Below are 57671 nucleotides of genomic sequence, written 5' to 3' on the forward strand. Positions count from 1 at the left end.
GATTATCATTGTAGTCACCGCGCTACTGCTAAGCCTGTGGCTCAAGCGAACCTTCGCCGGTCTTGAACGAGCCCGGGATGCGCTGGATGACATCGCTAGTGGCGACGGAGATCTGACCCGCCGACTGCCGGAGCAAGGCCGCGATGAAGTGGCCCAGATGAGCGGTGCTTTCAACCGCTTCGTGAGCAAAATGGAGGCAGTATTAATCGATGTCCGCACCAGCAGTGAATCCGTTCACCATGCCGCCAATGAGATCGCCATGGGCGGACAAGATCTATCCCGCCGCACCGATAACGCGGCCGCTAGCCTGCAGCAAACCTCTGCATCGATCGAAGAAATCACCAGTACCGTTCAACACACGGCAGCATCCGCAAAAGAAGCCAATAAGCTATCTCAAACCGCCTCAGAAGTCGCCAACGAAGGTGGGAAGGTTGTCGCAAATGTGGTGAACACCATGGAAGACATTACCCACGCGTCGGATAAGATCGGTGAAATTGTCACCTTAATGAACAGCATCTCGTTCCAGACCAACCTGCTGGCGCTTAACGCTTCGGTGGAAGCGGCCCGGGCTGGCGAGCATGGCCGTGGTTTTGCCGTGGTAGCTGACGAGGTGCGCAAGCTGGCCGGGCGCAGCAGCGAGGCCGCCAACGATATTCAAAAGCTGATCGAAGATTCACAAACCAAGGTGAATAACGGCACTACTTTGGTGCGTAATGCGGGGGCTACCATGCAAGACATCGTCACGCATATTACCCGCGTAACCGATGTTTTGGAGGAGATCAACGCAGCGACTAATGAGCAGAGCGAAGGTATCAAACAAGTCAACATCGCTGTCGCCGAACTGGATCGCATGACCCAGGAGAACGCGGCCATGGTAGAAGAGTCCACGACCGCTGCCGAGCAGTTGAAAGAGCAGGCCGACCACTTAGCGGTCACCATAGGCAGCTTCAAACTGTCTCAACACCCACCTGCGCCGCTAACGTTAAACTCGCCCAAAGCGCTGGCGTCGTTTTGAGGGACTAAGGAATGGGCGGCAGTGCAATGACGCTGCGTTTGCCTCCGGAACGTGATTAAGCTGTCTACCTACCTCTTTATCCGTAGGGGCCTCATTTAGAGGCCCTTACGTCATTATCCCCCCTGCATTAACACGGTCTCCTCTGGCGCGTGTTCTATCCCTTACGAGCCTATAACGGCACGAGCTGATGCATACATCTAAAGTCGTATTCATCGGTGCCGATAGCATGACAGCAGATGTTACTTACCAAGCGGTCAGCTTCTGACCTCATTTTTCCTTAATAGCGAGACTTTATTAATGCTGTCGTCCCTACGCTTGCGCATTCTGATGATCACTTTGGTGGTTATCACGCTGGCACTGACCATCAACGCCTCCGTCAGTTATCTGACCTTGCAAGCTCACAACGAGCAGCAGGTAACTCGGCAACAGGCATCCATCGCACAGGGTAACGCCCTGGCAATCGAAGAATGGGTGTCTGCCCGTGCCGCCATGCTAGAAGCAGCGCGCGATCCCGTGATCGATAATGTCCCTCTTGAGCCCCTAAAACAGCTAGCCGAGTCAGGTGGATTCATAGCGGCCTTTTACGGTCAAACCGATGGCAGCCATCTTTCTTCCGATGGCTGGAAACCACCTAATGACTACGACCCGCGCCAGCGCGGCTGGTACCAAGCGGCCATGAATCAGGATAGGACTATCGTCTCGCTGCCCTACGTGGATGCCAACAGCAATCGCTTAGTGGTTACCTTTGCCACGCCGGTCAAGCGTGAGGGTCGCCTGTATGGGGTGGTCGGCGGAGATGTGGCGATCGACAGTCTGGTCAATCAGGTCAATGCCATTCAGCCGACGCCATCGAGCTTCGCCTTTCTGAGCAGTGGCGGCGAGACGCTGATCGCGCACCCCAACACGGCGCTGACCCTCAAGCCACTAAGCCAGATCAGTGATACCTTGCCCCCCGCCGTTATCGGTCGGCTGAGCGCTACCCAAGATAGCTGGGAAGCTATTCAAGTCGACGGCCAGGATAAGCGGCTATCAGCGACGCCCATCGCGGGTACCGACTGGGAGCTCGGGATCGCGCTAGACGAACGCGAGGCCACTGCCGGCCTTCGCGCTATCCTTCACTCGTCTTTGATCACGCTACTGATCATTATCGCCGTTACTGCGCTACTGCTCAGCCTGTGGCTCAAGCGAACCTTCGCCGGTCTTGAACGGGCCCGGGATGCGCTGGATGACATCGCTAGTGGCGACGGAGATCTGACCCGCCGACTGCCGGAGCAAGGCCGCGATGAAGTGGCCCAGATGAGCGGTGCTTTCAACCGCTTCGTGAGCAAAATGGAGGCGGTATTAATCGATGTCCGCACCAGCAGTGAATCCGTTCACCATGCCGCCAACGAGATCGCCATGGGCGGCCAGGATCTATCCCGTCGCACCGATAACGCGGCCGCTAGTCTGCAGCAAACCTCTGCATCGATTGAGGAAATCACCAGTACCGTTCAACACACGGCAGCATCCGCAAAAGAAGCCAATAAGCTATCTCAAACCGCCTCAGAAGTCGCCAACGAAGGTGGGAAGGTTGTCGCAAATGTGGTGAACACCATGGAAGACATTACCCACGCGTCGGATAAGATCGGTGAAATTGTCACGCTAATGAACAGCATTTCGTTCCAGACCAACCTGCTGGCGCTTAACGCCTCTGTGGAAGCGGCCCGGGCTGGTGAGCATGGCCGTGGTTTTGCCGTGGTAGCTGACGAGGTGCGCAAGCTGGCCGGGCGCAGCAGCGAGGCCGCCAACGATATTCAAAAGCTGATCGAAGATTCACAAACCAAGGTGAATAACGGCACTACTTTGGTGTGTAATGCGGGGGCTACCATGCAGGACATCGTCACGCATATTACCCGCGTAACCGATGTTTTGGAGGAGATCAATGCAGCGACCAGCGAGCAGAGCGAAGGTATCAAACAAGTCAACATCGCTGTCGCAGAGCTGGATCGCATGACCCAGGAGAACGCGGCCATGGTAGAAGAGTCTACGACCGCTGCCGAGCAGTTGAAAGAGCAGGCCGATCACTTAGCGGTCACCATAGGCAGCTTCAAGCTTTCTCAACACCCACCTGCGCCGCTAACGTTAAACTCGCCCAAAGCGCTGGCGTCGTTTTGAGGGACTAAGGAATGGGCGGCAGTGCAATATCGTCGCTGCGTTTAGCGCCAGCGGTCATTTCACGGCACAGGCGCAGAAATTCGCGCACGCCGGTGGTGAGGTATTTATGTCGGTGCCAAATAAACGTGAATTGACGCTTTAGATCCAACTCCGGCGTGGGCAGCGGTACCAAGCTGCCGCGCCGGAAGGCATCGCGTAGCGCCAAGCGCGAGACACAGCCAATCCCCAGCCCCGACTCCACGGCACGTTTAATACCTTCCGTATGCTCTAGCTCCAGCAGCGTATTAAACCGGCTGCGACGGTGGCGGGCGGCGTGTTCCAGGGTCATTCGGGTGCCAGAGCCCTCTTCGCGCATAATCCAGTCCTCACGCAGCAATTGCTCAAGCTCAAGATGCTCGCGGCCTGCCAGCGGATGACGCGGCGAGCAAAACACGCACAGCTCATCTTCTACCCAGGGCTGGCTGATGATCATGTCATCGTCGCACTGCCCCTCGATCAAGCCTAAATCCAGCGAGTGCTGGCGCACGCCTTCGATAATATGGCGCGTATTGCGCACCGCCAGGCGCACCCGACTGCCGGGGTGGCGCTGCATAAAGTCGCTGATGAGCAACGTGGCCAGGTAGTTACCAATGGTCAGCGTGGCGCCGACATCCAGCGATCCAACCCCTTTCTGCCCACGCAGCAACTCTTCGATCTCTTCACCACGATCAAGCAGCGCCACCGCTTTAGGCAATAGCTGAAAACCCAGCGCGTTAAGTTTCAAGCGTTTGCCGATCCGATCCAGCAGTTGACAGTCGAACTGCCGCTCAAGCTCCGCCAGCGCCGTGCTGGTCGCCGATTGCGACATGGCCAGCGCCCGCGCCGCATGGGATACGCTCTCATGCTGGGCAACCGCCACAAAGACTTCCAACTGCCGCAAGGTGTAGTGCATAGCGTCTGACCTATATTTGATCTATATCTATTTTTCAGATAAGCGTTATCAATATAATTCGCTTAACAGATATAGCACCCTTTGCTTAGACTTGCAGGCAACTTATTTAATAATTTTTATTCTTTTTCAGAATATGACCGATATGGTTTAGCGCCAGCGTCGGCTACAGGAGAAAACGGCATGAGTAAGTTTGCTCTGGAAGAAGTGCTTAGCGTTCATCACTGGAACGATACTCTATTCAGCTTCCGCACCACCCGAGAGCGTAGCCTGCGCTTCAAAACCGGTCAGTTTGTAATGATTGGTTTGGAAGTGAATGGCAAACCGCTGATGCGCGCTTACTCCATTGCCAGTCCCAACTACGAAGACCACCTGGAGTTCTTCAGCATTAAAGTGCCCGATGGCCCGCTCACGTCACGACTTCAGCACCTGAAAGTGGGTGACCAGATTATGGTCAGCCGCAAGCCGACAGGCACGCTGGTCACCGACGACTTGCTGCCCGGCCGCAACCTGTATATGCTCTCCACCGGTACCGGTTTGGCGCCCTTTATGAGCTTGATTCAGGATCCCGAAGTTTATGAACGCTACGAGAAAATCGTACTGGTTCACGGGGTGCGCGAAGTCTCTGAATTGGCCTACGCCGACTTCATCACCAAAGAGCTGCCAGCCCATGAGTACCTAGGTGAAGATATTGCTGAAAAGCTGGTCTACTACCCGACCGTTACCCGGGAAGAGTTCCACACCATGGGCCGCCTGACCGACCATATTCGTACGGGTAAGCTGTTTGAAGATACCGGCCTGCCGCCCATCGACCCACGCCAAGACCGCGCGATGATCTGTGGCAGCCCCGCCATGCTGGACGATACCAGCGCCCTGCTCGACGAGTTGGGTCTAAATATTTCGCCACGTATGGGCGAGCCGGGCGACTACGTCATTGAGCGTGCGTTTGTCGAGAAGTGAGGCGTAAATAGTGAATCGTAATGAGTGAGTAGTGAATAGAAAAAACTTTAGCCGCTAGAATGTTCGTATCACTCATACAAAGCCCCTGCTGGAGATACTCCACAGGGGCTTTGTGCTACTTACTACCTACAATTAAACAAATTACTGCTTTTTTCTTACCATTCACCATTCACAAACCTAAACCGCGTCTTTGCCCGTTTCACCGGTACGGATACGGATAACCTGCTCTAGCGGCATCACAAAGATTTTGCCGTCGCCGATTTTACCCGTGTTCGCCACCTGGGTGATGGCATCGATCACCTGCTCGGCCATATCATCATCCACCGCGACTTCCAGCTTCACTTTAGGCAGGAAGTCCACCACATACTCAGCGCCACGATACAGCTCGGTATGCCCTTTCTGGCGCCCAAAGCCCTTCACTTCCGTCACCGTAATACCCTGTACGCCGATATCAGAGAGCGATTCGCGCACATCGTCGAGCTTAAACGGCTTGATAATAGCTGTGATCAATTTCATTACCATATCCTCTAACTGGGTGGCCGTGATGGGGTCGGGTTGCACGGCTGCGATTGCGCAACCGATGACCGCTAACTACCAGCATACACCGCTATTGGCAGAGAATAAAAAAGCCTCCCACTCAGGGGAGGCCAGAAGGAGCACGCCAGCTCACTTGGTCAGCATTAAATTATTTCTTAATGCCGCTGTTTATTTCTTAATACCAAATTCGGGATAGGCTTCAAGACCGCACTCTGCGATATCAACGCCTTCATACTCTTCTTCTTCGCTCACCCGGATGCCCATGATGGCTTTCAGGATCAGCCATACCACTAGGCTTGCCAGGAAGACCCAACCGAAGATACCTGCGATACCGATGATTTGAGCACCGAATGACGCGTCGCCGTTGTTCAGCGGCACTGCCAGCACGCCCCAGATACCCACCACACCGTGTACCGAGATCGCACCGACCGGATCATCCAACTTCACTTTATCGAGTGTCACGATGGCAGCGACTACGATGATGCCACCGATGGCGCCAATAATGGTCGCGCCCAGCGCAGATGGAGAAAGCGGATCAGCAGTAATCGCCACCAGGCCAGCCAGTGCACCGTTCAGCGCCATGGTCAGATCCGCTTTGCGGAACCACAGTTTGGCCAGAATCAGGGCGGCAATCACACCGCCTGCCGCCGCAGCGTTGGTATTAACAAACACTTGCGCCACGTTGTTGGCAGAGTCGACCGCCGCCAGTTTGAGTTCAGAGCCGCCGTTAAAGCCGAACCAGCCCATCCACAGGATGAAGGTACCCAGCGTTGCCAGTGGCATGTTGGCACCCGGAATAGCGTGAATAGAACCATCTTTACCGTATTTGCCTTTACGTGGGCCTAGCACGATCACACCCGCTAGCGCTGCAGCTGCACCGGCAAGGTGCACAATGCCTGAACCCGCGTAGTCAGAGTAGCCCACTTCAGACAACCAGCCGCCGCCCCAAGTCCAGTAGCCGGATACCGGGTAGATAAACGCGGTCATGACCACAGCAAAGGCCAGGAATGCCCATAGTTTCATGCGCTCGGCGACAGCACCCGACACAATCGACATAGCGGTCGCAACGAAGACTACCTGGAAAAAGAAATCGGAACGCATGGAGTAGTAAGGTGCATCATCACCACCGGCGGTCACTGCATCCACGCTGTTCTCAGCGCCAATCAGAAAACCCAGGTTGGGTAAGAAGCCACCAGCGCTGCTGGAGTACATGATGTAGTAGCCCACCAATAAATACATGGTGCAGGCAATCGCAAACAGCGCGATGTTCTTGGTGAGGATTTCAGCGGTGTTCTTGGAGCGCACTAAGCCCGCTTCTAACATGGAGAAGCCAGCGGCCATCCACATGACGAGCACGCCACATATTAGAAAGTAGAACGTATCGAGCGCGTAGCTCAGATCAGTCAACTCATTCATTGTAAGTTCCCCGTTGAACTATAGAAATGATCCGCAAAGCAGCGTTAAACGGCGTCTGCACCGCGTTCGCCTGTCCGAATCCGAATAACGTCTTCAAGCGGTGTCACGAATACCTTGCCGTCACCGATCTTGCCGCTGTTAGCCGCACTGCAAATCGCATCCAGCACGCTCTCTAAGCGGGCATCGTCTACGGCCACTTCCACTTTTACCTTGGGCAGAAAGTCGACGACGTATTCCGCGCCACGGTACAACTCGGTATGGCCTTTCTGACGGCCAAAACCTTTAACTTCGGTGACCGTAATGCCCTGAACGCCGTTGTCAGCTAATGCCTCACGAACGTCGTCGAGCTTAAATGGCTTGATGATAGCGGTGATGAGTTTCATCCCGGATCTCCCCTGCTGGATAAGTCCTGCTAGATTGGTAGCGGCACAGCCGCCAGAATAAGCACCTGAACCGATAATGCGCATACTGTGCCAGCTGACTTTTTTTTCTTATAAGTCAGCTTATTAGCCAACAACTAAAGGGCACTGCGACGCTAAATTTGAGCCAATCCACAGTTACGCTACCGCTATTGCACCAAAAAAGAGCGTAAGCAAAAGTTGCCTGCTCCATTTCGATGCACCCCATATGCCCAACAGGAAATTCACACGGCGCATGCGAATTCGCCAACTGTTGCGTATCCTTACCGGTAAGCAATTACATAGATGTTCATTTAGCGAATTATTAAGGAGAGAGCAGCGATGGCGCCTCAAGACCGCATTAGCCGACTGGCCCAGCAGATTGGCGACCGTTTACAAAACGCTTCCCAGGCACCGGAAGATATTCAAAAGGGCGTGCAGCAAGTTGTACGTGGCGCCTTTGACCGCCTGGAGCTTGTCTCGCGGGAAGATTTCGACATTTTAATGGACGTACTGCAGCGCACTCGTTCTCGGGTAGAGGCGTTAGAGCGCCAGGTCGCCAACCTTGAAGCCGCCGTTGAAGCGTCAACGGCCTCCACTGCCACGCCGGTGGAAGCAGAAGTACCGCCGGTGCCTACCCCCGAACCGGACACAGACCCAGAGACAAACCCAGAGACAGGAAAAGACAAAGAGACAGCGCAGAAGAATAAGCCCGTTTAACGCTACAGCCTCTTAAGCAGCAATAGGGCCATCACCTATTGCTGCATTGTGAAGCAGATAATAACGCTCCCAAATAAATACGAATCACTATCGTTGACTTTGTGTTTTCTGGTGATACCCTCCGCCTCCTAACTCCCCACTGTTCGCGGATTGTTCACCATGCAAACGCTGTTATTTTCAAAATCGCCTTTTCCTAAGTCGCCTTCAACTGCTGCACTTATCGGCACCGGTCTGTTGCTGGGCCTCTCCAACAGCGTTTTCGCCCAAAACACGGCCTCCGGCACAAACGCCAACGACACCATGGTGGTCGTGGGATCCCGTACGCCCACCCAAATCAGCCAAATTCCTGGTGCGGTTTGGGTAATCGATAAGGAGATGCTGCAACAACAGACCCGCAATGGTGCAGACCTCAAGACGGCATTGGGGCGCCTGGTGCCGGGGCTGGATCTGGCGCCGCAAGGACGCACCAATTATGGGCAAAATATGCGCGGCCGTGGCGTGCAGGTGCTTATCGACGGCGTATCGCTGAACAGTTCCCGCGGGCTTTCCCGTCAGTTCGATGCCATTGATCCGTTTAATATCGAGCGCGTGGAAGTCCTCTCCGGCGCCAGCAGCCTGTATGGTGGCGGCGCTACCGGGGGCTTGATCAACATCATTACCCGCAAGGGTGAGGAAGGCCTCAACTGGCGCACAGAAGCGGGGGTCACCACCGGCTTCAACAACAGTGACGATATGGATCGGCGCTTGTCGCAATCGATTAGCGGCGGCAACGAGCGGGTACAAGGCTACCTGGGCACCGCCATTGGGGATAACGGCCGGCACTATGACGGCAGCGGCCAAGAGATCTTCCCAGATATCGCCCAAACCGACCTGCAGGACAATCGCAGCATTGATGTACTGGGTAACCTCTCCTTCCGTTTGAGCGACGAACAGAGCCTGGAGCTGGGCGCCCAGCTATATCGTTCCGGCTACGAAGGCGATCGCGGCGTTTACTTTCCCAACCTCGACGCGGCGACGCCCAACTTGAATGGTGCCGAGATTCGCGACGGTTACCGCTCAGAGCGCGACCCGGAAACCGACCGCAAGCTGGTTAACATCAACTATCATCACGCTAACCTGTGGGGGCAGAACTTCTACCTGCAGGCGTTTCACCGCGAGGAAGAGTCCAGCTTCCAGGCCTTCCCCTACCCTGTCGCCAACGGTCTGCAGTTTCGCGCCTCGCAGCAAAACACCGACTTGAGCGGCATCAAGGCGCTCTTCGAGTCGCGCTTGGATGACGACGTTTCGCTGACCTACGGCCTCGATATGGATCGAGAAACCTTCGATGCCAGTCAGATGCTGTTCGATAAAGATATATCGGACGCCTCCGGCGGTCTGGCTCAGCAAGCCTCTGGGGTTGAGCCCCGCTACCCCGGTTATCAAGTGGATGGGGTGTCAGGCTTTATTCAGGGCGACTGGCAGGCCACTCAGGGACTCAAGCTTTCTGCCGGTGTGCGCCAGCAGCATATGGATGTCGAAGTGGATGAATTCCAGGGGATCCCAGGCGGCGAAAATGACTACGAAGCAACCCTCTTCAATGCCAGCGCCCTCTATGATCACCGCAACGGCCACCAGAACTGGCTACAGTTCAGCCAGGGCTTCGAGCTGCCGGATCCCGCCAAGTACTACGGCAAGAGCCCTGATGTGAGTGTCGCTAATAATCCCTTGTCTGCCATTGAGACGGATCAGGTCGAGCTAGGTTGGCGCTACCAAGGGGGTAACTGGACGGCCCAAACGGCGCTTTACTACGCCTGGTCGGACAAGGCAGTGGAAAACGCCGAAGATCTAAGCGTCAGCGTAGTAGACGAAAAGAAACGCGACTTTGGCCTGGAAACCGCCGTGACTCGCTACTTCGGCAGTGGCGTAGAACTCGGGGGAACGCTGCACCTGGTGCGCTCCGAGCAGGAGAACGACCAGGGCGACTGGGAGAAACGTGACGCTCGCTATGCATCGCTCTCTTCCGCCACCGCCTTTATCGGCTGGACTGACTATGTTCGCTCGGCGCGCTTGCAAGCCAACCATAACTTCGACCTGAAGGACGCTGCCGACCGCGAGATCGAAGGCAATACCACCCTCGACTTATCGCTCAGCCAGGAGACCGGCTTAGGCACCGTCAGCCTGGGCGTGCAGAACCTGCTGGATGACCAGTATTCCACCGTTTGGGGTCAGCGCGCCGCGATGTTCTATTCGCCCTACTATGGCCCAGAGTACCTCTATGACTACCAGGGCCGTGGGCGCACTTACACTCTGAGCTGGTCGATGGCTTACTGAGCGCTGGTTCGCTAAACGCTGATAACCAATCAAGGGCGAGATAATGGTCATGGAAGTGGAAATGGCGGCACTAGATTCGATAACGCCATCTGGCACGCCACTCACCACCCATGACCTGCTGGCGCTTGGTCAGCGCTTCGGGATCGACTACCGCTTTCCCGAAGCGTCCGAGCGCGCCCAGCCAGCGCCATGCGTGGCCCGCGGGCGGGTGATGGATGTCGAGATAACGCCCACGCTGCGGGTGACGCACTCGGATCTTGACGTCCTGCACGCGTACGCCTCCACCTCCCGGCGTTCCGCTGCGTGGTTTCTCAGTGTTGTCCTTGAGGGGCGTATCCAAGTGGGGCTCGGTCACCAGTCATTTCAGTTGCAGGCCGGTGACGCTTTTAGTGCACATTTCAACGAGCAGATCGGGCTTGAAGTCTTCCAGCCCGCGCCGCAACGTTTGCGCATTCTGAACATATCGCTGCTCGCTTCCAGCGAGCCGCTTGCTTCTTTACCTATCGACGTTGCCCCTCCGGCAACGCCCGTGCTGCATACCTGGCAAGTGCCACAGCTCCTTCACCACAGCCTGGAAGCGGCACTGGTCACGAACTGGCCAGCAGAAAGGCAGCGTCTGTTATGGCAGGGTCTAGCGCTCCAGCTGTTAGCGCATGGGCTGCCTGCCAATTGCCTTGAGCCCGGCGACACAGGGAAAGCCGTCAGTTTCCCAGCGGGCCTTACCCATAGCGACCATCAGCGCCTGGAACGTTTGCGCCAGCAGCTCGAACAGTATCCCCACCAGGCGTATCGGCTGGAGCAATTGGCCAGCAACGCCGCCATGAGTCCCAGTAGCCTGCGTAGCAAGTTTCAGCGCTGTTACGGCTGCTCAATCTTCGACTATTTACGCCGCTGCCGCCTGGCCCAAGCCCAGGCGTACTTGCGCAAAGGCTATAGCGTGCAGCAAACCGCACACGCCTGCGGCTATCGCCATGCCACCAATTTTGCCACTGCTTTTAAGCGCGCCTTTGGTATCGCGCCCCATGAGGTGCTCAACCGCCACTAAGATCGCTGCGTTGTTGCGTTAGCGGTAGGTTCCCCTGTAGGAGGCTTTTTGGCAGCGCGCATACGCCTTTTGTCATTGCACATACCTTTCACAAGCAAATAAGCGCAATAATTCTCATTAGCACTTTGGTTAACTGATTCTTATTGCAGGTACTCCCCATGTTCATCGCCCAACACCGTTTGCTTCGCGCTCCACACATTTTACGCTCTCCCATCAGTGCTGCCGTTATCGCGGCCCTGGCCGTTTCCCCGCTGCACGCTCAGGAAAGCACCGAGCTGAACACGGTCACGGTCACCGCTCAACAGGCTGCCACCAAGGTAGAAACACCCTTTATCGAAACGCCCCAGAGCGTTTCCACCATTACCCGGGAGCAAATGGAGAACCGCGGTGTAAGCACCGTACAGCGCGCCACCGACTACACGCCCGGTGTTTACAGCAACCAGATTGGCGCCTCCAACCGCTTCGATTACCTGGTACTGCGCGGGTTTTCTGACGGCAGCTTGAGCAATACCTTCTTAGATGGCCTCAAAGTGATGGGCGATGCCAACTCCCATAGCAGTATGCGCATCGATCCGTGGTTTTTGGACAGCATAGAAGTCGTGCGCGGGCCCGCCTCGGTGCTCTATGGGCGCGCCTCCCCAGGCGGTGTGGTGGCCCTGAACAGTAAGCGGCCTGAATTTGAGCAGAGCGGTGAACTACGCTTTCGGGTGGGCAACAATAACCAACGCAGCACCGCGTTTGACCTCACCGGGCCGATTGGCGCAGAGCAGCGGGTGGCCTTTCGCCTAACCGGGATTGCCAGCGCCGCGGATACCCAGTTCGGCCCAGCAGAAGAAGAACGCTATGCCATTGCGCCACGCCTCACCTGGGATATGACCGACGACACCAGCCTAACCGTGGAGGCGTATCTGCAGGATGAGCCGGAAGGCGGCTACCACTCCGGCGTCCCCTACGAAGGGGCGGTGGTTGCCCACAATGGCCGCAAGATCAGCAATCACTTTTATGACGGTGAAGAGGATTACGACACCTATGAGCGCACCCAGCGCATGGTCGGCTACACCCTGGAACACCGCTTTAACGACCAGGTGACCGGCCGCCAGTTGATGCGCTACCTCAATTCAGACGTGGTGCTCAATCAGGTCTACGGCTATGGCTGGACATCCCCGGAATCTGACGAACTCACCCGCTACTACTCCGGTAGCAATGAATCGCTGGAAGCCTGGACGCTCGACAACCAGCTTGAAGCCAACATCAGCAGCGGCTTTATGGATCACACCTTGCTGTTCGGAGTGGATTACCAGCAGCGGGAGAACGACGTGTCATGGCCTACAGGGTATTTTCAGCCGCTCAATGCCTTTAACCCCGTTTATGGCAGCGGCCCCATCGAGTTCTACGCCCCCATACGCGAACGACATGAGATCGACCAGACCGGTGTCTACCTGCAAGACCAAATCGCCATGGATAACTGGCGCTTCACTCTGGGTGGCCGCTACGACTGGGTCAATATCGACAATGCCGACCGCGATAGCGGTGACACCAGTTCCCTCAGCGATACCCAATTCAGTGGTCGCGCCGGGGTGGTTTACCTGTTTGATAACGGCGTGGCGCCTTACCTGAGCTACTCCACCGCCTTCACACCCACCAGCTTCGTGAATGAGAGCGGCGATCTGCTCTCCCCCATGGAAGGCAAACAGTGGGAAGCGGGCTTGAAGGTTCAGCCTCATGGCAGCGCCAGCCAGTACAGCGCGGCCCTATTCCATATCAGCCAGGAGAATGTCGCCACCAAAGAGCAGCCTAGCGATCCTTACCGCGCGGTGGGGGAGATCGAATCCCAAGGGCTGGAACTGGAAGCGCAAACCCAGCTAACGGATACCCTCTCACTTCAGGCGGGCTACAGTTTCACCGATATCACCTACGCCAAAAGCGACGATGGCAACCAGGGCAATAACGCCATTTACTCCCCTCGCCATCAAGTGCAGCTATGGGGCCACTACCAGGCCAACGACGGCTGGCTGAACGGCGTGGATATGGGGGTCGGCGTCCGCCACTACGCGGATATCGCCGCTGACCGGGGCAATACCGAAACCGTGCCCGACTACACCCTGGTCGATGCCACTATTGGCTACGACCTGAGCCATGTCGGCGTTGAAGGGGTCGAAACGCGCTTAAACGTGAGCAATCTGCTCGATAAGGAGTATGTCGCTTCCTGTAACTCGCTTGAATATTGCTACTTCGGCGCTGAGCGCGGCGTCACCGCCAGCGTTCACTACCGTTTCTAAGCTTTCGGCCTAAGCCCTTGTCTAAGTCCTTGTCTAAGCATCATTAAGCAATCGTTAGCACATTTGCCCAGGCCAGCGTGCCTGGGCATTTTTCGTTGAATACAGGTTTGCAAACAATAAATATTATCGTTTAAATACAGCTCTTATTTTCCGGATGGCCTCTCAACACCATGCGCCACACCTCCCTGTTCTGTTTGCTCGCCCGCTGCGGGTTGTTCGCCGCTTGCCTACTGAGCGTTTCCAACGCCCAGGCCCAATGGGCCACGGTGGACTGGACGATCGCCGAAACCCTGTTGGCCATAGACGCCCCGGTTAGCAGCATCGCCCAGCAGAGTGACTACCGTGCCTGGGTAGGCGAACCGCGCATTCCTGATAACGTTAGCGATATGGGGCTGCGCACCCAGCCCAACATGGAACTGCTGGCCCAAGTGCCGCCAGAGCAAACGCTGATTTCGCCCATGTTTGCCGGTTTAACCCCGCGCCTGGAGCAAATTGCGCCGGTCACTCTGTTCTCGCTCTACGCCCCCGGCACTGATACCTGGCAAGAGATGCAAAAAGTGACTCGCCAGCTAGGCGAGTTAACCGAGCACCAACCCCAGGCAGAAGCGCTGATCGCGGAAACCGACGCCTTGATGGCCAACCTACGAGAGACCCGCCTCCACTCACAGACAGAAATCGCGCCGCTGCTGATGGTGCAGTTTATGGATGCCCGCCACGTGCGGGTGTTTGGGGAGAACAGCTTGTACAACGCCGTGCTGGACCAGCTTGAGCTGCCTAATGCCTGGGATCAAGCAACCAACGCCTGGGGGTTTGCGCTAGTAGGGATTGAAGCCCTGGCGCGCTACCCAGAGGCAACACTGGTAATCATCGACCCGCTGCCCGCCGGGGTCGAAGAGCAACTGGCGAAAAGTGGCCTATGGCAGCAGCTTCCCAGCGTTAAGCATGACAAGCTGGTGCACCTGCCGCCCGCATGGAGCTTCGGCGCGCTGCCTTCCTCCCAGCGGTTTGCCCGAGAACTAACCACGGCGTTGGAAGAAGCTACCGCGGTTAATCACTTGGTAGGTAGAAAACCGTGACGCTACCAAAGCGTCCTTAACTACGATAGGTTAGGCACTTAAGATAAAGTAGAGTTCGCTTACATTGGAGTTAGGTTTTTTTACCTAAAAGCAGCGAGGGAAGAGCATGACGCTAGCCATTGTCGCCACGCGAGCGGGCGTGGGGTTAGATGCACCGGCGGTGCATGTTGAGGTGCATCTGGCTAACGGCTTGCCGGGCCTAACGCTGGTGGGCCTGCCGGAAACGGCGGTAAAAGAGAGCCGCGAACGGGTGCGCAGTGCACTGGTTAATGCGGGCTTTGACTTCCCCAATACTCGGCGTATTACCTTAAACCTCGCCCCTGCCGATTTGCCCAAAGAGGGCGGCCGCTTCGACCTTCCCATCGCTCTTGGTATTCTCGCCGCCTCAGGACAAATTCCCGTGGAAGCGTTGGAAGGCATGGAGTGTGCGGGCGAGCTAGCCCTGGATGGCAAACTGCGTGCCGTGCCGGGCATACTGCCCTTTGCCCTGGCCACACGGCGAGCCAAGAAAGCGCTGATTGTTCCCCGCGACTGCGCCGATGAAGCGGCGTTGGCAGGCGATTTGCCGGTGCTGCCCGCCGACACGCTCTGGCAAGTCGTCGCCCACCTCCTCGACCAGGAGAAGATCCCGCCGCACAGGCTCAGTGCCTCGGTGAAAACCACTGCCCCGGTGGATGATCTTGCCGATGTACGCGGCCAGCAGCAGGCTCGACGCGCGCTGGAAGTCGCTGCGGCCGGGGGGCATAACCTGCTATTTGCAGGCCCGCCCGGCACGGGTAAAACCATGCTGGCCAGTCGCCTGCCGGGCATTCTGCCACCGCTTTCCGAAGAGGATGCCCTGGAAGTCGCTGCCGTACGTTCGGTCTGCGGGCTACCGCTGGAAGCCGACTGGGGTAAGCGACCATTTAGGCAACCGCACCACAGCGCCAGTGCCGCCGCCCTGGTGGGCGGTGGCTCAAAACCCAAACCCGGCGAAATATCCCTCGCTCACCATGGTGTACTGTTCTTAGACGAGCTACCGGAGTTTTCCCGCCATGTGCTAGAGGTTTTGCGCCAACCGCTAGAGACGGGAGAGATACATTTAGCTCGCGCCAGCCATGAACGTCGGTATCCAGCTCGGTTTCAATTGGTAGCCGCAATGAACCCCTGCCCCTGCGGCCACTTAGGCGACCCACGCCAGCGCTGCCAGTGTACTGCAAGCCAAATCCAACGTTATCAAGCGCGGCTTTCCGGGCCGCTGCTAGACCGCATCGATCTGCAAGTGGAAGTGCCCGCGCTCCCCCCAGAACAGCTTACCGCGCAAACCCAAGGCGAATCATCGGAAGCTGTGCGTGAGCGGGTAATGGTCGCCCGAGAACGCCAAATGGCCCGCGGTGCGCTAAACAGCCAGCTAAGCGGCAAAGCCCTGGAAGCCGCCTGCGCACTTAACGATGAAGAGCGCGCCTGGCTGGCAGGCGTACTCGAAAAACTCAAACTCTCCGCCCGTGCCTACCACCGCGTACTGCGGGTAGCACTCACCCTGGCTGACCTACAGGGCGAGCCCAAGCCCACCCAACCGCACCTGATCGAGGCGATTGGCTACCGCCAACTGGATCGGATGCTGAAGGGCGCTTAACGGTGGTTATTGGCCATTACATCGACAAGCCGTTGGCAGAGGGCGTCAAGCTTCTCGCCGGTAGCAGCGTCATTTAGCGCGCCTGAATCGTTAAACGCGCTGCCTGCCTTGGGTAGCGATAACGGTTGCGGCAATACGATCAGCCCAAGATTGGCAAGCAACTGCTGGCCCAGCGGCAGAGCTCGGATACCGCCCAGTCCACCGGGCGATGCGGCCACCAGCGCCGCCCATTTTCCGGCGAACAGGCCAAGCCCTGGCGTCTCTTGGTAAGGCCTGGATAGCCAATCCAAGGTGTTTTTCAGCAGCGGGGTGATAAAGCCGTTGTACTCCGGCGAGGCGATCAGCAGTGCTTGGTGATCTGACAGAATCTCACGCAACTTCAGCACATTATCCGGCATGCCCTGGGCTTCGATATCCTCATCGAACAGTGGGCAGGGGTAATCCTTTAAATCGATAAAGGTTGCTTCACCGCCAAGCGCTTCAATCCGCTTGGCGGCCAGTTTGGCTAGCTGTTTGTTCAGTGACGCTTCTCGGGCACTGCCTGCAAATACCAGCACCTTTGACATTGTCTCTCCTTTTAAAAGTACGTTAATGCATATTTTTGCCAACATCGCCGACAACACTATCGACAAACACATCCAGCGCTTCAAACAGTTCTTCCCGAATGGCATCAGATTCATTGACTAAATGGTGGCGAGCTTCCGGGTGGCGATGAATGTCGGCATTGGGAAACTTCTTCGCCAGTATGGCTAAATTCCACTCCCAATCGACGGTCAAATCCTGCTCGCCCTGAAGTATCAAGGTTGGCAATGGATTGGGCTCCTGGGCCAGCAGTCGCGGCATCCAGCGGCGCATCGCGCTAACCCAAGCAACGCTTAGCCGCTCGGGCTGCAGCGGGTCACTATTACGTAGAAACTCGGTAAACTGCTCGTCGTTAGAGTTGGAGCGATATTTACGCGGCAACTCTTTTATGAACGGACTGGCTATCAAGTGCAACCAGCTTGTTTGGCTCCACCCCCAAGGCCTTACCAAGGGCGCCAGCAGCACCAAACCTGACCAGCCGGAAGCCTCACGGCGGGTGAGCGCGTCGGTGGCCAGAATCGCCCCACCGGTGCTCTGGCCCACGCCTAACCATGGCTCAGGCGCCATGCCTTGTTCCTTAAGAGTCGTCTGCAAATGGGCCAGGCAGTGTTGATAATCATCGAAATCTTCTATTGCCGCCCGCGCCCCGTTGGAAAGTCCGTGGCCGGGTAGATCCCACAACACCACTCGCCAGCCCTTCGCCAGCAGGCGTTCAAGCAAATGGCGATATAACCCCATATGGTCATAGTAACCGTGAACCACAAAGGCAGTGCCCACCGGCTGCGGAGGGCTCCACACTTGGCACCACAGTGCAAAGCGCCCCGTATCAATAAAACCTGCATGCACTTCACTGGTATCTAACAGCAGCGCTTCTAAGCCATAGTGCTGGAAATAGCCTTGCATGGCGTCTGCCAATATTTCCCCTGGCAAAAGGCGGTTAAGGGCGGTATCGCCCGAGGCGTGGCGAAACAAGCCTTCCAGATGTTGGAAATCACTCATCGATGTTTCTCCATAACGCCATTGTCCATTGGCCCAGGCGCGGCAGATGGGTAGCGCTCCCAGCACCTAATGCCTAGTCATTTGGTCGAGCATTTTAGCGCATTAGGGTCTACGCTGTTTACATGCCCGAGCAGATGTGGAATTATTTTCCATAAATACATTTTAATCTGCCCGTGGCCAACCATGTTCTAAAGAACAGATTCTAAAGAACAGAGTGCCCACGAGCATCCTCACAGGAGAAACCCCCATGAGCGAGCGTATCACGCGCCACCGTTTACAGGTGGCAGGCGATTTAGATCGTTTTATCAATGAGCAGGCGCTACCGGGAACAGGCGTTGATGAAAATGCCTTTTGGGCCGGTGTGGATGCCCTGTTTTATGATTTGACCCCAAAAAACCGTCAATTACTTGAAGAGCGCGATGCTCTGCAAGAAAAACTCGACGCATGGCACCGGGAAAACCCCGGCCCAGTGACCGATATGCCGGGCTACCGCCGCTTCTTGAAAGAGGTCGGTTACTTGGCCGAAGCGCCGGCCAACGTCAAAGCGACCACCGCCAACGTTGACCGTGAAGTCGCCGTTCAAGCGGGGCCTCAGTTGGTCGTACCGGTGAGCAACGCACGCTATGCGCTGAACGCGGCGAACGCGCGCTGGGGCAGTCTTTACGACGCCCTGTATGGCACCGATGCGATTTCAGAAGGCGACGGCGCGGAAAAAGGCACCAGCTTTAACCCGAAACGCGGCGCCAAAGTGATTGCCTACGCCCGTGGCGTGCTTGACCGTGCGGCGCCGCTGGCAACTGGCTCGCACCGTGATGCAGTGAACTACGCTATTCGTGATGAACACCTGGTGGTGACGCTGGAAGGCGGTCGTGAGACGGGCCTTAAGGATTCCGGCAAGCTAATTGGTTTTAGCGGTGAAGCGGCGAAACCCGACGCCATTTTGCTGGGTAACAATGGCCTGCACCTGGAAATTCAGATTGACCCCAGCGACGCTATCGGCAAAACCGACCCGGCAGGCGTTAAAGACGTGGTGGTGGAAGCTGCGCTGACCGCGATCATGGATTGCGAAGACTCCGTTGCCGCCGTGGACTCAGAAGACAAGGTCGGTGTTTACAGCAACTGGCTGGGTCTAATGAAGGGCGATCTAGAAGAGAAGATCGAAAAAGGCGGCAAAACCTTTACCCGCAAGCTGAACGCTGATCGCACTTGGCAAACCACCGATGGCGGTAGCGTCACGCTGCCCGGCCGTTCGCTGATGTTCGTGCGTAATGTGGGTCACTTAATGACCACACCAGCGATTTTGGATGACAAAGGCAATGAGCTACCGGAAGGTATCCTGGATGCAGTCGTCACCTCGCTGCTCGCGCTGCACGATCTGAAAAAAGACGCCGACCAGCCGCGCAACTCGCGCACCGGTTCTGTGTATATCGTTAAGCCGAAAATGCATGGCCCTAAAGAAGTCGCCTTCGCCAACGAGCTGTTTGGTCGCGTCGAAGACATTCTGGGCATGAGCCGCGATACCCTGAAAATGGGCATCATGGACGAAGAGCGCCGCACCACGGTTAACCTCAAGGCGTGTATTGCCGAGGCAGCTTCACGGGTGGCGTTTATCAACACCGGCTTCCTCGACCGTACCGGTGACGAAATGCATACCGCCATGGAAGCGGGCCCCATGGTGCGCAAGGGCGACATGAAAGGCGCCGCATGGATTCAGGCCTACGAGAAGAGCAACGTGCAGGTGGGCCTTGCCTGCGGCCTGCGCGGTCGCGCCCAGATCGGTAAAGGCATGTGGGCCATGCCCGACCTGATGCACAACATGCTGGAGCAGAAAATCGGCCACCCGAAAGCCGGTGCCAACACTGCTTGGGTGCCCTCTCCTACGGCGGCGGCGCTGCACGCACTCCACTACCATCAGGTGAATGTCACCGACGTTCAGCGCGAGCTGGAAGGCCTGGGCGAGCCCGACTATTTGGATGAGCTACTCAGCGTGCCCGTGGCGGAAAACGCCAACTGGTCGGATGAAGAGAAGCAGCAGGAGCTGGATAACAACTGCCAGGGTATTCTCGGCTACGTAGTGCGCTGGGTAGAGCACGGCGTGGGCTGTTCAAAAGTGCCGGACATTCACAACGTGGGCTTGATGGAAGACCGCGCCACGCTGCGTATCTCCAGCCAGCACATCGCCAACTGGCTGCACCATGGCATTGTCGATGCGCCGCGGGTAGAAGAGACCCTCAAGCGTATGGCCAAAGTGGTCGACGAGCAGAATGCAGGCGACCCCACCTACACCGCCATGAGCGCCGATTTTGAAGGCTCTACCGCTTTCAAAGCCGCCTCTGACCTGATCTTCAAAGGCCGCGTACAGCCTTCCGGCTACACCGAGCCGCTACTGCACGAGTGGCGTCAGGTGCATAAGGCGAAGTAAACGAGCCTCCCCCTGAAACATAGCCCTGAAACAAAGCTATGAAACATAGCCCCGAGGCTCGCACCTCGGGGCTTTTTTATTTATGCTTCTTGACGTTAACGTAAACAGAAGCATGCGCAGAAGTTGGGAGTAGGCTAAAGAGAGGGTCTTATTCCATGGATGGCATAAGTAGCGCCCAGGGTAGGGGTTACAGCGCCCTCTCGTCAGCCTACTGCCAGCGGCATGAATGGCCTGAGAGAGTGAAAACAACAATGACTGTAATGACCGCCGAACAGATTGAGCACTTCCTGGATGAAGTGTTCCCCCAGCGGATGGGCAAGATAGAGAGCGTGGGCGACATGACGGCCACCATGCGCTTGAAGATAGGCAACGAGCATTTGCGCCCCGGCCCACGGATTTCCGGGCCTACCATGATGGGCTTTGCGGATGTGGCTATGTACGTGGCGATATTGGCGCAAATTGGCCCCGAACCAATGGCCGTGACCAGCGATTTAAACTGTCACTTCCTCCGCGCAGCCTCCGGTGATCACGATATTATCGCCCACGCCAAGCTGATCAAACTCGGCCGCCGCTTAGCAGTGGGCGAAGTACAGCTGTTCTCAGCCAGCGACGAAACGCGCCCGGTGGTGCATGTCACCGCCAGCTATGCATTGCCTCAAAAACCTGATGGCGTTTCAGCGTGAGTCACCCCGCCTCAGGCTATCAAGGTGCAGTATCAGGGAGTTGGTCGATCATTCGATCAAGGGTTATGGGGTATTCACGCACCCGAACGCCGGTGGCGTTATAAACCGCGTTGGCGATAGCCGCCGCCACGCCACAGATGCCAAGCTCACCGACTCCCTTGGCTTTTAGGGGCGATGAAGCCGCATCCGTGGTATCCAGAAAAATAACCTCCTGCTCGGGGATATCGGCGTGAACCGCCACCTCGTAACTGGCAAGGTCGTGATTAACAAAGAAACCGCGCTCAAGGTCAACGGTTAGCCCCTCCGACAAAGCTGCACCCACGCCCATCGTCATACCGCCAAGCACTTGGCTACGCGCGGTGATCGGATTTAGGATGCGGCCCGCATCACACACCGCGAGCATACGCCGAACACGCGTCTCGCCGGTATAGGCATGCACGCCTACCTCAATAAAATGCGCCCCAAAGGTGCCAATCTGCATGTCGTCTTTAAAGTCGCCAAAGTGGATAGTATCTTCGGCGACAAGCTCCTCACCATCTGCCACATCGGCAAGCGCCAAGTCAGTATCCCCGGCTAGCACGCGGCTGTTTTCAAAACGTGGCTTTTCGACACCTAAGTGCTTGGCTATTTGCTCTTGAAGCGCCAAACAGGCGGCGTACACACCAGCGGTAGAACTAGTAGCGCCAAACTGCCCGCCCGACCCGGAAGAAATAGGATAGGTACTGTTGCCTAGCCGAATCTCCACATCCTCCATGGCCATCCCCATTGTCTCGGCAGCTGTCTGAGCGAGAATGGTGTAGGAGCCGGTGCCGATATCGGTCATATCGGTCTCAACGATCAGCCGCCCGCCCTGCAAACGTACGCGTGCCCCGGAATCCAGCGTGGGCGCTCCGCGATAGGCCCCTGCCATACCGTGACCGATCAACCACTCTCCTTCGCGTTTTTCCCCAGGCGTGCGATTGCGCGCCTCCCAGCCGAAGGCTGCTGCGCCTTGGCGTAAACACTCAACATAATAGCGCTCGCTAAAGGGCTTTGAGGGATCTTCTGGGTCGACTTGGGTGTCATTGAGTATTCTGAACTCGACAGGATCCATGCCCAGCTTCTGCGCCATTTCATCCATGGCAATTTCCAGCACGGCAAGCCCTGAGGCTTCGCCGGGAGCGCGCATATCCGCCGATTCGGGTAGATCCATCTCAACAGGCTGATGAGCGACGCGGCGACTCGCACCGGCATAAAAAGTGCGGGTTTGATTGACCGGGTTCTCGCCGCTGCCGCCGGGCAGGGTATGCGAAACCGCGGCATGGTCGAAGGCGGTTATCTTGCCCTGGGTATCGGCAGCGATTCGCAGTCGCTGAATGGTGCCAGAGCGGTGAGTAGCATTATTGAACACCAGCGGGCGAGGCAAAGCCAGCTTGACCGGCCGCCCTGAGGCCCGCGAGCCGAGGGCGGCGAGTACCGCATCAGCGCGTAGCCATAGCTTTCCACCAAAACCTCCACCAATGAAGGGGCTTTCGACACGAATCGTGTCGGGGTCGATATTGAAGGAGGTCGCCAACGCCTGTTTATTCATTTCGATCATCTGGTTCGACGTCCACACCGTCATCTGGCCGCCATCTGACCAATCAACAATCGACGCGTGGGGTTCCATCATGGCGTGGCTTTGGGAAGCGGTGCGATAAATTTCATCTAGCGAGAAGGCCGCAGCTTGAAACGCGCCTTCAACGTTACCCACGTCTGACAGCGGTTCGCCAGTGTTATCCAGCTTTTCCCAGGCAGCTTCAAGGTCGAAGACACCCTGCTCTTGTTGATAGCTGACGTCGATCAGCGTTGCGGCAGCTCGCGCTTGCTCCAAGGTATCTGCTACGACTACCGCAATTGCTTGGTGGTAGTGGGCGATCTTATCGCCACCGAAAAGCCGGGCAACGTTGTTTTCCGAGCGTTCAAGCGGTTCAATCTCAAGCGTTGTTACCACTGATACAACGCCCGGCGCGGCGCGGGCAGCAGACGCATCCATATGGGTGATTCGCCCCTTGGCAATGGTCGCGCATAGGGGATAACCCACCAGTTGTTTTGCCACAACGTCATGACGCTCGTAAGCATAGGGCGCACGCCCCATCACCTTAAGCGTGCCGTCGATTCGCGCATGGGGTTTGCCGATAATACGGGCGTGATCGAACAGGTTATCTTCCGCTGATTGATTAAAGTCCATGGGTCACTCCTGAGCCAGCAGCGCGGCAAGCGTTCGCTCTGCCAGAGTAAGCTTATAAGCGTTTTCTTGGGTCGGGCGGGCACCATCTAGTAATTGACTCATGACCGCTGATGCGCCCTGAGGCAACGCCGCATCGGCGGCGTCACGGCGCCAAGGCTTCGGGGCCACGCCGCCAAGCGCGACACGGCCGCTGCCATCCGGCGTTTGGATAAGCGCAACGGATACCAGCGCAAAAGCGTAAGACGCTCGATCGCGCACCTTAAAATAGCCATGACGGCCTTCAACAGGCGCGGGCAGCACAACACCGGTAATCATCTCGCCCGGCGCCAGCGTGTTTTCAACCTCTGGGGTGTCGCCAGGCAATTGGTAAAACGCATCCAGCGACTGGTATCGCGTCTCCCCACTCGGCGTAACGGTTTCCACTTCGGCATCTAATACCCTGAGCGCAACAGCCATGTCCGAGGGATGAGTGGCGATACACGCCTCTGACGTGCCGATAACGCCCAGCCCACGCGAGCTGGCGCCTTCACCGAGTGCCGCACAGCCAGCCCCAGGCGAGCGCTTGTTGCAGGGCATGCCGGTGTCGTAAAAATACGGGCAGCGCGTGCGCTGGAGCAGATTACCGCCGGTAGTGGCTTTATTGCGAAGCTGGCCCGATGCGCCAGAGACAAGGGCTCGGCTGAGCACCGCATAATCGCGACGAATTCGGTGGTCGGCGGCCAGCACGCTATTGCTGACCAACGCCCCGACACGCAAACCGCCACTGCTGGTCTCGGTAATAGCGTTGAGCCCGGTACCCGTTACATCAATCAGGTGCAGCGGGGTTTCAATCTCGTGCTTCATTAAATCAAGCAGGTTGGTGCCACCGGCAATAAATTTGGCGCCAGGCACTTCAGCAGCGCGGGCGGCCGCTAGAGCGGGATCTGATACGCGTTCATAGGAGAAGGCTCTCATGCATGCTCCTCCGCTACCTGATTGATGGCTTTTAGAATATTGGCGTAAGCACCACAGCGGCAGAGATTGCCCGACATGCGCTCGCGAATCTCGGCGTCGGTCACCTCAATCGGTACGGTTAGATCCTTCGTTACATGGCTGGGCAGATCCGCACGAATCTCCTCAAGTACTGCCTTTGCCGAACAGATCTGGCCCGGCGTGCAGTAGCCGCACTGGAAGGCATCATGATCGATGAAAGCTTGCTGCATGGGGTCAAGATCGTCGGGCTCTCCCATCCCTTCGATGGTCACAACGTCATCGCCTTCATGCATGACGGCTAGCGTCAGGCAGGCGTTAATCCGTTCGCCATTCACCGATACCGTGCAGGCGCCGCACTGCCCGTGGTCGCAACCCTTCTTGGTGCCGGTGAGCTTTAAATGTTCACGTAAGGCATCCAACAGCGTCGTTCGATTATCCAGTTCAAGCTGGTGCCTTGCTCCATTAACCACTAAAGAGACATTCGAGCGCTCCGCGCGATTCTGCGCAGTTTCGCGATGCCTTTCAGCGCTGTTAAGTGGGTTCATAACTATGTGCCTTCCTTGCTCATTGCTGTCGCTTTATGAATGTCGTCACGACTTCAGCATAGTCATGATTGGAGTAAGCAACCCGGCTTTCGGGCATAAAGGTTCTGAAAAAAAAGATCTATTACATCCTCTGTACATGCGGTTGCTACGCTAGGCTATAAGTCTTATGCCCACGCCAAAACAAGCAATGGATGCCGTTTGCTAACTATTGGAAGCGTTATAAATGCAGCATTTGGATCGGCAAGTGATTGAGCAAGCGCTTAAGTGGTCTCAGGAAGGGAAAACGATTTGGCTGTGTACCGTGCTGGCCACATTTGGCTCTTCGCCGCGCGCGCCGGGCTCTTGGATGGTCGTCAGCCAAGAGGGCAAGCACATCGGTTCGCTTTCGGGTGGCTGTGTAGAAGATGACTTTATAAAGCGTCTCGGCGTGGGAGAATACGATCGCCCAATAACTGTGACACGCTATGGTGATCCCGACGATACCCAAGGCGCGCATATTGCGCTTCCCTGTGGCGGTGTTTTAGAAGTGTTGATCGAACGCCTGCGCTCAACAGCTGACACCCAGAAGCACTTGGCCACCCTGCTAGCTACCCTTGATGGCCATCACCGTTTGATACGAAACGTGAATTTAACCACGGGAGAGCAATCCTTCAGCGAGGATGCCACGCTCGGCCCTCGCGTGGTTCGGTTGGATGAACAACCATACGATGAGCAAGAACATGATCGGCAAGATGTTGTTCAAATGCGGATTGCCCCAGCCAGACGACTCATTATTGCCGGCATTTCGCCCATTTCCACCCCTTGCGCCGCCTTTGCCGCCACTCTGGGGTTTGAAGTGATCGTCTGCGATCCAGACGAGGCGGCCTGCGCAGACTTTGCAGTGCCGGGGGTGGCCGTCAAAGCGTTACTGCCCTCGCTGTACATTGCCTCCGGCGCTTGCCATAGCGCAACGGCGGTTGTGGCGCTCACTCACGACCCGCGTATTGATGATTTAGCCATGATGGAAGCCGTTCGCACGTCCGCTTTCTATATCGGCGTGATGGGTTCAAGACGCACATCAACTGCGCGCGCTGAGCGGTTGATTCGCTCTGGAGGGTTAACAGAAGAGGAGGTCGGCCGCCTGCATATGCCGATTGGCCTAGCACTGGGAAGCAAGACCCCGGCTGAGATTGCCCTCGCTGTTATGGCGGATATCGTGCGGGTGCAGCACGGAAGAACTATCGATGAGCTGTCTTGATGAACTCTAGCAACGTTGTCGCATTGGTCATGGCCGCCGGTTACTCGCGCCGGTTTGGTGAGCGCGACAAGCGCTGCGCGTGCTTGGCTGATGGACGCACGCTGTTAGCTGCCAGCGTCGCCAACGCCGAGCAAGCCTTTCCTCTGCTGCGCGTGGCGATCCGCGAAGAGGACGACGCAGACCTTTTAGGGCTTGCCGAAGGCACACAGCTTATTCGTATTCGTCAGGCGCGCCTTGGCCTGGGTTCAAGTCTGGCCGAGGCGGTAGCTGCGCTTAGCAATGATCTTCACCTCTCTAACGTGGAAGCGGTGGCGATTTTATTGGGCGATATGCCCTACCTTCAGCGAGACACGCTATCCGCGCTACAGCAGCTAGCCACTCACGACACCATCGTGAGGCCCTGTTTCAAAGGCCAACCAGGCCATCCGGTTATATTCGGACGTTCCCTATGGCCAGCCCTTCAATCTTTAAGCGGCGATGCCGGTGCCAAAGACGTTATTCGTCGCCACGCGGCGCACTACCGAGAGTATGCCGTGCAGGACAACGGCACGCTTATCGATATCGACACGCCGGAGGAGCACAGCATCACGGCGCCAGCGTCATAAACGGCTCATCTTGCTGGTCGCTAAACGCGTAGACGTCATAGGGTTCACTTTGTGGCCCCGGCATACCCGGCGTGCCGATGGGCATCCCCGCTAGGCCAATGCCATCGACGTCAGGCTGCTCTTCAAACAGTTTGGTGACGGCTTCCATCGGCACATGGCCCTCGATCCAATACTCGCCCATCTCGATGGTATGGCAAGAGCCCAGGCCATAGGGCACGCCCGCCTGCTGTTTGATATCGCCCAGCTCTACGTCATCAATAATCGTCACTTCTACGCCAAGCTCTTCAAGATGGCGCGCATATTCGTCACAGCAGCCGCACTGGGGATTTTTGTAAAGCGTGGCTTCGTCAGGCAGTGCCGCATGCGCCGAGGTCGCCCCCAGAACCAGTGCACCAGACAGCAATAGTGAGGTAGTTAAACGGCTCATAAATAACCTCCTTGATAGAAACGACTAAAATATTGAGTAAAACGGCGAGGCACGCTGCTATATCAGCCATACAACGGCAGAGGCGTAAAGCTTACCACCTGTGTGTTGCCTCAAGGTCAAGATACGCCCCGACAGATCAAGGTTAGCGATAGCGGTGCTGCGCTAACAGTGCTACCACCCCAAGCGCCAGCCAGCCTGCCATCAGCAGCAGCCCGCCAATGGGTGTGACAATGCCAAGATTCAGCCCCACCAACGCCATCAGGTAAAGCGAGCCTGAAAAGCACACAACCCCCAGCGTCCACAACGCCAGCACCCAACGCTGACCGGCCAGCGGCTGCACTTGTCGCCATACCAACACCACCATAATGGCGAGCGTATGCCATGCCTGGTAGCGCACACCAGTTTCAACGGCACTCACCATCATTTCGGTAGTACGTGCCGCCAAGCCATGGGCCGCGTAGGCGCCGAGCATCACCATCACGGCGCCAGACAGCGCCGCTACGCACCACCACACTTTATCTATCCGTTGCACGCTGCTCTCCTGCTTCAATTATGATCGGCACCCATCACGCTGATTGCTGCTACGGCTTACCTTGCGCGGCGCGAAACCGCTACAATAGAGAATACCTGAGAGTACGAACTGCCACGACGAATGAGACACACCTATTTATGTCTATCCAGATACGTCTAAACGGTGAACCCCATACGCTGTCGCCTGGCCTAACCGCCGCTGACTTAGTTGAACAGCTGGGCCTTAGCGGTCGTCGTATCGCCGTCGAAATTAACGAAGAGATTGTCCCCCGCAGCCAGCACGCCGACACCCGTCTGGTCGATGGCGACCATGTAGAAGTTGTGCATGCCATTGGCGGCGGCTAAAGGAAACACTATGACCCAGTTAACTCATGAACCGCTAGCCGATACCCCGTTCACTATCGCCGGACGCGACTTTCACTCGCGCCTGCTGGTGGGAACAGGCAAGTACAAGGACTTTACCGAAACCGGCGCTGCCATTGCCCAAAGCGGCGCTGAAATCGTGACCTTTGCGGTGCGCCGTACTAATTTAGGCCAGGACGCCGATGCGCCCAACCTGTTAGACGTTATTTCCCCCGAGCGCTACACCCTGCTACCCAATACTGCCGGGTGCTACAACGCTAAAGATGCCGTTCGCACCTGCCGCCTGGCCCGTGAGCTGCTCGACGGTCACAAGCTGGTCAAGCTGGAAGTGCTGGGCGACGATCACACGCTTTACCCCAACGTGGTCGAGACACTAAAAGCCGCTGAAACGCTGCTCGCCGATGGCTTCGACGTCATGGTGTATACCAGCGACGATCCTATTGTGGCACGCGAATTAGAAGCCATGGGCTGCTGCGCCATCATGCCGCTAGGCTCGTTGATCGGTTCTGGCCACGGCATTCAGAACCCGCACAATGTGCGTTTAATCGTTGAACAGAGCAAGGTACCGGTACTGGTAGATGCGGGCATTGGCACGGCGTCGGACGCTGCCATGGCAATGGAGCTAGGCTGCGATGGCGTGTTGCTCAACACCGCCATTGCCCACGCCCGCGACCCGCTACGCATGGCCAACGCCATGAAGCTGGCCGTAGAAGCCGGTCGCGATGCGTTTTTAGCCGGGCGCATGCCGCGCCGCCAGTCCGCCGATCCCTCTTCACCCTTCGCTGGCCGTATTAACGGTTAATTGATTCGAGACCCCATGACTGAACCCAACGATACCGTACCAGAAAGTCACACCGCGCCCGAAAGCAACGCCACCACAGGCCCAGAAGGTACGGATGCACCACTGCACCGCCGCGGCATTAAAAGTTACGTGATCCGCGCGGGGCGTATGACCCAGGCCCAGAACCGTGGCTTAGAAGATATCTGGCCGCGCTTTGGCCTGACCATCGCCGACGGCCGCCAAGACCTGGACGCCCTGTTCGGCCGTCAGGCTCCGCGGGTCGTAGAAATCGGCTTTGGCATGGGCAACTCGCTGATAGAACAGGCCGAGACCCACCCGGATACCGACTTTATCGGCATTGAAGTGCACGCTCCCGGCGTTGGCAAGCTGTTGGATGAAGTCGACAAACGCGGCCTGACCAATCTGCGCGTTTACCGAGAGGATGCCCTGGCAGTGCTGGAGCAGGGCCTTCCCGAAGGCTCGCTGACCACGCTGCAGCTGTTCTTTCCCGACCCCTGGCCGAAGAAGAAGCACCACAAACGGCGCATCGTGCAGCCTGCCTTTGTTGAGCTGATCCGTACCCGCCTTATGCCCGGCGGCACTTTCCATATGGCCACCGACTGGGAAGCCTACGCGGAATGGATGGCCGAGGTAATGGAAGCGGCCCCCGGCTATGCCAACACCGCCAGCGCGGAAACAGCTCCCTACGTGCCGCGCCCGGCGTTTCGTCCGCTAACCAAGTTTGAAGCGCGTGGCGAAAAACTCGGCCATGGTGTGTGGGATTTGATTTACCGTCGGGAAGCCTAAACGTTCTGCCAACTAGATTGACAGAGAAGGATTATTGCAGCGTTAGACGCCACGGTCAGAATCAATCCTGAGCGGGCGTCTGTTAATTATTAAGCGATATTAAGATACCCATTTGATGCAAGCTGTCGATTTCAGCGTATATCTCTTCGCAGAAAGATTCAGCCACGTTACTTAACGGCCTGTGTTTAGATTTCAGTAAGGCAATTTCCCACTCAATGGTTGGTTCCATTGGCCTTGATACAACAGCTGTTCCCTGAAGTAGTAGTTCTGCAATCGGGTCAATCACTGCGACCCCAAGCCCGCGATCAACTAATGCGCATACCCCGCGCATATGGCGCATTTCAGCGGCAATATGCCTTTTTATATCAATGGTCTGCATGATGTAATCCACCCTTGCACGCAGTGGGCTATCCGCCATTAGCTCTACGAATGTCTGATTTTGTAAGCTCGTGATCGAGACAACGTTTTGCTTAGCAAGCGGGTGCGTACGATGCATGATGCAGCGTGCGGAACAGCGCGCAAGACTACTGACTGTTGCCCCATAAGTGTCGGCTTCCAGCGTTATCCCCAGCGCCACATCACAAGTATTGTTGTCGATCATTTTAAGCAACTCTTGCAACCCTGCGTCGATAACTCGAACGCCTACATTAGGGTGATTTTGTTTAAAGCGCTTAATGACATCGAGTAAAAAGGTGTCGCAAAAAATGGGCTGGGCAGCGACTACAACGCTGCCCAACTGGTTATTAGCAATAGCATCCGCGTCTTTTTGAGTGTCTCGAATACTCGCCATCAGTCGTAAAACGGACGCATGGTATAAAAATGCTTCTGGCGTTGGCGAAAGCTGGTTACGGGCACGTTTGAACAACGCAAAGCCTAGCTCGTCCTCCAGGCCGATTAGCAAGCGGCTTACCATTGACTGACTAATGCCTAACGTTTCTGCGGCAGCCTTCGTTGTGCCGTGTTTCATAAAGGCATCAAACGCTTCAATTTCTTTTATTTTCATTATCTTAAACTCGCTTTAGCCGTATTTAACTAATTAATCGGCAGATAAAAAACATGCTTTATAAACAGTAAGCTTGCAACTTTGGCTCACCACTAGAACTAAAACGCATACTAAATTGAATTGTTGCAATAAAATTCATACTTGTCTATGTTGAAAGCGCTGAATCTAATTACCGCTCGTTACTCAGTGCTTCAATAACAGCTATTCAATAACAGCCATGCAACAACCATTGCGGAGACAAGTATGAAACTCACCTTAAGCTTAGCGGCAGCAACGCTGTTCGCTGCCTCCACCGCCTATGCTCAGAGTTACCCCTCCGAACCCGTAACGCTGGTAGTCCCCTATGGCCCCGGCGGCGCCTCCGATCTGGCGGGCAGGGCGCTAGCGGAGTCGGCTCGCGAATATTTAGGCCAGCCTGTCACGGTCGTCAATCAAGCCGGCGCAGGGGGAATGACCGGCGCTCGCGATGTGACACAGGCTGACCCCGATGGGTACACCCTGCTTTTAGCCCGTGTTGGCATGGCGCTGTCACCGGCGGTCAACGAAAACAGCAGTGTTGATTGGGATGAGTACACCTTTATCAGTCCGCTTGAAGCCACACCGATGATCCTCGCCGTGGCCGACGACTCACCCTATGAAAGCGTTGAGGAGTTGCTGGAAGGCATCAAAAACGACCCTGGTGCGATGAGCTACGCCGCTTCCGGCGCCACCGCCATTGATGGTTTTACGGTGCAGTCACTACTGGCTGACGTGGAAATGGATCCGCTGACAGCGGCAACGCTGATTCCCTACCGTGGGGGCGGTGAACTCGCAACGGCGCTACTGGGCGGGCATGTTGATTTTCTCGCCATCGCAGCAGCATCGTTGATGCCGCATATCGAGAGCGGTGATATGCGCCCGTTAATGGTGTTCTCTCCAGAGCGCATGGAAACACTGCCGGACGTGCCGACGGCTGAAGAGCTGGGTTATGAACTAGCTGGGCAAGTGATTGGCTGGAGCGCTCTATATGGCCCGCCAGATCTACCTGAAGACGTTATGAATACCTGGGCAGAGGTGATGGAGCAGATCGCTGAAGATGAAATGTGGCTCAGCCGTGCTGATGACCGCGGCTCAATTTCCACTATTGGTAGCGTCGATATGCAGACCTACGCCAAGGAGCAGTACGAGTTTTACCGCACCTTAGCTGAACAGTTTGGCTACCTGGAATAAACCAGCGTTAAACAAACACTTCATTATCACTGCATACAACAGCTATTCACTGGAGGGGTCATGGGTATAACACGCGGTTTAGTTATTACGGTGCTGTTCGGTATCGTTTTGTTTTTACTGATACCCGCCTATGTGCCCCGCCCACGCTTTATTCCCGGGTTTGCTCCGCCGCCTGATATGTGGCCACGCACAGTTTCCATGCTAGGCATGGCGCTGGGCATACTGCTTGTTGGGCTGTCTTTTTCACGTAAAACCGAAGCCATCGCCGACCCTGAAGATGCCACCGCTATTCGCGGCGATACGCCCCTTAGCACGTTACTCACCCGCTTCGGCTGGACGGTGCTGGCCTTTGCGCTGTTTATTGGCTCAGTGATGCTGCTCGGTTTCTTGCTATCGAGCATTCTGCTGTTAATGGCGATGCTGATACTGACCGGTTATTGGCGCCATAAAGTGGTGGCAGCCATCGTGGCCGTCGCACTCCCACTGGTGCTCTACCTGTTTTTCTCCAGCGCACTCAATACGCGTTTCCCTGTCGGCAGCCTGTTCAAGGCTATCGGTATTTAACCTACCGCGTATAGGACTGACCACTATGCTCAACGACCTGCTGGTTGCCTTCCAGGCGGTTGCTACCCTTGAGAATTTTTTGATCATGGCCGCCGGTATCTGGGGTGGCGTGATTATCGGCGCTATTCCCGGCATGACCGGCACTATGGCGGTGACGCTGGCGCTGCCCTTTACGTTTTATATGCAGCCGATCCCGAGTATTTTATTACTCGTTGCGCTCTACAAAGGCTCCACCTATGGCGGCTCGGTCTCGGCGATTTTGATCAAGACGCCAGGTACTGCTTCAGCCGCCTGTACCACCCTTGACGGCTACCCGTTGGCCCAACAGGGCAAGGCGGGCAAAGCCCTTAACATGGCGCTCTACTCGTCCTGTACCGGGGATTTTATTTCCAACCTGTCGCTGATTTTTATTGCCGCACCGCTGGCGCTCCTCGCGCTGCGTATCGGCCCACCCGAATACTTTATGCTGATGATTTTCGCGCTCACCACCGTGGCTGGGGTGTCAGGGCGTTCACTGCTGCTTGGACTAGTATCGGCGTGCTTAGGGCTACTGTTAGCCACCGTGGGCGAAGATATGTACGGCTCGTTCCGCTTTGATCTCACCGTGGATATGCAGAGCGGGCTTGCCGTGGCACCCGTGCTCATCGGTCTGTTTGCGATCCCAGAGCTGCTTAAGATTATTGTTTTTCGTCACAACCAAAGCCATAAACCCATGCAGTTGGGCGATAACCGGGTAACGCGAGATGAGCTACGCCGATCCTTAAAGGCAATGCTTAAAGGCAGCATGATTGGTGTGGTGATGGGGGCCATTCCCGGTATTGGGCCCTCGGCAGCGGCGTTCTCTTCCTACGGCGAAGCACAGCGTAGCTCAAAGAACCGCGAAAACTTTGGTAAGGGCGAGCTAGAGGGGATCGCAGCATCCGAGTCCGCTAACAATGGCTGCTGTGGCTCCACCATGATCCCGCTGCTAGCGCTGGGCGTGCCGGGCGATGTGATCACGGGCGTGATGCTGGGCGCCTTTATGATTCACGGCATGACCCCAGGCCCGATGCTATTTGAGAACAACCTCAATGAGGTTTACATGCTGTTTATTGGCATGCTGTTCTCGTCTGTTTTGCTGTTTGGTGCGGGTAAAGCAACGATGCGCTTTTTCTCGCATATCTCGCGAATTCCACCGGGGTTGATGGCGCCGATCGTGCTAGCGCTTTGCGTCTTCGGTATTTTTTCGATCTCCAACAGTATGTATGACGTCATCGTACTGCTGGCGATGGGCATCATTGGCTTTTTCATGTACCTATTCGCCATACCCGCCGCGCCCTTTTTAATCGCCTTCATTCTCGGCCCGATGCTGGAAGAGAACCTGCGTCGTGCCCTTGCGCTCTCCCGTGGTGATCCAAGCATCCTGGTCTCGTCGCCTATCACCTGGCTATTCGCTTCGCTGGCGATATTTGTGTTGGTCGTGACGATTCGTCAGCAGCTCAAGAAAACCAAGGCCTGAGCCAAAGATTCCCTTATTGCCAAGGATTTAACGCTATGCAAGCTAGTGCTACGCCTAACGCTCACCCGCAGTTGGAAGCCGCGGTATCACACCTCGCTGACCTGATCGCATACGACACAACCAGTGCTTACTCCAATCTCGAACTTATTCATCACATGGAGGAGTTCTTCGCCCGTCTGGGCGCGGAGGTGAAGGTGTTGCCCCATGAGAGTGGTGAAAAAGCCAATTTGGTCGCCCGCCTGGGCCCGGCCGACGTGCCTGGCATTGTTCTCTCTGGCCATACGGACGTGGTACCCGCCAATCCTAAGAACTGGCAAAGCGACCCTTTCAAAATGGAGCAGCGCGGCAGTCGCTTGTTTGGTCGTGGTACTTGCGACATGAAAGGCTTTGCAGCGTGCGTTATGGCCGCTGCACCAGCGTTTGCCAACGGCGAACTACAGCGACCTTTCTATTTCTGTTTCTCTCACGATGAAGAGGTGGGCTGTCTGGGAGCCCCCGCCATCGCCCGCTACTTGGCAGAGCTCAAGGTGCCACCGGCTCTGGCTATTATCGGCGAACCCAGCGAAATGAAGCTGATTAACGGTCAGAAAGGCAAGATCGCTATGCGGGTAACGGTGCGCGGTGAAGGGGGCCACTCATCGTTTTCCCCCCAGCATGTCAACGCGGTGGAGTATGCCTCGCGTATTATCACCATGATCGCTGAACGATCACGACGATATGAGCAAGACGGCCCCTTCGACCACGATTTTACCGTTCCTCACGCTACAACGCTGACCACTATGATAGAAGGCGGTGTGGCAACCAACGTGACCCCCGACACCTGTCGCTTTATCTTTGAGCTACGTAGCATCGACCAGGAGGCAGCCGCCACGGATATTCAAGCGTTGATCAGCGATATTGAGGCCACTCTGCTCCCCGAAATGCAGCGCCAATCAGCCGATGCCGCCATTGAGTGGCAACAGTTATTCGCCTACCCCGCCATGGGGGACGCTACCAACAGCGATATGTTCAAAAAGCTTGAGCCCATTCTTCCCGAGCGAGGGGGCAAGGTTTCTTATGGTTCAGAAGGTGGTGTGTTCGAGATCGATGGCGGCATACCCTCGGTGATTATTGGGCCCGGCTCTATTCGCCAAGCCCACAAGCCCGATGAGTTTATTGAGATTGATCAGCTCAGTCAGTGCCTAGCGTTCTTCGATGAGTTAAACACTTGGATGAAACACTAACGCCCACACGAGTGGAGGTGAGTCATTTGGCACTTACCCGGTGCATGGTGCCGTTGCCACTTTCAAAAGCATCAATGTTCGCCAGCGTGGTCTCGGCGATATTGGTCAGTGCCTCTGCGGTGAAGAAAGCCTGATGGCCGGTGATCAACACATTGTGGAAGGTGGTTAGGCGCATAAACTGATCATCGCTAATCACGCTGTGGGAGAGATCTTCGAAGAACAGTTGCTCCTCCTCTTCATAGACATCCAGCCCTAATCGGCCAATTTTGCCGCTTTTCAGGCCGGCTATAACGGCTTGGGTATCGACCACCCTTCCACGGCCAGTATTGATTAGCATGACACCCTCCTTCATCTGCGCGATGGCATCGGCATCGATCAAGTGGTCTGTGTCTGGCGTTAGCGGGCAGTGAAGCGAGATAATATCCGCTTCGGCATACAGCGTCTCCAGCGGCACGTACGCTACAAACGTCTTCGCCTGCGGATTGGGAAACGGGTCACTGGCCACTATTCGGCAACCAAAGCCGCGCATTATATCGGCAAAAATCAGCCCAATATGTCCAGTGCCAATAATACCTACCGTCTTGCCGTGTAGGTCAAAGCCGAGCAGGCCATCCAGGGCAAAATTGCCCTCCCTCACCCGGTTGTAGGCACGATAGGTCATGCGATTAAGGCTTAGCACTAAGGCCACTGCATGCTCCGCCACAGCATGGGGCGAATAGGCAGGTACCCGAACCACCGTGATGTCTAACCGTTCGGCGGCAACCAAATCAACGTGGTTGAAGCCCGCTGAACGCAGCGCCACTAATCTTGTGCCACCGTAATGCAGTTGCTCTAACACGGCGGCATCAAGGCAGTCATTCACGAAGGCGCAAACCGCGTCAAAACCGTTGGCCAAAGGGGCGGTGTCGACCGTCAAGCGCGCCTCTAAAAAGCTCAACGAATGACGCTCTGCTGCGTTAGCACGAGTGATAAAAGTGCGATCGTAGGGTTTAGCGCTAAATACAGCGATGCGCATATCTCTATTCTCCCAAAGCAAGCTAAAGGTGGTCTACAGGGACAGCATAGGTGACGGGAGTGGCACGAGCAGCACCTTTCACGCCTTGCTCTGGCAGAGGTTGGTTTATTAATAAAGGGGTAGAAAAAGAAAGCCGCTCCAATGGAGCGGCAAAAAGACCGTGACTAGCAATGAGAGGGAGAAACCATGACAGGAAACTGGCGGTTTCTGTCCTGGTTGCCAACGTCTCATCAAACGCTGACAACCACACTGTAATAGTTCTCATTTACCACGTCAATACAAATACGAATATTTTTTATTACCGCTTGCAGATGGCAACGTTCATAGCCGCTCCCGCCCCCTCAATAGAGTACAAAAAATTGGAACCCACAAAAAAAGAAAGCCGCTCCAAAGGAGCGGCAAAAGACCGTGACTAGCAATGAGAGGGAGAAACCATGACAGGAAACTGGCGCTGATTCTTAAATCAACAGCTGTCGTGGTTGTCAGCGACTCATTAAACGCTGACAACCCCAATGTAATAGTTCTCATTTACCTCGTCAACACAAATACGAATATTTTTTATTTAGTTTTTCCAGCTCGCCTTCAGCTAACCAACTGAAGCCAAAACGGGAGGGTGAGCATAGCTAATAGGGTTTGCCCAGTAATAATGGCCGCCATCAGCTCGGCATCGCCACCCAACTGGCGCGCTAGGATATACGCAGAGGTGGCAGTGGGCAGTGCTGCAAACAGCAGCGCCACATCGCGGCTTACCGGATCCAGCTGCAGTATCCAGGCTAATGCCAATACCAGCGCGGGCATAAGCAGCAGTTTAACGCCATTGGTGGCCAGCACGCCGCGGTCAATACGCAGCAACGCTGCCGGGCGCAGCGCCACGCCGACGGCCACCAATCCTAATGGCAGCGCCGCACGCCCCAGTAGCGCCACCGTATCTTGACTCCAACCTGGCAAACCAATGCCCGAAAGGTTCAGGCCAATGCCCCCAATGCAGGCTAGTATCAGTGGGTTTTTAATCAGCGCCATGGCGCTTTTACCCACGCTTGCCCCACCCAAGGTACCCGCGCTGACAAAGCTTGCCACACACATCACGTTAACCACCGGCACCATTAACGCTACCGCCACCGCCGCAGTGGTCGCCCCTAGGCTACCGTGTAAGGCAGCAGCCCCTGCCACACCCACATAAGTGTTAAAGCGCACCGCGCCTTGAAAAACCGAGGTAAAAGCAGCAGGCGTCAGTTGAAGCCAGCCGCGCAAACGCCAGAGCAACAAGCCAAACAGCCCCATCGCGCCGAGTAACACCATGGCGAGGCGGCCTACCGGCACTTGGCTCACATCGGCAGTCGCCAAGGTGCCCACCAGCATGGCGGGAAACAGCACAAAATAGATCAGCCGCTCCATCTGCGGCCAAAAAGTGTCGCTAGGCCAACGCCAATAGCCAAGCACAGCGCCCAGTAAGATCAATAGAAATAGTGGGCCTAAAGCGCCAGTGATACTCTCCATTTATGTCCCTTTTGCCTGCGACATCCCAGCACAGCGATATCGGCGCGATTACTGGTACCATGGCTGTAACACCCCGTCCCCACGGCTTGCGTAGCGATTATTCTGCCATGAAGATGATATCAAAACCTGCACCCCCGGCGGGCTTCCCCCTCTTAAGGGTACTGATACTGGTCACTGGCTTGGCGCTAGCGGCCTGCGCGTGGTATGCCTTTTCACACTGGCTCCACCGCGACAGTGATGTGACATGGTTTCCGCCCACTTCAAGCTGCAACTTGCATGCAGAACCCTGCTCCGCCACCTTGGGTGAGTTGGGCCGCATTACGCTCCACGTTGAGTCCGACGGGCGGATTGACGCATTGGAAATATTACCTCTGGAAGTGGAAGTCGATGGTGTTACCGCGTCCCAGGTCGAGGTTGATTTTATTGGCCGGGATATGGATTTGGGATTACATCGCTTTGCCCTTAGCGCAGGTGCGCCCGGCCATTTTCAAGGTCAAGCCCAAGTGGGAATTTGTACTCAAAGCGTTATGCCCTGGCGAGCGCGTGTCATACTGGAAACCGCAGAAGGCAAAGTGGGTAGCTGGTTCGATTTTGACGTGATTCGGAGTTAACGCATATGGCAAGTAAACCATTATGGCTAGGCGCGGGTGTAGTCGCAGTGTTGCTGGTGGCCAGCGGCATTGGCCTCTACCAGTATGCTTTCGCCCCCAAAGAGGGAGAGCCCGTGGGCGGTCCGGTTGAACTACCCTCTACCCAGGGTGATTTTTCGTTGACCCAACTGGACGAGAATCAAATCGCGATTGTTTCGTTTGGCTATACCTACTGCCCCGATATTTGCCCGATGACTCAGTCGGTAAAACGCCAAGCCCTGGCCCAGCTCTCCGAGGGGCAGCGCGAGCGCGTAGTGCCGGTGATGATCACCGTTGATCCCGAACGCGATACCATTCCGCGCATGCAAGAGTACATGGGCTTTTTCGGCGAGGCGTTTATCGGCACGGTGGGCAGTCAGGAACAGCTAGAGGATGTCGCCTCACGCTATGGTGTGATATGGCGAAAAGTCGAAGCGCCGGACTCAGCAATGGCCTACACCATTGATCACAGCGCCTCGCTTTTTTTAGTCAACAGCGAGGGCGATATACTCCAGCGAGTGCTCTACTCACCCACGCCTCACGGCTTAGTGTCAGCGTTAGAACATGAACTTGGCGGTTAATCGGCGTTTCTTAATCGGCTTGTTCAGGCGCGGCTTGTAAACGATCCAACATGGCCATTAACGCGCCAATTTGGGTGCCGTTACGGGTATCGTGCTGCGGGCTTAACTGCCAGGTACTTTCAGCAAACCCCCACCAGTCCCAGCAGCCCTGCGGGTTCGCCATACTGCTTTCGGCCTGAGGATAGAGCACGATTTGCTGATGCGCTGCTGCCCAAGCATTTAGCCCGGTGTAACGTATGAACGTATCGCCAATAGCCTCTGCGTTCATTTGGCAGCCGTGCAATGCCAGTGTTACCGGGCACTCGCCCGCATCGCAGCCTTCAGGTATAAACACATAGCCCGTGTCGGATAGGCCCTTTACCGCAAATTCTGACTGATCAAATGCGACTAACTCGCCACCCGGCTCACCACCTTCTTCACCACTGCGTTCGCCAGGGACGTCTCGCTCGGGGTAGAGCCAATCCAGCATTTCTCCCGCGATATCGTCATCGCAGGATAATAGAAAGCTACCACCACCCTGACGACAATCGCCCCATTCCTGGGGCCCTGGGGCGGCTTCACTGGGTAACCGTACCGGCCAGCCATGCCCTGCATTGTCGCTGCGTGCAACGCGCAATTGGTCAGGCGTAGCTAGCCACTGCTGCCACTGTTCAGCAAGCAAATCGCCGAGCAGTGGCTCAACCACCTCATCCTCTTCGCCATGCCACACATAGACCCGGAGCTGACTAAGTGCCTCAGCGCTACCTACCTGTTCAAGCCCGAGATAGCGCTGGTGACGCGCCTCCAATTCATCCAACGAAGGCGCGCCGCGACGGGTCATCATGCATTGGTTAAGCGCCAAGCTCAGCGAGCCCTGCGCGCAACTCCAAGGCCCCGCCGCTAGCACGCCCAGGCCACTAAACCGCTCGGGCCAGGCCACCGCCAGCTGGGTCGCCATATAACCCCCCGACGATACCCCCACCACGCTAGCCTGCTCACTTGTAGCACTTAAGGCTGGCAAATCCTCGGGCTCGTCGGTGGTATCAGCTTGCGCTAGCAGCGGTGTAAACAGCCCCAAGCAAACCAGTGTCTGAGCGAAAACGTGCAGGTTAGAAGAGGGGGTTGAAGTCATCGCTTATTCAACGCCTAGCAAGTCAACGCGGAACGTTAGTACTTCGTTAGGCCCGATCGGCCCCTGGCCATTCTCGCCGTAAGCAATATCAGCCGGAATATACAGCATCCAGCTATCACCAACGCTCATCATCTGCAGCGCTTCCTGCCAACCCTCGATCACTTGGTTGGTTTGAAAGCTGACGGATTCACCGCGCTCAAAAGAGCTATCGAAGACAGTGCCGTCTAACAGCATGCCTTCATAGTTCACTTCAACGGTATCTTCAGGGCCAGGCTTGGCGCCATCGCCGGATTCAAGCACTTCATACTGAAGGCCAGAGTCAGTCACGGTCACTTCCTCGCGCTCAGCGTTCTCGGCCAGGAAGGCTTCACCCTCTTCGAGATTGTTCTGCGCCAGCTCTTCGGCTTCCGCTTGCCGCGCTTGCATGGACTGCTCTTGGAACGCCATCAACGCTTCGGTCATCTCTTCTTCATTGAGCGCCAAGTCATTGCCTTCAAACACATCGCGCATGCCGTCTGTGAACGCATCGAGATCTAGGTCTTCGATGTCTGCCTGCATGCTTTCACCCAGGGTGACACCCAGGCTATAAGCCAAGCGCTGTTCATCAGTTTCTGGCGCTGCCGCGGCAAAAGGAGCGACCAAAAGCAAACCTGTCAGAGCCGTGGTAGAGAGCAATTGTTTCATGAAAGATCCTTTTATCTTGTATATAGCGGCGCCGAACGCCAATCAGTATCACACAAAGACTAACACCCACCGCCCCGAGCTGCATCTTGGGGGTGGTGGGTGTTAGTAAGACCACAAAATGAGAGAGAGGTTTAGCGGAATTAGACGACCAGCGTAGGGCAGTGTGCGGCACCCGCCACACGCTGAGAAACGCTGCCCAACAACGGGTTCTTCTCGCCATTGGTGCCCTGGGCGCCAATCACAATCAGGTCGCACTCTCGCTTACGGGCAAAGCGCACAATAATGCGCGAGGGCCGCCCCCCTTTCACAAAAGCGCGCACGCGGGCACTGTCCGCACCCAGTTCAATCGCATGGGATTTCGCATGCACAGCGATCTCAGTGGCGTACTCTTTTAACGCATCATCTGGGATATCCAGCTGGTTAGGCCGCACCATAGAGAGCGAGGCTTCCAGCAGGCTGTGGTGTTTAAACACGCACAGCAAATAGAGCTCAGCGCCGGTTAGCATATGCAAGCCCACCGCCTTTTCCAGCGCCCTTAAGGCGCCTTTAGAACCATCCACCGGGACTAAAATGCGATTAAACATTCGCGTACTCCTTGTGGCTGTTTAGCGGAAGGCAACATCGCGTAGGAACAGCGCAATTTGCGGGAACATGATCAGCAGAGCGGCCGCTAAAATCAGCATGAAGATAAACGGCGGCGTGCCTTTGATCACATCCCAATAGGGGCGCTTGAAAATCGCAATAGCCGTGAATATATCGCACCCAAAGGGCGGGGTTGCTGAGCCTATCGCCACCTGCAGGGTAATCAAGATACCTACCAGCACAGGATCTAGGCCCGTTGCCGCAATGGCGGGCGCAAAAATGGGCGTTAGCACTAGAATGACCACGATCGGGTCAACAAACATACAGGCCACAAAGAATGAGATACAGATGGCAATCAATACCCCGGTCGGGCCCGCATCATTGACCCCCACCGCCTCCAAGATCATTTGTGGAATCTGGGCAAACGAAATGATCCACGAGAAGCCATTACCCACTGCCACCAGGATAAATACCACGGCGGTAATCAAGCCGGTAGATTTAGCGATGGCATAAATGTCGTTCATTTTGAGCGAGCGGAAGACCACAAACTCGAGTAAAACGGCATACAGTACGCAGGCGGCAGCGGCCTCTGTCGGGCTGAAAATACCACCGTAGATCCCGCCCACGATGATGACCGGAAAACCTAGTGGCCACAGCGCTTGTTGAACCGCTACTGCACGCTCTTTCCAGCTCGATTTTGGCTCGGTAGGTACGTCTTTTACGATGGCATAAATAACGCTGTAGGCCGAAAACATCAACAGGATCATTAACCCTGGCCCAATCCCGGCAATGAACAGCTCGCCAATGGAAGTACCCGAGATAACCCCGTAAATAATCATACCGATACTGGGCGGAATCAAAAACGCAATGTCGCTGGCATTGATGATGAGCGCTAGCGTGAAAGAGTCCGAATAGCCCGCTTTGAGCATTTTAGGACGCAGCGGCGAACCAACGGCGACCACGGTTGCCTGGGTAGACCCGGACACAGCACCAAACAGCGTGCACGAAGCCGCGGTGCTGACCGCTAGGCCTCCTTTAACGTGGCCAATAAACGACATGACCATATCGATCAGTCGATTTGCCGACTGTCCGCGGGTCATGATATCGGCGGCTAGGATAAACATGGGCACAGCAATGAGTGAGGCCGGGCGTATGCCCGCCATCATCTGCTGAATCAGCGTATCCATTTGGCCGAAGCCGTTAAACATCATATAAAAGCCAATTACCGCGGCGGTAATCAGCGGAATCATCATTGGAAAGCCCAGCAGCAGCAGGGCAATCATGGTGGTGACCATTATTGTCGTCATAGCTGTTCCCCTAGGGTGCAGTGTCCCGCGTTAGACTTCTGTTTCGGTGTCTTTGTAACCATCCACCACGCCCGTCGAAAGATAGACATCGTGGGACGTGAAGTTTTTAACGGCGGTCAGCAAGTATTGAATACCGGTGATTAAAAAGCCCATCGGCACCCATAGGTAAATGATCCACACTGGTAAGCCTAAGGAAGGCAACACGCGACCTTTGCTCTGCAGATCAATAATATAAACAACCGAATAGTAGAGTAAGAAAAACATCACCAGCGAAGTGAACAGCGCAATGCAGATCATCAGCACTCTACGCCCACCGACCGGCAACGCATCATAAATAGCCGACATACGAATATGGCGACCGTGACGCGCGGCATAGCCAATGCCCGCAAAGGTAATCATGATGATTAAAATTCTATTCAGCTCACCAGAAAACATGATGCTGTTGCCAAATACAAAGCGAGCAACCACGTTGGTGACCGTATTCAGCGCCATTAGCAAAACACCCATCGCGAGAATCACGGCTTCTATTTTGCTAATTGCAGTGTCGATCACACCTAACACGCCCGGCAAACCGGAGCGGTAACTCTTTTCCATCTCATCATCGGTCATGGCCGGACTCCTTTTGAACGGCTCTAACGGCATCAGTTAAGTGCCGTCGGCACAATAAACACAGCGTTATTCAAGACCTATCTACTGCACACCTGTCTAGCTCACATCTACTTCGTACCATTGGCCAGGAGTGAACTCTAGCGTAACGGCATGCAGCTGCAGGTGATTCAACGCTAGATGTACGTAACCCGACAGTAACGACGTTAAAACAGCCCCGAATGGCCTACGCCTTACCACCGCACAATAAAAAGGGGCAGCCTTTGCTGCCCCCTGATAATCACTCGTGCGCCACTATGGCTTAGAGAGTGATTACTCGTTAGTTACGGCTTCAAGGTCAGCTTTAAACTGCTCAAGTAGCTCTGCACCACCTTCACCCGTCATTTCCAGGAAGGCTTCTTCGACCTGCGGAGCACGCTCACGGAAGGCTTGGATTTGCTCTTCATCAAGACGTGTCACCGTCACTTCATCAGACGCTGCCTGAATCTTCTCTAGCGACTCTTCAGCCAAGCCTTTGATATGTTCAATCGTGTGGTCATACGCAGCTTCAGAGGCTTCGTTCACCAGCGTTTGATCTTCTTCAGATAGGCCTTCGTAGAAGTCTTGGTTGGCCATCATCGCAGTGGTAAACCAGCCATGGCCGGTAAATGTCAGGTGCGGAGACACCTCGTACAAGCCACCGGACTCGATCCAGAAAATTGGGTTCTCTTGACCGTCAATGATGCCGGTCTGCAAACCACCGTAGACTTCACCCCACGGTAACGGCGTCGGCGTAGCGCCGAAGGCGTCGTAGGTCTCTGTCAGTAGCGGGTTTGTCATGGTACGGATTTTTTTGTTATTTAGCTCATCAGGCGTAGCGAACGGCTCATTGGTGGTGATGACCATTTCGCCTTCTGGATACATTTTCAGCAGTTCTAAGCCTTGCTCGGCATAAAGCGCTGGAAACATCTCATTGATCGCCTTACTTTCGTCGAAGAACGTCAGTACGGTCTCTTCGTCGGTCGGTAGCAGGTAAGGAATAAAGAAGATTTGCGCTTCAGGGATCAGGGCGCCAGTGAAGCCAGGCGATTGGTTTACAAACTGCAGAATACCGTTCTGGGTCTGCTCCATAATGTCGTCAGACTCACCCAGTTCACCAAAGCGGTAAACTTGTACGGTGTGGTCTGAGTTATCTTCAATATACTCTTTAAAAGCGTAGGCAAAAACGTCTTGAACGTCGCCTTCATACTCTTCGTGAGCGTAGCGCCAGTTGTCTGCTTGAGCAGCGGCGCTGAGACCAAACAGCAGTGCACCCACACTGGCCGTGGTCAATAACTTGGTAGTGACAGAATTAATAGTAGAAACGGATTTGCTTGCCTTCATGCGATGTTCCCCTTGCAGTGGTAAGCGCGCTGTACGAGTGCGCAACAACCTAGTTTTTAAAACCCGTATTGAGAACCCAATTGTCTAAATTTAGATTAATTCAGGTCAGCTCTGCGTTTCTCGACACGGGCTTGTTATTCGCTAATCGATATCCGCTTACAGACGATATCTACACACAGTATTTACACAAACAATGCTGTTCATACTGCATATTCGCGGGCGAATAACGCTAGGTATTTCAAAAACAGCTTAAATTCAGGCTAGCGCGCTCCTCGGTGAGGGTCAAGCTGGCAAGTAAGCGTATGTAGCGCATCGAGACATACATTTTGCGCTTTCAAGGCGTCGCCAGAGAGCTGGTCAACTTGAGTAGAAAACAGCTGCTTTCGCAACCATTTAGCTGCATCTAGCGACATTTCGACAACGTTTACCACACGTTGCTCATCGCTTGGTGACTCCCATACCCACGTTTGCCAACGTTGAAGGTTCTCACGTTCAGCCATCAACTCTGCCTGTTTAATAGTTTCGCGCAGAGCCGCTATGGACTCGCTTTCCGCCGCAGTGGCTTTTAAATCGCGCCGTAATCCGCGCAACACCCCCGTCACACGACTCTGCCAAAGGCGCCGTTGCTCACGCTGACGAGCCACCGCTGTAGGTATGACTTCAAGTCCGCAGGAGTAGAGCCAACAGTGAAACAGCACCTCGCATACATCTAGTTCGGCCTCCTCTTGAAGCCTCAGGCAAGCTGCTTCAACGCCGGGCTTGGCATACAGCGCCAGTGCAAAATCCCATAACGGTGTCTGCTGTAGGCGCTGCAATCGGGTAGAATCAAGCGCAATAGAGTTTCGCATCAAATGACCCACTTTCTTCGGGAGAAGGCATGATCGCACTGCGCCAAGTCGCCCTGCAACGCGGCACGCAAACGCTACTCGACAACGCGGACGTTACCCTTCATAACGGGGTAAAAGCCGGGATTATCGGGGCAAACGGCGCCGGTAAATCGAGCCTGTTCAAACTTCTGCTCGGTGAGCTTGCCCCCGACCAGGGCGATGTCGAGATGAGCGGCGGCCAGCGCATTGCGCATATGGCCCAAGAAGTTGACGCCCTCGACCGCCCGATTATCGAGTATGTACTCGATGGCGACTTGGCGCTACGCAAGGCTGAAGCCGATTTATTGGCTGCCAGAGAAGCCGGTGAAGCCCACCGAGAAGCCGAGCTGCACGGATTAATTGAAACCCTGGATGGCTACCGCGCAGAATCACGCGCGGCGCAGTTACTGGTGGGGCTAGGCTTTATCCAGTCTGACCTTAGCCGCCCGCTGTCGGCGTTTTCCGGCGGCTGGCGGATGCGGGTCAACCTCGCCCGCACGCTGTTTATGCCTTCCGACCTACTGCTACTCGATGAGCCCACCAACCACCTGGATCTGGACGCCCTGCTGTGGCTGGAGCAGTGGCTGACCCGCTACCCTGGCACCCTGCTGCTGATTTCCCACGACCGCGACTTCCTGGATGCGGTGTGCGACCACATCGTGCATATGCATCACCAAACCCTGGAGCTGTACCGCGGTAATTACTCCCAGTTTGAGCGCACCCGTGCCGAAAAGCTTGCCCTGCAGCAAGCGGAAGCCGCCAAACAGCAGGCGCGCCGGGAAGAGATTGAGCGTTTTATCGCCCGCTTCCGCGCCCAGGCGACCAAGGCGAAGCAAGCGCAAAGCCGGGTCAAAATGCTCGAGCGGATGGAAGATATCGCCGTTGCCCACGTCGATTCCCCCTTCCACTTTACGCTGCCCGCCGCCGATAAAACCTCGCACCCACTGCTGGTGCTAGATCAGGCACAGTTGGGTTATCCCGGTGAAAATGGGGGTGATGACAATGTGCAGCTGGATAAAGTCAACGTTACCTTACTGCCCGGCAGCCGCATTGGTCTGCTGGGCCCCAACGGAGCGGGTAAATCGACGCTGATTAAGTCGCTCACCGGGGAACTAGCACTGCTCAATGGCAAGCGCGTACCCGGCGAGCACCTGGCGATTGGGTATTTCGCTCAGCATCAGCTTGAAGGGTTGGACGTCACCTCGACGCCCTTTGTGCACGTGCAGCGCCTTTCGCCCACCGCCAGCGACCAGGAGATTCGTAACTTTCTAGGCGGCTTTGGTTTTAAGGGCGATGACGCCTTCGGCAAAGTCGCCAACTACTCAGGTGGCGAGAAAGCCCGGCTGGCGCTGGCCCTCGTCGCTTGGCAAAAACCCAACCTGTTACTACTCGATGAGCCCACCAACCACCTGGACTTAGAGATGCGCGAGGCTCTGACCCAGGCGCTGGCCAGCTTCGAAGGCACGGTTATTCTGGTCTCCCACGACCGTCACCTACTGCGCGCCACGGTGGATGAGTTTTGGAAGGTGGCGGATAACCGCGTCGAGCCCTTCGATGGCGATTTGGAGGACTACCGGGTTTGGCTCAAAGCGCGCCTGGAAGAGAGTCGCCGGGATTCCCGCGGTGAAAAAGCCGAGCGCCAGAACCAGCAGCCCAGCGGCGACAGCCGTGAAGCGCGCAAGGCGTCGCGCAAAGCGGCCGCCGAGCTACGCGAAAAGCTGCGCCCGCTGAAAAAACAGCGCGATCAGGCGGAAAAAGCCATGGAAAAAGCCCAGCAGGAACTCGATACAGTAGAGCAAGTCCTGGCAGACCCAGAGCTTTATACCGACAGCGCTCGCAAAGCCGAACTAACCAAGACGCTTAGCCAGCAAGCAAAGATTAAAGCACGTTTAGATGAGTCAGAACGGCAGTGGCTTAGCGCCGAAGAGGCGTTGGAGTCAATGGAAGCAGAACTACTCGCCAGCGAAGGAGCGGAAAGTTAGCACGAGAGAACCCGACTAACTTTCCAGCAAAAACGTTACCGGGCCATCATTGACCAGCGCTACCTGCATATCGGCGCCAAACTCCCCGGTGGCCACGTTCGGCCAGGCAGTTTGCGCTTGGCTAACCAGCAAGTTAAACAGCTCTTCACCTTTGGCTGGGGGAGCGGCGCTGGAGAAGCTGGGCCGCAGCCCTTTGTGAGTATCTGCTGCCAGAGTGAACTGAGAAACCAGCAGCAAGCCACCGTTCACCTGCTGTAGGTTGTGATTCATCTTACCGTCAGCGTCGCCAAACACGCGGTAGTGGAGCAGCTTATGCAGCAGCTTTTCTACAGCGGCCGCGTCATCGTGCTTCTCCACCCCCACCAGCGCCAGCAGGCCATGATCGATGCTGCCAACGATCTCACCTTCAACCTCTACGCTGGCGCGCTTAACGCGCTGAATGAGTGCCTTCACAAAGCTACTCCGAACTAACAAACGGCGATTATAACGACTGCTTGTTAATTTTTCCCTAGCAGCGCATCGCGAAAGCCCTCACCTAGTGGGCGCTCGCCGAGCCAAATGCTAAACATCGCACTGGCAAACTCAGCATTCTCTTCTTCAAACAGCACCTCTCCATTTAGCGCCAGACGCAGCTGCTCGCCGTTCCAGCTAAGCAGGTAGCGATCTCCAGGCACTACGTCCCGATAGCGCTGATTTAAACGCGCAAGTGGCTCTTTAATCTGATTGAATTCATACAGAGTGAGAGTATCTTTGAGCGTTTTCTCAGTCGCTTCAGCAAAGTCGGAGGCGTCGATGGCGTGAAAATAAGCCAACTCCAGACGCCGTGGTACGTCGCTCAACGGCTGCGGCTGGGTTTCACCTTCAAGTTGGTAATAGGCGCCAGCGTAGGCCGTCCAGATCATGTAACGAAACACGCCGCTCCCGATCAGGCCATAGCGCTGGCCGTGTTCCTCTACGGTGCGCTCAAACACCTCGCCTTTTTCGGTCACACTGCTGGCCATCGCCCAGGGCATTAACGAGAGCCCCGCGAGAAGCAGTGACAATTGAACGATACGCCTAGCACCCAATATGCATGTGTACATAGAACCTCCTTACGGCATAATATCTATACATACCGATAATAGAAATAAAGGTTCCGTACAATACTCACTATTGTCAGCACAGTACTTTTTCTAATAGCACTTATTTTTAATGGCACCCATTTTTTAATAGCACTCGCTTACCAAGCGCGGCAGAGCATTAGATCGCAGTGCGGTTCACACAGCAGCATCTCGGTTAGCTGGCTGGTGTGATGGGGCTGCCCGCGACTGCCAATCATCACCAGATCCGGCGAGTGGCGCTTCATGTACGCCTGCAGGACGTCACAGGGCGCGCCTTGCTCTAGCACCAATTCAACGTCGGGCACGCCGTCAAGCTCTCCCATCAGGCTATCAATTTCATTATTCAACTGCTCGCGTAGCCGTAGCACCTCATGCTCTCGCCAGTGGGCGTAATAGGCTTGCGAACCCAGTTCGCGTTCACCGGGCAGTGTCCAGGCGTGCAGTAGGGTGAGCGTGGCTTCAGGAAAGCGAATCAGCGCCTCTTTCAAGGTATGCCGCGCCGTCAGCGAAAAATCGATCGGCACCAGGATGTGCTGCCAAGGTTGGGTGGGCTGATGAGAAGAGACCACCACCGGGCAAGGGGCGCTGCGCAGCACGCGCATAGCGGTAGTGCCCGCCAGCAGGTCTTTTTGCCCGCGCTTGCGATGCATGCCCAGCACAATCAGCTCGGCATTGCGCTCGTGGGCTTCACGGACAATTTCAACGTGAGGTGAACCGGTCACGGTCTGGATCAGCGTTTTCGGCGCCTCCAGGGCGTAGTCTTCGCGTAGATCCGTCAACATGGTGGTGATGTCTTCCACCACCGCGCTCTCGACATCACGCAGCACACGCCGCGGCAGGTAAGGATCCAACACGTGCAGCACATCTAGCTGTACCCCTCGGGCGTAGGCCAAGCGTAATGCCCGGGCAAACGCCGCGCGATTGTCAGCAGAAAGGTCGGTGGCGAATAGGATCGTACTTGGGATCGTACTTGGGATAGTACTTGGATTGGTACTTGGGATCGAACGAGGCATGGCGAAACGCTCCTCGGCTGAGCAACTCAGCCTTACAAGCCGTTAAGCAAACACTCCTTAGCATGGTGCGCAATGCGGTTTCTGGCAAGTTACCGATTGCCCACATGCCTTATCGCACTACACCCCATCACCACCAGGCGTGAAAATGATGCACCGGGCCGCGGCCTTTGCCTACATTTAGACGCACGCTCGCTTCTAACGCCGCGTGCAGCCACTGTTTGGCATCGCTGATCGCGGCTACCGGGGCATCCGCGTCGGCATCCACGGGGAGCTTCGCCAGGCAGGCGGCAATCGCCGAAGAGAGCGCACAGCCGGTACCGTGTAAATTGTCGGTATCGATACGCGAGGCGGGCAACCACTCATGGCCGTTGGGGGTTGCCAGTAGATCCGGGCAGGTCGCCCCCCTTAGATGGCCGCCTTTTAACACCACATAGGGCGCGCCCAACTGCGCCAAGCCCGGTAGCATCGCCTCCATGGCGTCTAAACTGGTGGGCGAGGGCATGTCGAGCAGCACCGCGGCCTCCGGCAGATTAGGGGTAATCACATCGGCCAGTGGCACGAGAATATCGCGTACGGCGCGAATGCCTTCATCGTCGACCAGAATATCGCCGCTCTTAGCGACCATCACAGGGTCGAGCACAATCCAGCGTGGGCGTCGCTGACGCAGCACATCGGCGATCACCTCGGCGACCTCGCGGCTGGCCACCATGCCAATTTTAACCGCCTCTATCGCCACATCATCCAGCAGGTGCTCCAACTGCTCGCGAATGGCCTGAGGGGCAACAGGGTATACCGAGGCCACGCCGCAGGTGTTTTGGGCAATCACCGCGGTAATTACGTTGGTGCCGTAAACGCCGAGGGCTGAAAAGGTTTTTAAATCGCCCTGTAGACCAGCGCCACCGGAAGGGTCGGAACCCGCGATGGTAAGCACATTGCGAAGATGGGAATGGGTAGACATGAGGCTCCTTCACGGCAAAATCGGCAAAACAAACGCCACTGTGCGCCTGCTTTTAAGATACTCACTAGGATACCCAAGCTGCGCGCCTTATGCTGCCGAAAACGTAACTGCCAGCCACACAAAAGCCGCCCGCAGGCGGCCATTGCGTTCGTGTACGTCGAGCACGGCCAACTATTGGGCGGTGTCACCTTCGGGGTTGCGGGCGTTGTAGTACGCTTGCTCGGAGATGGCGTGGTAATCCTCAACTTTTTCCTGGAACGCTTGATAAGAGTCATAGATACGCGTGGCCAGCTCGCTTGATTCCGCCAACTCTGCAACCACATCAGCCGAATGTTCGCGGGCTTGAGCGAGTACATCGTCAGGAATGCGTCGTAGCTCAACACTGTGCTCGTTGACCAGGGTTTCCAACGCGTCGTTGTTACGCGCGGTGTACTCATCCAGCACGCTTTGGTTGATGTCGCTAATCGCGCTACGCAGGATCGCCTGCAGATCCGCTGGCAGCTCCGCATAAGCCTCTTCGTTAACGATCGCCTCGAACATCACCGTCGGCTCGTGCCAGCCAGGATAGTAGTAATAGTCGGCAGCTTGATGCAGGCCAAACGCCAAGTCGTTATAGGGGCCAATCCACTCGGTTGCGTCAATCGCCCCCGACTGTAGCGAGGTAAAGATTTCGCCGCCAGGCATATTAACAATGGCCACGCCCATGCGGCTCATGACTTCGCCACCCAGGCCGGGCATGCGCATTTTTAGGCCGTTTAGATCGTCAACCGAGTTGATTTCTTTATTGTACCAGCCGCCCATCTGCACGCCTGAGGCACCCGCGACCATTACGTCAACGCCAAAGTCATCATAAAGCTCGTTCCACAGCTCCATGCCACCGCCATAGCTTAGCCAGGCATTCATCTCTTGGGCGTTCATCCCAAACGGCACAGCGGCAAAGAACTGTGCGGCAGGTGCTTTGCCCTTCCAGTAATAGGAGGCAGAGTGGCCAAGTTCAGCGGTGCCGTCGGAAACGGCGTCAAACACCTCAAACCCCGGCACCAATTGGCCAGCCCCGAAGACCTCAATGGTCAAACGACCATTCGACATTTCATCAACCAGCTGCGATAGGCGCTCAGGGCCTTGGCCAACCCCTGGGAAATTCTTCGGCCAGGAGGTGACCATTTTCCACCGAAACTCGTCTTCTTGTGCCTGGGCGTGATTATCAACACTAGAGACCACCAGCAAACTGGCGGAGAGAGCGGTCGTCATGGCAATGGCGACGGGGAGTGTTTTGGCTTTCATACAATAACCCTCTTACTTTCTATTATTACTATTATTGAGTAGGGAATACTCCGCCTAGCGTAGAACACCAGGCGGTTTGCTACAGGCCATTCATGGCTATTAACTGCTTTTTAATTAGGTTGCCACATCTATCCGTTGATAGCTGCGATGTATTTCAACTCACTAGACGTCAACTCATTGCCCTTGAACTAAAACTGATCAGGCAGCCATGTTGCTAGCTGCGGGAAGAAGCTCAGCATGAGCAGCATACCCAGCTGCATCAAAATAAACGGGATAACGCCACGGTAAATCGCCGATGTAGACACAGACGGCGGCGCCACGCCGCGCAGGTAGAACAGCGCGAAGCCAAAGGGTGGCGTTAAAAACGACGTTTGCAGGTTGATCGCGATCATGATGCCCAGCCAAATCGGATCAAGCCCCATGGCGAGCAGAATCGGCCCGACGATCGGCACCACCACGAAAGTGATTTCGATAAAGTCGAGAATAAAGCCGAGCAGAAAAATCACCAGCATAACGATGATCGTAGCGCCTACCACCCCGCCGGGCATTGCCTCGAACAGTTCGGTGACCATGTGTTCGCCGCCATAGGCACGAAACACCAGCGAAAACAGCGCCGCACCGATCAGGATCAAAAACACCATGGTAGTGACGTGAGTCGTCGAGCGTAGCACGTCTTTCAACGTCGCCCAGTCGAGCTGACGGTAAGCCAGTGCCAACACTAGAGCGCCAAAGGCGCCTACTGCGGAGGCCTCCGTAGGCGTGGCAAAACCACTTAAGATCGAGCCCAGTACTGCCACAATCAGCACCACGGGAGGCACCAGCCCTTTGAGCAGCAACATGCCAATCCCTGAGGTGTGGCCAAGCTCAGCCATTAACTCTTCACGGTCAGCAGCAGGCGCCATATGCGGGCGCAACCACGCCACCAGGGCGACGTAAATCATATACATCACGACCAGCAGCAAGCCAGGCACTAGCGCGCCCATAAACAAGTCGCCCACCGAAACGGTTTTAGGGCTAAAAATGCCCATGTCCAGCTGCGCTTGCTGATACGCCGATGACAGCACGTCACCCAGCAGCACCAAGGCGATGGAGGGTGGAATGATTTGGCCCAAGGTGCCGGTAGCGCAAATGGTGCCTGTGGCCAACGATGTGCTGTAGCCACGCTTAAGCATTGTCGGCAGTGACATCAGCCCCATGGTGACCACGGTGGCCCCCACAATACCGGTTGAGGCCGCCATCAACATACCCACCAGCGTCACCGAAATACCCAAACCGCCGCGCATAGCGCCAAACAACAAGGCCATGGCATCCAGCAGCGTCTCAGCCACTTTAGATTTTTCCAGCAACACGCCCATCAACACAAACAGCGGCACCGCCAACAGCGTTTGGTTGGTCATTATGCCGTAGAGCCGGTTGGGCAAGGCGGCGAGATAGCCGCTATCAAAGTTGGCGTCGATACCTATCGCTTCAAGACCCAGCCCCATACCGGCAAACAGCAGCGCCGTACCCGCCAGGGAGAGTGCTACGGGAAAGCCGAACATCAACACAATGCATATAACGGCAAATAAAATAATCGGCATGAATTCCAGCATCAAACACGCTCCTCAAGATGATTGCCACCGGCTGCGGACGGCACTATCCGCCCGGCCATCACGTAGCCATTGCGCACAATCTCAATGACGCCTTGCACGATCATCAGCACGGCAAACAGCGGTATTAAGGTTTTCAGCGCGTAGACGGCTGGAATACCGCCGTAATCAGGGGAGCTTTCCAGGATACGCCAGGAGTTAGCGACATAGCCCAGGCTAGAAGCAATGATAAAGATCATCACCGGAATCAGTAGCGTAATAATGCCCACGACATTGATTAACGCTTGGCGGCGCGGGGTCATGCCTCGATAGAAAATATCAACCCGCACGTGGCCGTCGTGGCGAAACGTATAGGCGGCCGCAAGCATAAAGACACTGGCGTGCATATACATCACTAGCTCTTGCATAAAAATGCTGTTCACACTGAAGGCATAACGAAGCAGTACAATCGCGAACTGAATCAACATCATAATGATGATCAGCCACGCAAGGGTACGTCCGAACCACTCTGAAGCGCGGTCCAGCGCACCAATAAATGCAGGTAGTTGTGTTGTGTCCGACATGGAAGTGTCTCGCGTAAAACGACTAAGGGGAGTCAGCGCCCCAGACAATAGCGCATATACGCGGACAATGCAGCGCCCACGCGCTGCACAGCATGCTTATTATTAAACGCTTGGGCGAATTGCCGTTAAACATGCCTCGGGCAAGGGGAGATCGACGGCGATCGGCAGGTGATCAGAGAACAGATGATCTAACACCCGAACTTCGGCGGCCTCTAACGACTGCGACAACAGGATATGATCCAGCGCCCGGCGCGGCTGCCAGGAGGGGTAGCTAAGCAGGGGTTTAACCGGGTGCAGCGGTAGCGACGCACTGAAACGCTCATGGGCATGCAGCTGGTCAGGGGTACAGTTGAGATCCCCCATTACCACCACGTGGCGTAACGGTTGGATAATCTCACTTAAATAATTGAGCTGGCGCACCCGGCCACGATGGCTAAGCGCCAAGTGGGCGACGAATACGTGCAGCGCATCCGGCCCTTCGCCAAAACGTGCGTGAATCGCGCCACGACCAGGCATGGCACCTGGCAAACGGTGTTCTTCTATTTGGCTGGGCACCAACCGCGAGAGTAAACCGTTACTGTGCTGGGCGATGCGGCCCAGGTTGCGGTTGAGCTGCTGAACATGGTGGGGAAACCCCGCTTTGGCAGCGAGATACTCCACTTGGTTGACGCGGCTTGAGCGAAAACTACCGCCATCGACCTCTTGAAGCCCCACCACATCAAACTTGCTCAGCACTTCTCCCATCACGTCCAGCCGCTTCTGGCGACGCGGGTGAGGTAGTAGGTGCTGCCAGCTACGGGTAAGGTAGTGATGATACGCAGATGTCTGGATGCCCACCTGTAAATTAAAGGTAAGCAAACGCAAGTGCCCGTCTTCAAGCAGCGTCGAGCGTGGGCCGATTAGGGCTGCTTCATCACGCTCCCTCGCTTCACGCAACACGGTTATTCTGCGCGCTCAGCACGCACCTGCTCGACTAACGCTTCAGCGATTTTCGGCATGTTATCAAGGCTGCCGGCTGAACTCGGCGTTACCAGAAAACGGCCATCAATCACTAGGGCTGGCACACCCATCAACTTCATTTGACGCATGCGCCGGTTAGCTTCATTCACTTCACTACGCACACTAAAGTTAGTCAGCGCCTGCTTGGCTTCTTCTTCACTGACGCCATAGTTGGCGAAGAAAGCTGCAATCTCATCGGGTTCTGTGAGCGACTGTTTTTCCTTATGGATGGCGTTAAAGAAATCAGCGTGTAGCTCATCTTCGATGCCCAGCGACTCAGCCGCGTAAAATGCTGTCGCGTGGGTATTCCAATCGCCGCCCATGGTGGCAGGCATTTTGACGACACTGACGTCGTCGTCCAGGGTCTCGTACCACTCGTTAATCGGCGTTTGCAGACGGTAGCAGTGCGGGCAGCCAAACCAAAAAACTTCGGTGACTTCAACTTGCCCATCGTCAACCTGGGTCTCTACCGGCGCTTCAAGCACCTCATAGTGCTGACCCTCAACCACTTCCTGGGCACTCACTGCCGCAGAAAGCCCCAAACCAACCAGTGCGGCCATTAGCGTTTTTAACATCGCTTGCGTTTTAGACATCTTAAAAGACTCTCCATGAGTAAGCGAAAAGTGAGACCTTGGATACATGAGCGGGTTCCCTCAGCTAGCGAACGTTACAAGCACGTTACCAAGTGAGGGCCCGCAAACGACATGAGGAAGTGTTGAGGCTGCTTATTTCCAGTTTGAAACGAGTTTGTTAAAACGTTAGTTCAAACCTAACAAATAATTAGCCACTGCTTCCATATCGTTGTCGCTCATTTTTGAAGCGATGTCGCCCATGATGTTGTTGGGACTATTGTTACGATCGCCTGCCGCGAAATCCTGCAGCGTTGAGACTGTGTACTCAGCGTGCTGACCAGAAAGGCCCGGATAAACGGCGCTACCGATACCGACACCGGTCGGTGTGTGACAGGCAGCACAGGCTGGGATGCCCTTGGACATATCGCCAGCGCGGTAAAGTTCTTCACCGCGGGCCAGTAACTCAGCGTCTTCGTCACTGGTTTGGCCTAGATTGGCATCTTGGCGTGCAAAGTGTGCCGCTACGTCCCAGGCGTCTTGATCAGAGTAGTCATCTACCTGACCAGCCATTTGGGGAACCATGCGGTTGCCGTCGCGGATATCCATAATCTGCTTAGCCAGATAAGACATCTGCTGACCCGCCAGGTTAGGGAAAGCGCCCGATGGGCTAATGCCCTGTTGCCCATGACAGGCGGCGCAAGTTTGGGCCATTTCCTGGCCAGCGGATGCGTCTGCATCGGCTTGATAGTCCGTTTGAGCGTGGGCGATGCCAACGGCGCCCATGGTAATTGCTAGGCTTGCCAGTAACTTTCTCATTGCTATTCCACTATGCCGTTTTATGTTTGACTGGTACGCACCCTGAGCGCCTCCCAGGTTTCACAAGTTACCAGGGTTAGCTCCGCCAATACCAACCTCCGCTAATACCAATAACGTATCGCGATGGTACACTAGCGCCCCAGGTCGCAGATATAAACCGCTTGCATTATAACGAATCACCCCAGCGGCGGGAATGCAAGTGCTGGACTGCTTTAGGGGTAATTCGTCGCGGTACTGCTCTCATTTCTTTATCATGAGTCGCTATTATGCGCTCTACTTTACCTGATGATGAGGCGATAAAGAGGTGATAGTGCGCAGAGTAGGCCGTTTTTATGTTCGTTTTTCAGGATCAACCCCATGACTACCCCCCATGATAGCCTAGTCCCTCGGCTGAACTACCCGACAGCAAGTTTTCTTATCAGCGCCCCCACCCTGGCCCTATGCCCGGATGATACCGGCGCAGAAGTCGCCTTTGCCGGGCGTTCAAACGCGGGCAAATCCAGTGCTATCAACGCACTAACGCAACAAAATGCGTTAGCGCGCACCTCGCGCACGCCGGGGCGCACCCAGCTGATCAACTTCTTCAGCGTGATGAACGACGAGGCGCGGCGTTTGGTCGACCTGCCGGGTTACGGCTACGCCAAGGTACCGGAGGCGGTCAAACTAGAGTGGCAAAAACACCTTGCCGAGTACCTGCGCAACCGTTTTAGTCTGCGCGGCTTAGTACTGCTAATGGACGTACGCCACCCGCTCACCGAGTTCGACCAAATGATGCTCGACTATGCCGACCAGCGCGGCATGCCGGTGCATATTTTGCTCACCAAAGCAGACAAGCTGAAAAGAGGGCCTGCCAGCGCGGCGTTGCAAAAAGTGCGCTCGCAGTTGAAGGAGTGGGAAGATCTCGTCTCCGTTCAACTATTCTCCTCTCTCAAGCGCGACGGCGTCGATACACTGTCACAGAAGCTCAATCAGTGGCTGTATACGCCGCCCGAATGACGCCCCTCTAGTCACTTTTTTCTAACGTCTTTTCTAACGTATCAAGCACGCTGGGCAGCTCTTTAATATGGGCTATGCGATACACACGCGGCGGCAACGTCTGCTCCTCTGTTTCAGAAATCCATACTGCGTGCATACCCAGTTGCTGAGCGGGCAGCACGTCCTCCTGCCAGGAGTCGCCCACGTGCATGGCGCGTTCAGGGGCCACGTTTAAGCGCGAGAGCGCGGTGAGAAACGGCGTAGGATCCGGCTTAGGCGCCAGTAACTCGCCCGCCGCAATGGCGACTGGAAAGTAGCTAGCCAGCGGCTGACGTTGAAGATGAATATTGCCGTTGGTGATCGCCGCCAACTGGTAGCGCTCCGCCAAGGTGGCCAGCAAACCAGCCGCTTCCGGGTGGGGGGTGACCTGCACGCGCAGGCGGTGAAACTCATTCATCGCCGCTGAT

56 protein-coding genes (2 of these 56 only partly in view) are annotated in these 57671 nt (G+C 55.8%); 24 read left to right on the forward strand and 32 right to left on the reverse strand.

The features are described 5' to 3' along the window. Together A6R74_RS17210 and A6R74_RS17215 are read left to right on the forward strand one after the other, a co-directional pair. On the forward strand, positions 1-1015 hold the 3' portion of the coding sequence (locus A6R74_RS17210) for a methyl-accepting chemotaxis protein (RefSeq protein ID WP_064235684.1). 842 nt of this gene lie to the left of the window's left edge; only the last 1015 of its 1857 coding nucleotides appear in the window; its start codon lies off the left edge, out of view; its stop codon occupies positions 1013-1015. Between the two features lie 297 nt (positions 1016-1312). Beyond that, on the forward strand, positions 1313-3169 hold the full coding sequence (locus A6R74_RS17215) for a methyl-accepting chemotaxis protein (protein ID WP_064235685.1): 1857 nt from the start codon (positions 1313-1315) through the stop codon (positions 3167-3169). Positions 3170-3173: 4 nt separating this feature from the next. Here A6R74_RS17215 and A6R74_RS17220 read toward each other — a convergent pair whose 3' ends face one another. After that, positions 3174-4100 carry a LysR family transcriptional regulator gene (locus A6R74_RS17220; protein ID WP_009286188.1) on the reverse strand — a complete coding sequence of 309 codons (927 nt, stop codon included), beginning with the start codon at positions 4098-4100 and terminating at the stop codon, positions 3174-3176. 180 nt (positions 4101-4280) lie between these two features. Here A6R74_RS17220 and A6R74_RS17225 point away from each other — a divergent pair, with 180 nt between their 5' ends. Continuing rightward, positions 4281-5057: a ferredoxin--NADP reductase gene (locus tag A6R74_RS17225; protein ID WP_064235686.1), complete on the forward strand. Its 777-nt coding sequence runs from the start codon at positions 4281-4283 to the stop codon at positions 5055-5057. Between the two features lie 177 nt (positions 5058-5234). Here A6R74_RS17225 and glnK read toward each other — a convergent pair whose 3' ends face one another. The 3 genes from glnK to A6R74_RS17240 form a co-directional block, all read right to left on the reverse strand. Beyond that, positions 5235-5573 (reverse strand): P-II family nitrogen regulator, encoded by a 339-nt coding sequence (gene glnK / locus A6R74_RS17230; protein WP_007112362.1) that lies wholly within the window; start codon positions 5571-5573, stop codon positions 5235-5237. Between the two features lie 189 nt (positions 5574-5762). Beyond that, positions 5763-7010, reverse strand: a complete 1248-nt coding sequence (locus A6R74_RS17235) for an ammonium transporter (protein WP_064235687.1) — start codon at positions 7008-7010, stop codon at positions 5763-5765. Positions 7011-7054: 44 nt separating this feature from the next. Further along, positions 7055-7393, reverse strand: coding sequence for a P-II family nitrogen regulator (locus A6R74_RS17240; protein WP_007112359.1), 339 nt, complete (start codon positions 7391-7393; stop codon positions 7055-7057). Positions 7394-7750: 357 nt separating this feature from the next. Between A6R74_RS17240 and A6R74_RS17245 the strand changes: the two genes are divergently transcribed. The 6 genes from A6R74_RS17245 to A6R74_RS17270 all read left to right on the forward strand — a co-directional run bounded on the left by A6R74_RS17245 (position 7751) and on the right by A6R74_RS17270 (position 16453). Continuing rightward, on the forward strand, positions 7751-8128 hold the full coding sequence (locus A6R74_RS17245; protein ID WP_064235688.1) for an accessory factor UbiK family protein: 378 nt from the start codon (positions 7751-7753) through the stop codon (positions 8126-8128). A gap of 159 nt (positions 8129-8287) precedes the next feature. Continuing rightward, positions 8288-10438: a TonB-dependent receptor gene (locus A6R74_RS17250; RefSeq protein ID WP_082906727.1), complete on the forward strand. Its 2151-nt coding sequence runs from the start codon at positions 8288-8290 to the stop codon at positions 10436-10438. 61 nt (positions 10439-10499) lie between these two features. Next, the gene (locus A6R74_RS17255) at positions 10500-11483 is read left to right on the forward strand and encodes an AraC family transcriptional regulator (RefSeq protein ID WP_064235796.1); all 984 of its coding nucleotides are present in this window, start codon (positions 10500-10502) and stop codon (positions 11481-11483) included. Between the two features lie 158 nt (positions 11484-11641). After that, positions 11642-13762: a TonB-dependent siderophore receptor gene (locus A6R74_RS17260; protein WP_064235689.1), complete on the forward strand. Its 2121-nt coding sequence runs from the start codon at positions 11642-11644 to the stop codon at positions 13760-13762. 170 nt (positions 13763-13932) lie between these two features. Continuing rightward, entirely contained in the window at positions 13933-14838 is a 906-nt protein-coding gene (locus A6R74_RS17265) for an ABC transporter substrate-binding protein (protein WP_064235690.1), read from the forward strand. A 106-nt stretch (positions 14839-14944) separates the two neighbouring features. Next, on the forward strand, positions 14945-16453 hold the full coding sequence (locus A6R74_RS17270) for a YifB family Mg chelatase-like AAA ATPase (protein WP_064235691.1): 1509 nt from the start codon (positions 14945-14947) through the stop codon (positions 16451-16453). On the opposite strand, the gene A6R74_RS17275 is transcribed toward A6R74_RS17270, so the two are convergent. Together A6R74_RS17275 and A6R74_RS17280 are read right to left on the reverse strand one after the other, a co-directional pair. Further along, positions 16450-17019 (reverse strand): NADPH-dependent FMN reductase, encoded by a 570-nt coding sequence (locus tag A6R74_RS17275; RefSeq protein WP_064235692.1) that lies wholly within the window; start codon positions 17017-17019, stop codon positions 16450-16452. The genes A6R74_RS17270 and A6R74_RS17275 overlap by 4 nt on opposite strands. A 22-nt stretch (positions 17020-17041) precedes the next feature. Beyond that, positions 17042-18034 carry an alpha/beta hydrolase gene (locus A6R74_RS17280; protein WP_064235693.1) on the reverse strand — a complete coding sequence of 331 codons (993 nt, stop codon included), beginning with the start codon at positions 18032-18034 and terminating at the stop codon, positions 17042-17044. A 247-nt stretch (positions 18035-18281) separates the two neighbouring features. Here A6R74_RS17280 and A6R74_RS17285 point away from each other — a divergent pair, with 247 nt between their 5' ends. Both A6R74_RS17285 and A6R74_RS17290 read left to right on the forward strand, forming a co-directional pair. Continuing rightward, positions 18282-20456 carry a malate synthase G gene (locus A6R74_RS17285; protein ID WP_064235694.1) on the forward strand — a complete coding sequence of 725 codons (2175 nt, stop codon included), beginning with the start codon at positions 18282-18284 and terminating at the stop codon, positions 20454-20456. Positions 20457-20707: 251 nt separating this feature from the next. Beyond that, complete coding sequence (locus A6R74_RS17290) at positions 20708-21139, forward strand: PaaI family thioesterase (RefSeq protein WP_064235695.1); 432 nt, start codon at positions 20708-20710, stop codon at positions 21137-21139. 19 nt (positions 21140-21158) lie between these two features. On the opposite strand, the gene paoC is transcribed toward A6R74_RS17290, so the two are convergent. From paoC to paoA, 3 genes are read right to left on the reverse strand one after another with little or no spacing between them, the layout of a single operon-like run. Further along, on the reverse strand, positions 21159-23348 hold the full coding sequence (paoC, locus tag A6R74_RS17295) for an aldehyde oxidoreductase molybdenum-binding subunit PaoC (RefSeq protein ID WP_064235696.1): 2190 nt from the start codon (positions 23346-23348) through the stop codon (positions 21159-21161). Between the two features lie 3 nt (positions 23349-23351). Further along, positions 23352-24302, reverse strand: coding sequence for an FAD binding domain-containing protein (locus A6R74_RS17300; RefSeq protein WP_064235697.1), 951 nt, complete (start codon positions 24300-24302; stop codon positions 23352-23354). Continuing rightward, positions 24299-24865 (reverse strand): aldehyde dehydrogenase iron-sulfur subunit PaoA, encoded by a 567-nt coding sequence (gene paoA / locus A6R74_RS17305; RefSeq protein WP_082906729.1) that lies wholly within the window; start codon positions 24863-24865, stop codon positions 24299-24301. Before paoA ends, A6R74_RS17300 begins: the two co-directional genes overlap by 4 nt. Before the next feature lie 223 nt (positions 24866-25088). Between paoA and A6R74_RS17310 the strand changes: the two genes are divergently transcribed. Next, positions 25089-26102: an XdhC family protein gene (locus A6R74_RS17310; RefSeq protein ID WP_064235698.1), complete on the forward strand. Its 1014-nt coding sequence runs from the start codon at positions 25089-25091 to the stop codon at positions 26100-26102. Further along, positions 26102-26707, forward strand: coding sequence for a nucleotidyltransferase family protein (locus tag A6R74_RS17315; protein WP_082906730.1), 606 nt, complete (start codon positions 26102-26104; stop codon positions 26705-26707). The genes A6R74_RS17310 and A6R74_RS17315 overlap by 1 nt, the downstream gene beginning before the upstream one ends. Here the strand turns inward: A6R74_RS17315 and A6R74_RS17320 are convergent. Beyond that, positions 26688-27134, reverse strand: a complete 447-nt coding sequence (locus tag A6R74_RS17320) for a DUF411 domain-containing protein (RefSeq protein ID WP_064235700.1) — start codon at positions 27132-27134, stop codon at positions 26688-26690. The genes A6R74_RS17315 and A6R74_RS17320 overlap by 20 nt on opposite strands. 142 nt (positions 27135-27276) lie before the next feature. Then, a complete protein-coding gene (locus tag A6R74_RS17325) occupies positions 27277-27666 on the reverse strand; it encodes a DUF423 domain-containing protein (RefSeq protein ID WP_064235701.1) in 390 nt (129 codons plus the stop codon). 137 nt (positions 27667-27803) lie between these two features. On the opposite strand from A6R74_RS17325, the gene thiS reads away from it, so the two are divergent. The 3 genes from thiS to trmB are packed head-to-tail and all read left to right on the forward strand — an operon-like array spanning position 27804 to position 29616. Beyond that, a complete protein-coding gene (thiS, locus tag A6R74_RS17330) occupies positions 27804-28010 on the forward strand; it encodes a sulfur carrier protein ThiS (protein WP_007112347.1) in 207 nt (68 codons plus the stop codon). Positions 28011-28020: 10 nt separating this feature from the next. Then, the gene (locus tag A6R74_RS17335) at positions 28021-28830 is read left to right on the forward strand and encodes a thiazole synthase (protein WP_064235702.1); all 810 of its coding nucleotides are present in this window, start codon (positions 28021-28023) and stop codon (positions 28828-28830) included. 15 nt (positions 28831-28845) lie between these two features. Further along, on the forward strand, positions 28846-29616 hold the full coding sequence (gene trmB / locus A6R74_RS17340; RefSeq protein WP_064235703.1) for a tRNA (guanosine(46)-N7)-methyltransferase TrmB: 771 nt from the start codon (positions 28846-28848) through the stop codon (positions 29614-29616). Between the two features lie 82 nt (positions 29617-29698). On the opposite strand, the gene A6R74_RS17345 is transcribed toward trmB, so the two are convergent. After that, complete coding sequence (locus A6R74_RS17345) at positions 29699-30619, reverse strand: LysR family transcriptional regulator (RefSeq protein ID WP_082906731.1); 921 nt, start codon at positions 30617-30619, stop codon at positions 29699-29701. 243 nt (positions 30620-30862) lie between these two features. Between A6R74_RS17345 and A6R74_RS17350 the strand changes: the two genes are divergently transcribed. Genes A6R74_RS17350 through argE form a run of 4 tightly spaced genes read left to right on the forward strand, consistent with a single transcriptional unit; the run spans position 30863 to position 35113 of the window. Then, on the forward strand, positions 30863-31828 hold the full coding sequence (locus A6R74_RS17350; RefSeq protein WP_064235705.1) for a Bug family tripartite tricarboxylate transporter substrate binding protein: 966 nt from the start codon (positions 30863-30865) through the stop codon (positions 31826-31828). A 60-nt stretch (positions 31829-31888) separates the two neighbouring features. Further along, entirely contained in the window at positions 31889-32392 is a 504-nt protein-coding gene (locus A6R74_RS17355; RefSeq protein WP_064235706.1) for a tripartite tricarboxylate transporter TctB family protein, read from the forward strand. 25 nt (positions 32393-32417) lie between these two features. Further along, positions 32418-33890 carry a tripartite tricarboxylate transporter permease gene (locus A6R74_RS17360; protein ID WP_064235707.1) on the forward strand — a complete coding sequence of 491 codons (1473 nt, stop codon included), beginning with the start codon at positions 32418-32420 and terminating at the stop codon, positions 33888-33890. Between the two features lie 35 nt (positions 33891-33925). Continuing rightward, positions 33926-35113: an acetylornithine deacetylase gene (argE, locus tag A6R74_RS17365; RefSeq protein ID WP_064235708.1), complete on the forward strand. Its 1188-nt coding sequence runs from the start codon at positions 33926-33928 to the stop codon at positions 35111-35113. A 22-nt stretch (positions 35114-35135) separates the two neighbouring features. Here argE and A6R74_RS17370 read toward each other — a convergent pair whose 3' ends face one another. After that, positions 35136-36128 carry a 2-hydroxyacid dehydrogenase gene (locus A6R74_RS17370; protein ID WP_064235709.1) on the reverse strand — a complete coding sequence of 331 codons (993 nt, stop codon included), beginning with the start codon at positions 36126-36128 and terminating at the stop codon, positions 35136-35138. A 582-nt stretch (positions 36129-36710) separates the two neighbouring features. Further along, on the reverse strand, positions 36711-37625 hold the full coding sequence (locus A6R74_RS17385) for an AEC family transporter (protein WP_064235712.1): 915 nt from the start codon (positions 37623-37625) through the stop codon (positions 36711-36713). A gap of 107 nt (positions 37626-37732) precedes the next feature. Between A6R74_RS17385 and A6R74_RS17390 the strand changes: the two genes are divergently transcribed. Beyond that, the gene (locus A6R74_RS17390) at positions 37733-38236 is read left to right on the forward strand and encodes a hypothetical protein (RefSeq protein WP_064235797.1); all 504 of its coding nucleotides are present in this window, start codon (positions 37733-37735) and stop codon (positions 38234-38236) included. A 5-nt stretch (positions 38237-38241) separates the two neighbouring features. Continuing rightward, a complete protein-coding gene (locus A6R74_RS17395; RefSeq protein WP_064235713.1) occupies positions 38242-38835 on the forward strand; it encodes an SCO family protein in 594 nt (197 codons plus the stop codon). Between the two features lie 10 nt (positions 38836-38845). Here A6R74_RS17395 and A6R74_RS17400 read toward each other — a convergent pair whose 3' ends face one another. The 7 genes from A6R74_RS17400 to A6R74_RS17430 form a co-directional block, all read right to left on the reverse strand. Further along, entirely contained in the window at positions 38846-39946 is a 1101-nt protein-coding gene (locus tag A6R74_RS17400) for a PHB depolymerase family esterase (RefSeq protein WP_064235714.1), read from the reverse strand. A gap of 3 nt (positions 39947-39949) precedes the next feature. Further along, positions 39950-40630, reverse strand: coding sequence for an FKBP-type peptidyl-prolyl cis-trans isomerase N-terminal domain-containing protein (locus A6R74_RS17405; RefSeq protein WP_064235715.1), 681 nt, complete (start codon positions 40628-40630; stop codon positions 39950-39952). Positions 40631-40770: 140 nt separating this feature from the next. Continuing rightward, complete coding sequence (locus tag A6R74_RS17410; protein ID WP_022521256.1) at positions 40771-41214, reverse strand: universal stress protein; 444 nt, start codon at positions 41212-41214, stop codon at positions 40771-40773. Positions 41215-41235: 21 nt separating this feature from the next. Further along, a complete protein-coding gene (locus A6R74_RS17415) occupies positions 41236-42519 on the reverse strand; it encodes a TRAP transporter large permease (RefSeq protein WP_064235716.1) in 1284 nt (427 codons plus the stop codon). 30 nt (positions 42520-42549) lie between these two features. Continuing rightward, on the reverse strand, positions 42550-43128 hold the full coding sequence (locus A6R74_RS17420) for a TRAP transporter small permease (protein WP_064235717.1): 579 nt from the start codon (positions 43126-43128) through the stop codon (positions 42550-42552). Between the two features lie 309 nt (positions 43129-43437). After that, a complete protein-coding gene (locus tag A6R74_RS17425) occupies positions 43438-44487 on the reverse strand; it encodes a TRAP transporter substrate-binding protein (protein ID WP_064235718.1) in 1050 nt (349 codons plus the stop codon). 260 nt (positions 44488-44747) lie between these two features. Further along, on the reverse strand, positions 44748-45335 hold the full coding sequence (locus A6R74_RS17430) for a TIGR02444 family protein (RefSeq protein ID WP_064235719.1): 588 nt from the start codon (positions 45333-45335) through the stop codon (positions 44748-44750). Positions 45336-45364: 29 nt separating this feature from the next. Here A6R74_RS17430 and A6R74_RS17435 point away from each other — a divergent pair, with 29 nt between their 5' ends. Continuing rightward, on the forward strand, positions 45365-47335 hold the full coding sequence (locus A6R74_RS17435) for an ATP-binding cassette domain-containing protein (protein WP_064235720.1): 1971 nt from the start codon (positions 45365-45367) through the stop codon (positions 47333-47335). Between the two features lie 15 nt (positions 47336-47350). Here the strand turns inward: A6R74_RS17435 and dtd are convergent, their stop codons facing one another. From dtd to A6R74_RS17485, 10 genes are all read right to left on the reverse strand, one after another. Then, a complete protein-coding gene (gene dtd / locus A6R74_RS17440) occupies positions 47351-47788 on the reverse strand; it encodes a D-aminoacyl-tRNA deacylase (protein WP_064235721.1) in 438 nt (145 codons plus the stop codon). Positions 47789-47832: 44 nt separating this feature from the next. Then, complete coding sequence (locus A6R74_RS17445; RefSeq protein WP_064235722.1) at positions 47833-48417, reverse strand: chalcone isomerase family protein; 585 nt, start codon at positions 48415-48417, stop codon at positions 47833-47835. A 137-nt stretch (positions 48418-48554) separates the two neighbouring features. Further along, positions 48555-49400 (reverse strand): universal stress protein, encoded by an 846-nt coding sequence (locus A6R74_RS17450; protein ID WP_064235798.1) that lies wholly within the window; start codon positions 49398-49400, stop codon positions 48555-48557. A 175-nt stretch (positions 49401-49575) separates the two neighbouring features. After that, positions 49576-50406, reverse strand: coding sequence for a bifunctional hydroxymethylpyrimidine kinase/phosphomethylpyrimidine kinase (thiD, locus tag A6R74_RS17455; RefSeq protein WP_064235723.1), 831 nt, complete (start codon positions 50404-50406; stop codon positions 49576-49578). Positions 50407-50577: 171 nt separating this feature from the next. Further along, complete coding sequence (locus A6R74_RS17460; RefSeq protein WP_064235724.1) at positions 50578-51690, reverse strand: TRAP transporter substrate-binding protein; 1113 nt, start codon at positions 51688-51690, stop codon at positions 50578-50580. A 188-nt stretch (positions 51691-51878) separates the two neighbouring features. Continuing rightward, a complete protein-coding gene (locus A6R74_RS17465) occupies positions 51879-53282 on the reverse strand; it encodes a TRAP transporter large permease (protein ID WP_064235725.1) in 1404 nt (467 codons plus the stop codon). Continuing rightward, a complete protein-coding gene (locus A6R74_RS17470) occupies positions 53282-53842 on the reverse strand; it encodes a TRAP transporter small permease subunit (RefSeq protein ID WP_007112318.1) in 561 nt (186 codons plus the stop codon). The genes A6R74_RS17465 and A6R74_RS17470 overlap by 1 nt, the downstream gene beginning before the upstream one ends. 102 nt (positions 53843-53944) lie before the next feature. Beyond that, complete coding sequence (locus A6R74_RS17475) at positions 53945-54781, reverse strand: endonuclease/exonuclease/phosphatase family protein (RefSeq protein WP_064235726.1); 837 nt, start codon at positions 54779-54781, stop codon at positions 53945-53947. Positions 54782-54783: 2 nt separating this feature from the next. Next, complete coding sequence (locus A6R74_RS17480; protein ID WP_064235799.1) at positions 54784-55416, reverse strand: thiol:disulfide interchange protein DsbA/DsbL; 633 nt, start codon at positions 55414-55416, stop codon at positions 54784-54786. A 183-nt stretch (positions 55417-55599) separates the two neighbouring features. Beyond that, positions 55600-56229: a c-type cytochrome gene (locus A6R74_RS17485; RefSeq protein ID WP_064235727.1), complete on the reverse strand. Its 630-nt coding sequence runs from the start codon at positions 56227-56229 to the stop codon at positions 55600-55602. Between the two features lie 357 nt (positions 56230-56586). Between A6R74_RS17485 and yihA the strand changes: the two genes are divergently transcribed. Continuing rightward, positions 56587-57225 (forward strand): ribosome biogenesis GTP-binding protein YihA/YsxC, encoded by a 639-nt coding sequence (yihA, locus tag A6R74_RS17490; RefSeq protein ID WP_064235728.1) that lies wholly within the window; start codon positions 56587-56589, stop codon positions 57223-57225. 7 nt (positions 57226-57232) lie between these two features. Here the strand turns inward: yihA and A6R74_RS17495 are convergent, their stop codons facing one another. Next, a protein-coding gene (locus tag A6R74_RS17495) for an HAD family hydrolase (protein WP_064235729.1) crosses the window boundary here: on the reverse strand, positions 57233-57671 show its 3' portion. The gene runs 311 nt beyond the window's last position; only the last 439 of its 750 coding nucleotides appear in the window; the start codon falls outside the window, past its right edge — the gene reads right to left on this strand; it ends in the stop codon at positions 57233-57235.

The organism is Halomonas sp. ALS9, assembly GCF_001651035.1.
Classification (GTDB): Bacteria; Pseudomonadota; Gammaproteobacteria; order Pseudomonadales; family Halomonadaceae; genus Vreelandella.

Coding starts and splice junctions, on each gene's coding strand:
- A6R74_RS17215 (WP_064235685.1), top strand. CDS start 1,313: ATGCTGTCGTCCCTACGCTTGCGCATTCTGATGATCACTTTGGTGGTT.
- A6R74_RS17220 (WP_009286188.1), bottom strand. CDS start 4,100: ATGCACTACACCTTGCGGCAGTTGGAAGTCTTTGTGGCGGTTGCCCAG.
- A6R74_RS17225 (WP_064235686.1), top strand. CDS start 4,281: ATGAGTAAGTTTGCTCTGGAAGAAGTGCTTAGCGTTCATCACTGGAAC.
- glnK (WP_007112362.1), bottom strand. CDS start 5,573: ATGAAATTGATCACAGCTATTATCAAGCCGTTTAAGCTCGACGATGTG.
- A6R74_RS17235 (WP_064235687.1), bottom strand. CDS start 7,010: ATGAATGAGTTGACTGATCTGAGCTACGCGCTCGATACGTTCTACTTT.
- A6R74_RS17240 (WP_007112359.1), bottom strand. CDS start 7,393: ATGAAACTCATCACCGCTATCATCAAGCCATTTAAGCTCGACGACGTT.
- A6R74_RS17245 (WP_064235688.1), top strand. CDS start 7,751: ATGGCGCCTCAAGACCGCATTAGCCGACTGGCCCAGCAGATTGGCGAC.
- A6R74_RS17250 (WP_082906727.1), top strand. CDS start 8,288: ATGCAAACGCTGTTATTTTCAAAATCGCCTTTTCCTAAGTCGCCTTCA.
- A6R74_RS17255 (WP_064235796.1), top strand. CDS start 10,500: ATGGCGGCACTAGATTCGATAACGCCATCTGGCACGCCACTCACCACC.
- A6R74_RS17260 (WP_064235689.1), top strand. CDS start 11,642: ATGTTCATCGCCCAACACCGTTTGCTTCGCGCTCCACACATTTTACGC.
- A6R74_RS17265 (WP_064235690.1), top strand. CDS start 13,933: ATGCGCCACACCTCCCTGTTCTGTTTGCTCGCCCGCTGCGGGTTGTTC.
- A6R74_RS17270 (WP_064235691.1), top strand. CDS start 14,945: ATGACGCTAGCCATTGTCGCCACGCGAGCGGGCGTGGGGTTAGATGCA.
- A6R74_RS17275 (WP_064235692.1), bottom strand. CDS start 17,019: ATGTCAAAGGTGCTGGTATTTGCAGGCAGTGCCCGAGAAGCGTCACTG.
- A6R74_RS17280 (WP_064235693.1), bottom strand. CDS start 18,034: ATGAGTGATTTCCAACATCTGGAAGGCTTGTTTCGCCACGCCTCGGGC.
- A6R74_RS17285 (WP_064235694.1), top strand. CDS start 18,282: ATGAGCGAGCGTATCACGCGCCACCGTTTACAGGTGGCAGGCGATTTA.
- A6R74_RS17290 (WP_064235695.1), top strand. CDS start 20,708: ATGACTGTAATGACCGCCGAACAGATTGAGCACTTCCTGGATGAAGTG.
- paoC (WP_064235696.1), bottom strand. CDS start 23,348: ATGGACTTTAATCAATCAGCGGAAGATAACCTGTTCGATCACGCCCGT.
- A6R74_RS17300 (WP_064235697.1), bottom strand. CDS start 24,302: ATGAGAGCCTTCTCCTATGAACGCGTATCAGATCCCGCTCTAGCGGCC.
- paoA (WP_082906729.1), bottom strand. CDS start 24,865: ATGAACCCACTTAACAGCGCTGAAAGGCATCGCGAAACTGCGCAGAAT.
- A6R74_RS17310 (WP_064235698.1), top strand. CDS start 25,089: ATGCAGCATTTGGATCGGCAAGTGATTGAGCAAGCGCTTAAGTGGTCT.
- A6R74_RS17315 (WP_082906730.1), top strand. CDS start 26,102: ATGAACTCTAGCAACGTTGTCGCATTGGTCATGGCCGCCGGTTACTCG.
- A6R74_RS17320 (WP_064235700.1), bottom strand. CDS start 27,134: ATGAGCCGTTTAACTACCTCACTATTGCTGTCTGGTGCACTGGTTCTG.
- thiS (WP_007112347.1), top strand. CDS start 27,804: ATGTCTATCCAGATACGTCTAAACGGTGAACCCCATACGCTGTCGCCT.
- A6R74_RS17335 (WP_064235702.1), top strand. CDS start 28,021: ATGACCCAGTTAACTCATGAACCGCTAGCCGATACCCCGTTCACTATC.
- trmB (WP_064235703.1), top strand. CDS start 28,846: ATGACTGAACCCAACGATACCGTACCAGAAAGTCACACCGCGCCCGAA.
- A6R74_RS17345 (WP_082906731.1), bottom strand. CDS start 30,619: ATGAAAATAAAAGAAATTGAAGCGTTTGATGCCTTTATGAAACACGGC.
- A6R74_RS17350 (WP_064235705.1), top strand. CDS start 30,863: ATGAAACTCACCTTAAGCTTAGCGGCAGCAACGCTGTTCGCTGCCTCC.
- A6R74_RS17355 (WP_064235706.1), top strand. CDS start 31,889: ATGGGTATAACACGCGGTTTAGTTATTACGGTGCTGTTCGGTATCGTT.
- A6R74_RS17360 (WP_064235707.1), top strand. CDS start 32,418: ATGCTCAACGACCTGCTGGTTGCCTTCCAGGCGGTTGCTACCCTTGAG.
- argE (WP_064235708.1), top strand. CDS start 33,926: ATGCAAGCTAGTGCTACGCCTAACGCTCACCCGCAGTTGGAAGCCGCG.
- A6R74_RS17370 (WP_064235709.1), bottom strand. CDS start 36,128: ATGCGCATCGCTGTATTTAGCGCTAAACCCTACGATCGCACTTTTATC.
- A6R74_RS17385 (WP_064235712.1), bottom strand. CDS start 37,625: ATGGAGAGTATCACTGGCGCTTTAGGCCCACTATTTCTATTGATCTTA.
- A6R74_RS17390 (WP_064235797.1), top strand. CDS start 37,733: ATGAAGATGATATCAAAACCTGCACCCCCGGCGGGCTTCCCCCTCTTA.
- A6R74_RS17395 (WP_064235713.1), top strand. CDS start 38,242: ATGGCAAGTAAACCATTATGGCTAGGCGCGGGTGTAGTCGCAGTGTTG.
- A6R74_RS17400 (WP_064235714.1), bottom strand. CDS start 39,946: ATGACTTCAACCCCCTCTTCTAACCTGCACGTTTTCGCTCAGACACTG.
- A6R74_RS17405 (WP_064235715.1), bottom strand. CDS start 40,630: ATGAAACAATTGCTCTCTACCACGGCTCTGACAGGTTTGCTTTTGGTC.
- A6R74_RS17410 (WP_022521256.1), bottom strand. CDS start 41,214: ATGTTTAATCGCATTTTAGTCCCGGTGGATGGTTCTAAAGGCGCCTTA.
- A6R74_RS17415 (WP_064235716.1), bottom strand. CDS start 42,519: ATGACGACAATAATGGTCACCACCATGATTGCCCTGCTGCTGCTGGGC.
- A6R74_RS17420 (WP_064235717.1), bottom strand. CDS start 43,128: ATGACCGATGATGAGATGGAAAAGAGTTACCGCTCCGGTTTGCCGGGC.
- A6R74_RS17425 (WP_064235718.1), bottom strand. CDS start 44,487: ATGAAGGCAAGCAAATCCGTTTCTACTATTAATTCTGTCACTACCAAG.
- A6R74_RS17430 (WP_064235719.1), bottom strand. CDS start 45,335: ATGCGAAACTCTATTGCGCTTGATTCTACCCGATTGCAGCGCCTACAG.
- A6R74_RS17435 (WP_064235720.1), top strand. CDS start 45,365: ATGATCGCACTGCGCCAAGTCGCCCTGCAACGCGGCACGCAAACGCTA.
- A6R74_RS17445 (WP_064235722.1), bottom strand. CDS start 48,417: ATGTACACATGCATATTGGGTGCTAGGCGTATCGTTCAATTGTCACTG.
- thiD (WP_064235723.1), bottom strand. CDS start 50,406: ATGTCTACCCATTCCCATCTTCGCAATGTGCTTACCATCGCGGGTTCC.
- A6R74_RS17460 (WP_064235724.1), bottom strand. CDS start 51,690: ATGAAAGCCAAAACACTCCCCGTCGCCATTGCCATGACGACCGCTCTC.
- A6R74_RS17465 (WP_064235725.1), bottom strand. CDS start 53,282: ATGCTGGAATTCATGCCGATTATTTTATTTGCCGTTATATGCATTGTG.
- A6R74_RS17470 (WP_007112318.1), bottom strand. CDS start 53,842: ATGTCGGACACAACACAACTACCTGCATTTATTGGTGCGCTGGACCGC.
- A6R74_RS17480 (WP_064235799.1), bottom strand. CDS start 55,416: ATGTTAAAAACGCTAATGGCCGCACTGGTTGGTTTGGGGCTTTCTGCG.
- A6R74_RS17485 (WP_064235727.1), bottom strand. CDS start 56,229: ATGAGAAAGTTACTGGCAAGCCTAGCAATTACCATGGGCGCCGTTGGC.
- yihA (WP_064235728.1), top strand. CDS start 56,587: ATGACTACCCCCCATGATAGCCTAGTCCCTCGGCTGAACTACCCGACA.